Origin of the sequence: Acetobacter nitrogenifigens DSM 23921 = NBRC 105050, from assembly GCF_000429165.1 — a bacterium.
GTDB lineage: Bacteria > Pseudomonadota > Alphaproteobacteria > Acetobacterales > Acetobacteraceae > Acetobacter > Acetobacter nitrogenifigens.
On record NZ_AUBI01000015.1, the window covers coordinates 1 to 57,671 of the forward strand.

The 57,671-nt window shown below is 60.1% G+C and carries 41 protein-coding genes and 1 pseudogene (1 of these 42 running past the window's edge); 31 read left to right on the forward strand and 11 right to left on the reverse strand.

The window, feature by feature from the left end; genetic code table 11:
* The coding region (locus G442_RS22545) for a 1-deoxy-D-xylulose-5-phosphate synthase N-terminal domain-containing protein (RefSeq protein ID WP_035376719.1) at window positions 1-541 on the reverse strand (541 nt) is incomplete at its 3' end.
* Between the two features lie 439 nt (window positions 542-980).
* On the opposite strand from G442_RS22545, the gene hpnH reads away from it, so the two are divergent.
* From hpnH to G442_RS22555, 8 genes are all read left to right on the forward strand, one after another.
* A complete protein-coding gene (gene hpnH, locus G442_RS0114745) occupies window positions 981-2,180 on the forward strand; it encodes an adenosyl-hopene transferase HpnH (RefSeq protein ID WP_026398613.1) in 1,200 nt (399 codons plus the stop codon).
* Window positions 2,181-2,309: 129 nt separating this feature from the next.
* Window positions 2,310-3,599, forward strand: coding sequence for a hemolysin family protein (locus G442_RS0114750; protein WP_026398614.1), 1,290 nt, complete (start codon window positions 2,310-2,312; stop codon window positions 3,597-3,599).
* A complete protein-coding gene (locus tag G442_RS25205) occupies window positions 3,553-5,271 on the forward strand; it encodes a DUF6311 domain-containing protein (protein ID WP_146882537.1) in 1,719 nt (572 codons plus the stop codon). The genes G442_RS0114750 and G442_RS25205 overlap by 47 nt, the downstream gene beginning before the upstream one ends.
* Before the next feature lie 432 nt (window positions 5,272-5,703).
* The gene (locus G442_RS0114765) at window positions 5,704-6,933 is read left to right on the forward strand and encodes a putative DNA modification/repair radical SAM protein (protein ID WP_371863418.1); all 1,230 of its coding nucleotides are present in this window, start codon (window positions 5,704-5,706) and stop codon (window positions 6,931-6,933) included.
* A complete protein-coding gene (locus tag G442_RS22550) occupies window positions 6,852-8,363 on the forward strand; it encodes a TIGR03915 family putative DNA repair protein (protein WP_211229153.1) in 1,512 nt (503 codons plus the stop codon). Before G442_RS0114765 ends, G442_RS22550 begins: the two co-directional genes overlap by 82 nt.
* 486 nt (window positions 8,364-8,849) lie before the next feature.
* Complete coding sequence (dprA, locus tag G442_RS0114775) at window positions 8,850-10,007, forward strand: DNA-processing protein DprA (RefSeq protein WP_026398616.1); 1,158 nt, start codon at window positions 8,850-8,852, stop codon at window positions 10,005-10,007.
* Window positions 10,008-10,043: 36 nt separating this feature from the next.
* Window positions 10,044-12,776: a type I DNA topoisomerase gene (gene topA / locus G442_RS0114780; protein ID WP_026398617.1), complete on the forward strand. Its 2,733-nt coding sequence runs from the start codon at window positions 10,044-10,046 to the stop codon at window positions 12,774-12,776.
* Between the two features lie 56 nt (window positions 12,777-12,832).
* Window positions 12,833-14,863, forward strand: a complete 2,031-nt coding sequence (locus G442_RS22555) for an RNB domain-containing ribonuclease (protein ID WP_051292371.1) — start codon at window positions 12,833-12,835, stop codon at window positions 14,861-14,863.
* Here the strand turns inward: G442_RS22555 and G442_RS26690 are convergent.
* Window positions 14,853-15,152: a hypothetical protein gene (locus G442_RS26690; RefSeq protein WP_456303710.1), complete on the reverse strand. Its 300-nt coding sequence runs from the start codon at window positions 15,150-15,152 to the stop codon at window positions 14,853-14,855. The genes G442_RS22555 and G442_RS26690 overlap by 11 nt on opposite strands.
* Between G442_RS26690 and G442_RS22560 the strand changes: the two are divergent.
* From G442_RS22560 to G442_RS0114805, 3 genes and pseudogenes are all read left to right on the forward strand, one after another.
* Window positions 15,070-16,617 (forward strand): annotated as a pseudogene (locus tag G442_RS22560) (S41 family peptidase); the annotation flags it as partial. The gene G442_RS26690 and the pseudogene G442_RS22560 overlap by 83 nt on opposite strands.
* 4 nt (window positions 16,618-16,621) lie before the next feature.
* Entirely contained in the window at window positions 16,622-16,960 is a 339-nt protein-coding gene (locus G442_RS0114800) for a DUF1491 family protein (RefSeq protein WP_026398618.1), read from the forward strand.
* 267 nt (window positions 16,961-17,227) lie between these two features.
* A complete protein-coding gene (locus G442_RS0114805) occupies window positions 17,228-18,370 on the forward strand; it encodes an OmpA family protein (protein ID WP_026398619.1) in 1,143 nt (380 codons plus the stop codon).
* A 45-nt stretch (window positions 18,371-18,415) separates the two neighbouring features.
* On the opposite strand, the gene cysK is transcribed toward G442_RS0114805, so the two are convergent.
* Window positions 18,416-19,405 carry a cysteine synthase A gene (cysK, locus tag G442_RS0114810; RefSeq protein WP_026398620.1) on the reverse strand — a complete coding sequence of 330 codons (990 nt, stop codon included), beginning with the start codon at window positions 19,403-19,405 and terminating at the stop codon, window positions 18,416-18,418.
* A 237-nt stretch (window positions 19,406-19,642) separates the two neighbouring features.
* Here cysK and G442_RS0114815 point away from each other — a divergent pair, with 237 nt between their 5' ends.
* Entirely contained in the window at window positions 19,643-20,092 is a 450-nt protein-coding gene (locus G442_RS0114815; protein WP_026398621.1) for an RrF2 family transcriptional regulator, read from the forward strand.
* An 82-nt stretch (window positions 20,093-20,174) separates the two neighbouring features.
* Here G442_RS0114815 and G442_RS22565 read toward each other — a convergent pair whose 3' ends face one another.
* Window positions 20,175-20,717 (reverse strand): hypothetical protein, encoded by a 543-nt coding sequence (locus G442_RS22565; RefSeq protein WP_035376729.1) that lies wholly within the window; start codon window positions 20,715-20,717, stop codon window positions 20,175-20,177.
* Window positions 20,718-21,036: 319 nt separating this feature from the next.
* On the opposite strand from G442_RS22565, the gene G442_RS0114825 reads away from it, so the two are divergent.
* Entirely contained in the window at window positions 21,037-21,567 is a 531-nt protein-coding gene (locus G442_RS0114825) for a hypothetical protein (protein WP_026398622.1), read from the forward strand.
* A gap of 164 nt (window positions 21,568-21,731) precedes the next feature.
* The gene (gene parE, locus G442_RS0114830; RefSeq protein WP_026398623.1) at window positions 21,732-23,765 is read left to right on the forward strand and encodes a DNA topoisomerase IV subunit B; all 2,034 of its coding nucleotides are present in this window, start codon (window positions 21,732-21,734) and stop codon (window positions 23,763-23,765) included.
* Between the two features lie 393 nt (window positions 23,766-24,158).
* Here parE and G442_RS22570 read toward each other — a convergent pair whose 3' ends face one another.
* A complete protein-coding gene (locus G442_RS22570) occupies window positions 24,159-25,607 on the reverse strand; it encodes a tetratricopeptide repeat protein (RefSeq protein WP_084440632.1) in 1,449 nt (482 codons plus the stop codon).
* A gap of 200 nt (window positions 25,608-25,807) precedes the next feature.
* On the opposite strand from G442_RS22570, the gene G442_RS0114840 reads away from it, so the two are divergent.
* The 3 genes from G442_RS0114840 to G442_RS22580 all read left to right on the forward strand — a co-directional run bounded on the left by G442_RS0114840 (window position 25,808) and on the right by G442_RS22580 (window position 30,829).
* The gene (locus tag G442_RS0114840) at window positions 25,808-26,695 is read left to right on the forward strand and encodes an EamA family transporter (protein ID WP_026398624.1); all 888 of its coding nucleotides are present in this window, start codon (window positions 25,808-25,810) and stop codon (window positions 26,693-26,695) included.
* 80 nt (window positions 26,696-26,775) lie between these two features.
* Window positions 26,776-27,450, forward strand: coding sequence for a POTRA domain-containing protein (locus tag G442_RS22575; protein ID WP_051292374.1), 675 nt, complete (start codon window positions 26,776-26,778; stop codon window positions 27,448-27,450).
* A 916-nt stretch (window positions 27,451-28,366) separates the two neighbouring features.
* A complete protein-coding gene (locus G442_RS22580) occupies window positions 28,367-30,829 on the forward strand; it encodes a TonB-dependent receptor (protein WP_051292375.1) in 2,463 nt (820 codons plus the stop codon).
* A 190-nt stretch (window positions 30,830-31,019) separates the two neighbouring features.
* Here G442_RS22580 and G442_RS0114855 read toward each other — a convergent pair whose 3' ends face one another.
* Window positions 31,020-31,934 (reverse strand): glycosyltransferase family 2 protein, encoded by a 915-nt coding sequence (locus G442_RS0114855; RefSeq protein WP_026398625.1) that lies wholly within the window; start codon window positions 31,932-31,934, stop codon window positions 31,020-31,022.
* Between the two features lie 453 nt (window positions 31,935-32,387).
* Between G442_RS0114855 and clpB the strand changes: the two genes are divergently transcribed.
* Entirely contained in the window at window positions 32,388-35,003 is a 2,616-nt protein-coding gene (gene clpB, locus G442_RS0114860; protein WP_026398626.1) for an ATP-dependent chaperone ClpB, read from the forward strand.
* 502 nt (window positions 35,004-35,505) lie between these two features.
* Complete coding sequence (locus G442_RS0114865; protein WP_211229154.1) at window positions 35,506-37,221, forward strand: AAA family ATPase; 1,716 nt, start codon at window positions 35,506-35,508, stop codon at window positions 37,219-37,221.
* Between the two features lie 308 nt (window positions 37,222-37,529).
* On the opposite strand, the gene G442_RS0114870 is transcribed toward G442_RS0114865, so the two are convergent.
* Together G442_RS0114870 and xseA are read right to left on the reverse strand one after the other, a co-directional pair.
* Window positions 37,530-37,760 (reverse strand): hypothetical protein, encoded by a 231-nt coding sequence (locus tag G442_RS0114870; RefSeq protein ID WP_026398628.1) that lies wholly within the window; start codon window positions 37,758-37,760, stop codon window positions 37,530-37,532.
* Window positions 37,761-37,920: 160 nt separating this feature from the next.
* Window positions 37,921-39,393: an exodeoxyribonuclease VII large subunit gene (xseA, locus tag G442_RS0114875; protein ID WP_026398629.1), complete on the reverse strand. Its 1,473-nt coding sequence runs from the start codon at window positions 39,391-39,393 to the stop codon at window positions 37,921-37,923.
* A 195-nt stretch (window positions 39,394-39,588) separates the two neighbouring features.
* On the opposite strand from xseA, the gene purD reads away from it, so the two are divergent.
* The 9 genes from purD to G442_RS0114920 all read left to right on the forward strand — a co-directional run bounded on the left by purD (window position 39,589) and on the right by G442_RS0114920 (window position 50,920).
* Complete coding sequence (gene purD, locus G442_RS0114880) at window positions 39,589-40,869, forward strand: phosphoribosylamine--glycine ligase (RefSeq protein WP_026398630.1); 1,281 nt, start codon at window positions 39,589-39,591, stop codon at window positions 40,867-40,869.
* Between the two features lie 215 nt (window positions 40,870-41,084).
* Window positions 41,085-43,184, forward strand: coding sequence for a transketolase (gene tkt / locus G442_RS0114885; protein WP_026398631.1), 2,100 nt, complete (start codon window positions 41,085-41,087; stop codon window positions 43,182-43,184).
* A gap of 93 nt (window positions 43,185-43,277) precedes the next feature.
* Window positions 43,278-46,136, forward strand: coding sequence for a bifunctional transaldolase/phosoglucose isomerase (locus G442_RS0114890; RefSeq protein WP_026398632.1), 2,859 nt, complete (start codon window positions 43,278-43,280; stop codon window positions 46,134-46,136).
* Between the two features lie 17 nt (window positions 46,137-46,153).
* Entirely contained in the window at window positions 46,154-47,152 is a 999-nt protein-coding gene (gene gnd, locus G442_RS0114895) for a phosphogluconate dehydrogenase (NAD(+)-dependent, decarboxylating) (RefSeq protein WP_026398633.1), read from the forward strand.
* A gap of 43 nt (window positions 47,153-47,195) precedes the next feature.
* Window positions 47,196-48,074, forward strand: a complete 879-nt coding sequence (locus G442_RS0114900) for a Cof-type HAD-IIB family hydrolase (RefSeq protein WP_026398634.1) — start codon at window positions 47,196-47,198, stop codon at window positions 48,072-48,074.
* A complete protein-coding gene (locus tag G442_RS0114905) occupies window positions 48,071-48,901 on the forward strand; it encodes a Cof-type HAD-IIB family hydrolase (RefSeq protein ID WP_026398635.1) in 831 nt (276 codons plus the stop codon). The genes G442_RS0114900 and G442_RS0114905 overlap by 4 nt, the downstream gene beginning before the upstream one ends.
* Window positions 48,901-49,644: a 6-phosphogluconolactonase gene (gene pgl / locus G442_RS0114910; protein ID WP_035376720.1), complete on the forward strand. Its 744-nt coding sequence runs from the start codon at window positions 48,901-48,903 to the stop codon at window positions 49,642-49,644. The genes G442_RS0114905 and pgl overlap by 1 nt, the downstream gene beginning before the upstream one ends.
* Window positions 49,638-50,348, forward strand: a complete 711-nt coding sequence (rpiA, locus tag G442_RS0114915) for a ribose-5-phosphate isomerase RpiA (protein ID WP_026398637.1) — start codon at window positions 49,638-49,640, stop codon at window positions 50,346-50,348. The genes pgl and rpiA overlap by 7 nt, the downstream gene beginning before the upstream one ends.
* Window positions 50,345-50,920 (forward strand): gluconokinase, encoded by a 576-nt coding sequence (locus G442_RS0114920; protein WP_026398638.1) that lies wholly within the window; start codon window positions 50,345-50,347, stop codon window positions 50,918-50,920. The genes rpiA and G442_RS0114920 overlap by 4 nt, the downstream gene beginning before the upstream one ends.
* A 35-nt stretch (window positions 50,921-50,955) precedes the next feature.
* Here the strand turns inward: G442_RS0114920 and G442_RS0114925 are convergent, their stop codons facing one another.
* The 3 genes from G442_RS0114925 to hemC form a co-directional block, all read right to left on the reverse strand.
* The gene (locus G442_RS0114925; RefSeq protein ID WP_026398639.1) at window positions 50,956-52,371 is read right to left on the reverse strand and encodes a M20/M25/M40 family metallo-hydrolase; all 1,416 of its coding nucleotides are present in this window, start codon (window positions 52,369-52,371) and stop codon (window positions 50,956-50,958) included.
* Between the two features lie 112 nt (window positions 52,372-52,483).
* Complete coding sequence (locus tag G442_RS22585; protein ID WP_051292376.1) at window positions 52,484-53,272, reverse strand: uroporphyrinogen-III synthase; 789 nt, start codon at window positions 53,270-53,272, stop codon at window positions 52,484-52,486.
* Window positions 53,269-54,336 carry a hydroxymethylbilane synthase gene (hemC, locus tag G442_RS0114935; RefSeq protein ID WP_026398640.1) on the reverse strand — a complete coding sequence of 356 codons (1,068 nt, stop codon included), beginning with the start codon at window positions 54,334-54,336 and terminating at the stop codon, window positions 53,269-53,271. The genes G442_RS22585 and hemC overlap by 4 nt, the downstream gene beginning before the upstream one ends.
* Window positions 54,337-54,438: 102 nt before the next feature.
* Here hemC and tsaD point away from each other — a divergent pair, with 102 nt between their 5' ends.
* The 3 genes from tsaD to G442_RS0114950 all read left to right on the forward strand — a co-directional run.
* Window positions 54,439-55,509 carry a tRNA (adenosine(37)-N6)-threonylcarbamoyltransferase complex transferase subunit TsaD gene (gene tsaD / locus G442_RS0114940; RefSeq protein WP_026398641.1) on the forward strand — a complete coding sequence of 357 codons (1,071 nt, stop codon included), beginning with the start codon at window positions 54,439-54,441 and terminating at the stop codon, window positions 55,507-55,509.
* Between the two features lie 122 nt (window positions 55,510-55,631).
* Window positions 55,632-56,780 carry a YncE family protein gene (locus G442_RS0114945; RefSeq protein WP_246789476.1) on the forward strand — a complete coding sequence of 383 codons (1,149 nt, stop codon included), beginning with the start codon at window positions 55,632-55,634 and terminating at the stop codon, window positions 56,778-56,780.
* 67 nt (window positions 56,781-56,847) lie between these two features.
* Window positions 56,848-57,671, forward strand: the 5' portion of a protein-coding gene (locus G442_RS0114950) for a PIN-like domain-containing protein (protein ID WP_026398643.1). 391 nt of this gene lie beyond the right edge of the window; 824 of the gene's 1,215 nt are visible here — the first part of the coding sequence; the start codon lies at window positions 56,848-56,850; its stop codon lies off the right edge, out of view.

Consider the following 57,671-nt stretch of genomic DNA (forward strand, 5'->3'; position numbering starts at 1 on the left):
AGATCGAGCCATCGCCAATCACCGCGATGACGTTGCGTTCCCTGTAGGACGGATCGTCCCCGGCGCGCAGGTGATGCGCGACCGCCATGCCCAGGCCTGCGGAGATCGAAGTCGAGGAGTGGGCTGCGCCGAACGGGTCGTATTCGCTCTCCGAGCGGCGCGTGAAGCCCGACAGCCCGCCCGGCTGGCGCAGCGTGCGGATGCGCTCGCGACGGCCTGTCAGGATCTTATGCGGGTAGGTCTGGTGCCCCACGTCCCAGATCACGCGGTCGTCCGGCGTGTCGAACACCGCGTGGATCGCAACCGTCAGCTCCACGACGCCCAACGACGACCCGAAATGACCGCCCGTCGTCGAAACCGTGTCCACGGTCTCCGAACGAAGCTCGTCCGCAACCTGCTTCAGCTGCTCAATCGACAGGTTCCGTAGGTCAACAGGAACATCAACACGGTCCAACAACGGAAAACGACCCACAGTGGGGGGGCGGATACGCGTGCGCTCTGTTTTTTCCGGAGTCCTTGTGGCTTTGGCGCCATCTGTCATGGGGATATCATCCGTCGTTGCTTCTCCGGCCGCGCAAGACGCGCGGATATCCGGATAAAACTTCGCGTCCCTAAGGCGATCCGCGCTTCCGTTGGGAGAAACGTCGGTCGCGCGCCGCCGGGAGCGAAAAAGGGCGGCTTTCGTACCGTTCCTTCTGTTGTTAGTGTTAAGGGCGTCTGGCAAGCGTGGATTGTGAAACGATCGTCGAGTGTGTTGTCCTTGCAACAAAATGTCGATCAGGACTTGAGAGGACGAACGGGACTATCCTATAGCGTCGGGATAACGCGCAACAGCGCCCGTTGATATTCGCAGGCGCGCCATGTGTCGTCCGCAAGTCTGAACCACACGAGCTTTTCTATTATTTTTCTCCGGCATAGCCATATTGTTCCGGCATGTGTCAGGTAGTCGGCGGTTTTCCGCACTTAGGAGCTAGAGCGTAATGGCGGTACCCATAATGCAGGCCGTCCGGGTCGGCGGATACGTTGTCAAACAGCACATCTCGGGGCGGAAGCGTTATCCTCTCGTACTTATGCTGGAGCCGTTGTTCCGCTGTAACTTGGCCTGCGCTGGCTGCGGCAAGATTGACTACCCGGCCGCGATTCTGAATCAGCGGTTGAGCGTGCAGGAATGTCTTGACGCAGACGCCGAATGCGGCGCGCCCGTCATCGCGATCGCAGGCGGTGAACCGCTCCTGCATAAAGAGATGCCCGAGATCGTGAGCGGCCTGCTGGCGCGCAAGAAATACGTTTATCTCTGCACGAACGCGCTGCTGCTGGAAAAGAAGCTCGACGATTACAAGCCGGATCCGTTCTTTTCCTGGGACGTGCATCTCGACGGCGATCAGGCGATGCACGATTCGTCCGTCTGCCAGGACGGCGTTTACGACCGCGCCGTCGCAGCGATTCGCAAGGCGAAGGCTCGCGGGTTCCGCGTGTCCATCAACTGCACGCTGTTCGACGGCGCCGATCCGAAGCGCGTCGCCGCATTCTTCGACGAAGTCATGGCGATGGGCGTGGATGGCATCATGACCGCTCCGGGTTACGCCTATGAGCGGGCGCCGGATCAGGAGCACTTCCTGAACCGCCAGAAGACAAAGCAACTGTTCCGCGACATCTTCCGTCTGGGCAAAGGGAAGAAGTGGCGCTTCACGCAGTCGCCGCTGTTCCTCAACTTTCTCGCGGGCAACGAGACATACCATTGCACGCCGTGGGGCAAGCCGCTGCGCACGGTCTTCGGCTGGCAGCGCCCCTGCTATCTGCTTGGCGAAGGCTACGCGAAGACCTTCGACGAGTTGATGAGCGACACGAAGTGGGACGACTACGGCACCGGCAACTATGAAAAGTGCGCCGACTGCATGGTTCATTCGGGTTATGAGTCTACGGCCGTCATGGACGCCGTGCGTCGCCCTTGGCACATCGCGAAGGTCGCGCTTTTCGGACCGGAAACCGAGAAGCCGATGGCGCCGGAAATCTCTCTCGCAAACCAGCGCCCGGCTCAATACGTCTACGCCGAGCACGTCGAAGAGAAGATGAAAGACATTGCCGCTCGCAAGAAGCCAGCGAAGCCGCCGCGTGTGACGACGGTTTCCGGCGCAAGCGCGCAGGCCGAGGAAGCTGTTCCTGTGGACGCCGCTGACTGAGCCTTGGGTCATTTCGACCATGTGTTATAGAAAAAGGGTGGAACCGGTCGGTTCCACCCTTTTTTATTTCCCGAACCCGCCGCGCCGATCTGCGGCTCCTCCATGGCTACAGGCCTCCGAACGGACTTCATGACTGTCTCGATCCTTGTGATTCTCCTACTCGTGCTGCTCAACGCGGTGTTCGCCATGGGGGAATTGGCGCTTATTTCCGTAAAACGGCCAAAGCTCGTCCTGATGGAGCGGAACGGAGTGCGTGGGGCCGACCGGGCGCTTCGACTTGCCGACGATCCGCAAAGTTTTCTGCCAACAGTGCAAATCGGCATGACGCTGGTGTCGATTCTCGAAGGCACGTTTGGCGGCGTGAAGATCGAAGCGTCGCTGACGCCCTGGCTCGCCGGTTTCCCATCTATCGCGCCGTTCGCCTCCGATATCTCGATGGTCGTCGTTGTGGTGGCGATCACGGGGTTGATGCTGGTTCTTGGCGAACTGGTGCCCAAGCAGCTGGCGCTAAGACGTCCGGAGCAGATCGCGGCGACCCTGTCTCTGCCGCTGGAAATACTCGCCACTGTCGCGCGGCCGATCGTCCTGTTGCTGCGGCTCTCCTCCAATCTTGTGTTGCGCCTGATGAGGGTGCCGCCAGCCAGCAAGCAGGCCCTGACCGAAGAGGAACTGAAAGCGGTTCTCGCCGAAGGCGCGCAGTCGGGGGTGCTGGAGCACGAAGAGCGGACGATGATCGAGCGTCTGCTACGACTGGCCGACCGTCCAGTTCGGGCGATCATGACGCCACGCAACGAGATCAGTTGGATCGAGCGCCATGCGGGGCGCGCGGCGTTGATAACTGAACTGCGCAAGACAACATATTCGCGCCTGGTCGTCTGCGAGGGAGGCGTCGACAATCCGGTCGGGGTCATTCTGGCGAGTGACATGCTCGACCGGCTTCTCGACGGTATGCCGGTTTCCATAGAGGCGGGGCTACGCAAGCCGGTCGTAGTGCCGGACACGATCTCGGCGCTCGACATGCTTGAGCGGATGCGTTCGATCCCGCTCGGCATCGCGCTGGTCGTGGATGAATACGGGTCGTTCGAGGGTATCGTGACCGCGTCAGACCTGTTTGACGCCATCGTGGGTGAGGTGAGCGACCATGGCCAGCATACACGCCTTGAAGCCAAGGCTGGCGATATGCTGGTGCTGGAAGGATCCGAACCAGCGGATGAGGTGAAAGATCGTCTCGATCTCGGTGAATTGCCGGGGGAGGGAGATTATCACACGCTCGGCGGTCTGATCCTCGCGCTCCTGCGCCGCGTTCCGGCGGTAGGCGACAAAGTGGTGTTTTCGGGCTGGTTGTTCGAGGTGCTGGAGATGGAGGGCCGGCGTGTTACGCGCGTTCGGGCGAGCAGGCAGGCTCTGGCGGAGAATTGACGCGCTCTCCCGTATTTTAAATAACGTTTATCTGGTTTCGAAATTATACGTGTTGATGAGGCTTGAAATTTTGCGGAGAAATAAGATTCGCGATTTTTTGAGTGAAAGAAAATTCGGACTGACGATGGCCTGCGCCGTCGTCATGAGCGCCCTTTTTGCGATCTACATGACGCCGTTGCGTTTGCTGTGGCCTATGGGGCCAGACGATATGCCTGCGTGGATGGATGGAATCCAGAACGCCGTTGGGCAACGGTATTACTTTCGTGACCACTTTCGTTGGCCATTGCTTGATACGCGTCTGATAACGCCGCCTGAAGGCCTTTCGATAGCGATGGTGGACGCAACGCCAATAATCACGTTGCCCGCGAAGGTTCTTTATCCCTTTTTGCCTGTGTGGTTTACGACAATCGGTCTTTGGTTCGCAGTTTCTTTTTTTCTCCAGCCATTATCGGCGATAGTCGCTTTGATCGCTTCGGGCGAACGCAGAAGTTCCGCTTTATTAGTCGGCGGCGTGATGGCCGCATGCATGCCCTTTTTCCTTGCGCGGGCAATACATGTGACTCTTATGGGACAGTTTGTAATACTTTTTTCCATTGCTTTATATTTTTATTTTTTTACCAATCCGATAAGGGCATTTTGGTATTCGGTCGCACTGCTGGTTGTGACCTTGCTGGTTCATCCGTATCTGTTGGCGATGGCGGCGGCGGTTATTCTTGCTACGTCACTCTCGATGCTGGGTCGGCGCTTATCGTTCTGGTGGGCGCCCTTGGCGTCTGTAGGTGCATCCGCGACTATATGCGCTTTTCTAGCCTGGAGTCTGGGATATTTCCGCTCGCAGTCGGATGCTGGTGGGTATGGCGTATTCTCTCTCAATCTGCTTGCGCCGATATGGCCCATGCATTCGACGCTCATGGAGTGGATTCCGCCACTTACTTATGCGCGACCGGAGCAGTCTTTTGAGGGGTACGCATGGTTAGGGGCAGGACTCTGGGCGCTGTTGCTTGTAGCGGCGGTGCTTCGGCCAACGCGACTGGTATGGCGGCGGCACACAGGTGTTCCGGTCCTTGCTGTGACGCTGATATTGTTCGCCGCAAGCACTGAGGGATGGGTTGGAGGTTTCAAGGTTTGGGCCACTGACGCTCATATTCCGTTTTCAGGCATGTTTCGTGCGAGTGGACGTTTTTTTTGGCCTGTTGGGTATTTTCTTTTGATTTTTGGCGTTCGAGCGACGCGTTTTCTCTCCCCACCGATAGCAGTATTGCTTTTATCGGCCGCAGTATCTCTGCAAATCACAGATACGCATGATCTCAGACGGGAGGCGCGAAGTTTATTGAGGGCGACTCCGGATGAAGGGGCGTCTACAAGGGCGCTGCGGTTGCTAATGGAGAAAAAGAAGAAACTCTCAATTTATCCCCTGTATGAATGCGGATTGGATCTTTGGGGGGATCATCAAAGCGCTATCGTGAATTTATTTCGTCTGGCTTCCGAACGAAGACTAACTCTCAATACATTTTATACATCACGACCCTCGAATGCGCTGGATTGTTCAATCAAGCCAGAGAAAGTGCAGAGCGAGGATAGTCTTGAAGTTTATGAAATTGAGAAAGCATCACCGCCATCAAACAGGAATTGTAGTACAATAGATAGTCTTTCTGTTTGTTTTGTAAGATGAAGTGATATATGTCTATAGTGTGTTGGTGTTTGTATGAATATCTGATGTAAATTTCAAAATTTTTATTCAGATTTCGAGGGGCGATATCAAAAACGTGGCGACGCTGAAATTGATTGGCTTGCGTCACGCCCAAGGAAGGATGACGGACGAAAGCTAAAAGTTTTCGTCGATCGCCGTTTACTCAAAAAAATCGGCAGTAGCATCGAAAATGGATCTTCTGCCCATACCCGGCGGGTCGCAGTTGCAGCAAACGCCGTAAGCCTCACATTATCACGGTTTCCTCCGGTATCAGGAGTAGTGAAGGACGCATCTGAACGGTGTCGTCGAAGCCTTGGCAGAGGGGCGGAGTCTCAGTTCGACTGTGGGGGTATGCGCGCTCTCGAAGAGAGGAATATTGACGAACATATAGTGAACGTATAGCGTCCAGGCATGGTGGGAATTTCTTTGCGCGACAAACTCGCAATCCTGTCGGATGCGGCGAAATACGATGCGTCTTGCGCCTCCAGTGGAGGGGAGAAGCGGGACTCGCGCAAAGGTGGCTTGGGGTCATCAGGCGGCAGCGGCATCTGTCACGCTTACACCCCGGACGGGCGCTGCATTTCTCTGCTGAAAATACTGATGACAAATTTTTGTATTTTCGATTGCGCTTACTGTATAAATCGAGTCAGTAGCAACGTTGAGCGTGCGCGGTTCTCCGTAGATGAGGTCGTCGATCTTACTCTGGAGTTTTATCGGCGGAATTATATCGAAGGATTGTTTCTCTCGTCGGGGATTATTCGCTCTTCCGACCAGACGATGAGCGATATGGTGCGTATTGCGCGCTCTCTTCGCGATATCCACGCGTTCAGAGGTTACATTCATCTCAAGACAATCCCGGATGCTTCGCCCGAGCTCATTCGAGAGGCGGGACTTTACGCAGATAGATTGTCGATCAACGTCGAGCTGCCACAAGATCGTAGTGTTCGCCGACTTGCGCCTGAAAAACGGCCGGAGACGATAAGAGCCACGATGGCGCAAATGCGTCTTGAGGGTGAAGCTGCCAAAGAGAAGAGCCATACGGGACGGTTGGCACGAAAATTCGCGCCTGCCGGGCAAAGTACGCAAATGATTATCGGCGCCGATGATACGGACGACGTCGCTATTTTGAACAGTGCATCACGGCTTTACACAGGATATCGGTTGCGCAGGGTTTATTACTCGGCATTCAGCCCGATACCGGACTCATCGGCAGCGTTGCCGTTGGTCAAGCCGCCGTTGATGCGTGAGCACCGTCTGTATCAAGCTGACTGGCTACTCAGGTTTTATGGCTTCACCGCAGATGAAATTGCTACGGGAGCGCGTGACGGGAACCTTGATCTGGCGATAGACCCAAAGTTGGCTTGGGCGTTGCAGCATCGCGGTCTCTTTCCGCTGGATGTCAACCGGGCGTCGCGGGAGATGTTGTTGCGTGTTCCGGGTTTCGGCGTTCGTACGGTGGACCGCCTGATCGCAGCGCGTCGAAACCGTTCTCTCCGATATGAAGACCTCGTGCGTATAGGCGCCTCGGTGAAGAAGGCGCGTTCCTTTGTCGTGCTTCCGGGGTGGCGACCAACCGGGCTTATCGACAGTGCGACTCTACCGAGCTTTTTCGCGGCGAAACCGGAGCAGATGAAACTCTTGTGATTTACGCACCGTCTTTACCTGAGAGGGGGACCTTTGTCGCGTGGCGCAACGTCGCCCGATTGCTGATGAGTCATCACGTGCCGCCGGACGATATCGATTGGTCCGGGCGGCCCGGTCTTTTCACGCCGCGGGCGATTCCGGAGGCTGTGGGTCCGCATAACGTAAACGTAACGAAGAACTTTTTGAAACTCTCGGAATCGGTGGTCTGGAATTCCGATCCGGAACGATTTGCGTTTCTTTACAAGGCGCTTTGGCGGCTGCGCCTTCGTGATGGCGATCCTTTGTCCCAGTCGGACGTTCTGGGGCGAAGGCTACACCTTTTGGCTAAATCGGTGGGACGCGACATCCATAAGATGCACGCGTTTGTGCGATTTCACGAACTGCCGTCACCAGGTCGTCGTCGTTTCGCTGCCTGGTTCGAGCCGGAGCATTATATTCTCGAGCCGGGAAGCCATTTTTTTATGAAGCGCTTCGCTGACATGGACTGGATGATCGCGACGCCGCGACTGACAGCCCGGTTTGAAGGGGGGGTGATCAGCTACCATACGGGGGGACGCAAGCCTCCACTGCCTGCGGATGCTTCGGAAGAGCTGTGGGCGACCTATTTTGCAAATATATTTAATCCGGCCCGTATAAAAATGAATGCCATGCGTTCGGAAATGCCAAAAAAATATTGGAAAAACCTTCCTGAGACCCGATTGATTCCTTCTATGCTCGCCGAAGCAGAAGAGCGCGTTGCTCGAATGCGTGAAGCAGGCGCAAGCGCGTCCCGCCCCGGCGCAGCGATAATATCCACGCGTTATCGAAACTCAATGGAAAAAATTGAAGAAAATCCGAAAAATTTAAAAGATGCAAAGCGTTCTTCCCGGCAGTGTCGTAGATGTTCCTTGTGCGAAATGGCCACTCAGACTGTCTGGGGCGTGGGTCCCGAGAACGCCTCCTTGATGATCGTCACGGATCAGCCTGGCGATCGGGAAGATTTGACGGGGGAGCTCCTGGATGGCGAGTTCGGCGCCGCGCTGCGTGAATTGACGACTGGCGCGGGCTTCGATTTTTCGGAGATTTACGTCACCACTGCGGTCAAACATTTCAAGTTCAGGCCTGAAGATGGGCGGAGGATTCCCCTGGCGCCGGACAGGGCTGAGATCGAACACTGCTTGTGGTGGCTCGACATGGAACTGGCTTTTGTCCGACCGCGACTTGTGCTGGCGCTTGGAACTGCGCCAGTTATTGCCCTGATTAGCGACGGCAACGCGCTTGAACTGCGGCGGGGGGCTTTCGAAACTGGCCGCCACGGAGGCCGGGTCATGATAGCCGGTGCGTTTTCCGGAAAGCGTGATCGCGCAGCGAAAACGCGGAACGGCGCATTTGAAGTCGAAGCAGTAAATGAGTTCAGCAGGGCTTTTCAGTATTTAAAGACTCATGTTTGATGTTTCAGATGAATGGGCAAAGCTGCAATGCGCAGCGGGCGTCACCGTTTATATTCGGGCGGTTCGCTTTCGATGAAAGCGGCTACGCCAATTTCCAAGGCTGTGCAGTTGCGATGAAATTGGGAAGCGTTGGCCAAGGGATGACCATCCCACGCCTCTCTCGAGCGCCGGCTATCCTAATGTCGTGGGAAATGCGCTGTGCGGTCGGTGGTTTCTCGGGGGGGGCAGATCATAGTCAAGGTAGATGGAGATGGCGCCCGTCGCCGCTAATAGTGGACGTAGTCATGACGCAGAGTAATCGTGGCGAGCATTCCAGTCTGCGCTGCGAGTGTGTTTCGAGCAGTGTCGTGTTCTGTCGATATGCGTCGCGAGGCCTAAAAATACGTGCAGGCGGTGTCGCGGGATGTAATTCAGTTCTTTGCGATCTGGACAACGCTCTGGCCGCATGGTTCGTCTCACCAGTCCCCCTCTATGAATGACTGCCTGATGAATCCCGATCTTCCCGCGCTTTTACGACTGTTTCGAACCGAAAACGTCGGGCCGGTCACATGGCGGCGGCTTATGGACGAATGCGGTTCTGCAACGAACGCGCTGGCGGCTCTGCCGGAACGGGCGAAACGGGGAGGGCGACGCGCGCCATTGGCGATTCCGGATCAGGATGTGGTCGAGCGCGAAATAGAAGGTGTGGTGAAGCTCGGCGGGCGGATGGTGACGCTGTTCGACCCGGACTACCCGCCGCTTCTGGCCGAATTGCCTGACACCCCGCCAATCCTGTCCGTGCTGGGGTCGTCGGCGTGCCTCGCTTCGGGCGGGGTCGGGATTGTGGGCGCGCGCAATGCGTCGGCGGCGGGCATGCGCTTTGCCGAGAGTCTGGCGACCGAACTTTCTCAGGCGGGCATGACGGTCGTCTCCGGGCTTGCCCGAGGGATCGACGGCGCGGCCCATGCGGGCGCTCTTGCGGGGCGACCCTTTCCTGAATGGGGCGGCACGGTGGCTGCGATCGCGGGTGGTCTGGATATCGTCTACCCGCAGGAACATGCGGCGTTGCAGCGTCGGATCGCCGAGGGCGGCGCGGTCGTGACGGAAGCGCCGTTGGGGACGACGCCTCAGGCGAGGCATTTTCCGCGTCGTAACAGGCTCATCGCCGGGCTCAGTCTCGGGACGGTGGTTGTCGAGGCGGCGTTTCACTCCGGTAGCCTGATCACCGCAAAACTGGCCGATGCGTATAGCCGACAGGTTTTCGCCGTTCCCGGTTCGCCTCTCGATCCGCGATGCAGGGGCAGCAATAACCTGCTCCGCAATGGCGCGCGGCTGGCGGAGGGGATCGACGATATCCTGCCCTGTCTCCGGAACGCGTCCAAAGCGGGCGGCGCGCGGTTTGGCGGATTTGCGGAGCGGCCGTCTGCGTGGGGAGCGCCAGGCGTTGAAGGGAGCGCCATCGTGGACGCCGATCTTGACAAGGCGCGGGAGAGGGTGCTGTCGCTGCTGTCGTACGCTCCCGTCCCGGTTGACGATCTGGTTGGGCGCTGCCAGTTCTCCGTCTCGGTCGTGCTTTCAGCATTGGCCGAACTCGAACTCGCCGGGCGGGCTGAAATCCTTCCCGGAGGGAGCGTTATTCTTTTGACGCCGCCTGCCGCGGACTGATGAACAGACCCGCTCGCACGCTGGCCCGGAGTGACAATGACTGACGTCGTCGTGGTTGAATCGCCCGCCAAGGCTAAGACGATCAACAAGTACCTCGGGGATGGCTACACGGTTCTCGCGTCGTTCGGCCATGTCCGCGATCTGCCTCCCAAGGACGGTTCGGTTCGTCCCGAAGAGGGGTTCGCCATGGACTGGCAGGCCGATGAGCGCGGTCAGAAGCAGGTCGCGGCGATCGTAAAGGCTCTGAAGGGCGCTGACACACTGTATTTGGCGACTGACCCGGATCGCGAAGGCGAAGCGATTTCCTGGCATGTGCAGGCGATGCTGGCCGAGCGCAAGGCGCTTGAGGGCGTGCATGTCCGCCGCGTGACATTCAACGAGATCACGAAGGGCGCGATCAAGGAGGCGATGGCGCATCCGCGCGATCTCGACCTACCGCTGATCGAAGCCTATCTGGCCCGTCGCGCGCTCGATTACCTCGTGGGCTTCACGCTCTCTCCCGTGTTGTGGCGCAAGCTGCCGGGATCGAAGAGCGCGGGTCGCGTCCAGTCGGTGTCGCTGCGCCTGATCTGCGAGCGCGAAGCCGAGATCGAGGTCTTCAAGGCCCGTGAATACTGGACTGTCGGCGCGACGTTCATGACGCCCGCAGGCGCTCCGTTCACCGCGCGCCTGACGCACCTCGACGGCAAGAAGCTGGAGCAGTTCGACCTTGCGACGGAAGAGCAGGCCCATGCCGCGCGTGACGCGGTCGCAGCCGGGACGTTCTCCGTTCGCTCCGTCGAACGCAAGAAGGTCCGCCGCAATCCGCCGCCGCCGTTCACCACGTCAACCCTGCAGCAGGAAGCGTCCCGCAAGCTTGGTATGGGCGCGCAGGGGACGATGCGCACGGCGCAGCAGCTTTATGAAGGCATGGACATCGGCGGAGAGACCGTCGGCCTGATCACATATATGCGAACTGACGGCGTCACGATGGCGAATGACGCCATCGCTGACATTCGCCGTCACATCGGATCGGACTTTGGTGCGAATTATGTGCCGCCTCAGCCGCGTGTCTACACGACGAAGGCCAAGAACGCACAGGAAGCGCATGAAGCCGTGCGTCCGACAGATGTCAGCCGCACGCCTGCGTCCATGGCTCGTTATCTTAACGACGACCAGCGTCGGTTGTACGAGCTTATCTGGAAGCGCGCGGTCGCCAGCCAGATGCAGTCGGCTGAACTCGATCAGGTGGCTGTGGACATCGCCGACGGCGCAGGGCGCGCGACCTTGCGCGCCACCGGTTCCATCGTTGCGTTCGACGGCTTCCTGAAGCTGTATTCCGAAGGTCGGGACGAGACGGACAAGGCCGCCGACGACGAAAGCCGCATGCTGCCGCCGATGGCCGAACGCGACCCCCTCAAACGCGGGGACGTGACGGCCGAGCAGCATTTTACCCAACCTCCGCCGCGTTATTCGGAAGCCTCTCTGGTCAAGAAGATGGAGGAGATCGGCATCGGCCGTCCTTCCACCTACGCGTCGATCCTGACCGTGCTGCGCGATCGCAACTACGTGCGACTGGAGAACCGGCGTTTCGTGCCGGAGGACCGCGGGCGTCTGGTCACGGCGTTCCTCGTGTCATTCTTCGAACGCTACGTGGACACGCAGTTCACGGCCGGGCTGGAGGAGCAACTCGACGATATCTCTGGCGGACGCGCGGACTGGCGCGCCGTGATGAGCGCGTTCTGGGATGCCTTCTCGGCGGCGGTCGCGCAGACGAAGGAACTGACGATCACGGACGTGATCGACGCGCTGGACCGAGACCTTGGGCCGCATTTCTTCCCGCCGCAGCCGGATGGCGCGGATGCGCGCCGCTGCGTCGCCTGCGGGTCGGGACGGCTGGGACTTAAACTGGGGCGCTACGGCGCGTTCATTGGCTGCTCGAATTATCCTGAATGCCAATACACGCGCCGTCTGGCCGTCGATGGCGGCGAGGGCGAGGGCGGTGACAGCCTCAAGGACGGCATGCGGCTTCTGGGCCAGCATCCTGTCACGAGCGAAGATATCACAGTCAAGCGGGGGCCCTGGGGGCTCTATGTCCAGCAGGGCGAGCCCGACCCGGCGGACAAGAAGGCGAAGCCGAAGCGGGCGTCGCTGCCGCGCGGGCTCGATGGCGATTCCATCACGCTGGAACAGGCAGTCGGCCTGCTGGGGCTGCCGCGCATCGTTGGCGTCCACCCGGAATTCGGCGAGTCCATCGAGGCCGGTCTTGGACGTTTCGGGCCCTATGTGAAGATGGGCGCTATCTACGGGTCGCTTGACAAGGACGACGACGTGCTGAGCGTCGGGCTCAATCGGGCCGTGGACGTTCTCGCCAAGAAGCTGGCGTCGGTTCGTACGCTTGGCGCTCATCCGAAGGACGGTGAGCCGGTAATCGTCCGCAAGGGCAGGTTCGGGCCGTATGTCCAGCATGGCCAAGTGGTGGCGAATCTGCCGCGCGGCGAGAGCATGGACGACACCACGCTCGAGGGCGCCGTCGAATTGCTGGTCGAGAAGGGCAAGCCCCTGAAGCCGAAGGGCAAGGCTGGAGCGAAGAAGGGGGCCAAGGCGAAGCCCAAGGCGTCTGCGAAGACGTCCGACGACGCTGAAGCGAAGGCTCCGCGTAAAACAGCGGCCAAGGCTGTTGGCAAGGCTGCGTCTGCGACAAAGAAGCCCGCCGCGAAGGCGAAAGCTCCTGCCAAGCGCAAGGCGACGGCGAAGGCTTCTTCTTCCGAAACTGCGAAGGCCGACTGAGCGACCAGCCGCAGCGCTCCGCCGCGGTCTCTTCCCCGAAACCGGGGCGTGAGGCCGTGTTGCAGGTTCTGGCTCGGACCGAAGGCGCACTCGGTCCGGGCGATTTGTTGCGCGCATTAGGGTTGGGGCCGGGCCACAAGGTTGCGCTCCGCACCCTGCTGCATGACATGGCGTTGGACGGCGCGTTCGCCAGTTCGGACCTGGCGGAACGCATACGCGGCGTGAGGGATTTGCCCGACACGGCGTACGTCGTCGTGACGGGATTTGATCGCAACGATCGCCCGATCGCACGGTTTCTCGATCCTGAACGAGCGACGGGAGAGGGGCGTGCGGGAGCCCAGCGTGAAGCCGTCATTTTCATGACGCCGGAGCAGCCCGGGCGACCGCCACTTACGCCGGGCGCCAAAGTGCTGGCGCGTCTTCGCAAACTCGGCGCCGGCCGGTTCGAAGGGCGCACGCTTCGCACCTGCGACGTCCGCCGTCTGGTCGGGCGCCTGAGCGCTTCGTCCGGGGAGGACCGACTGACCCTCGATGCCGGAAGGGCGGGGCTCTGGAGCGTTGAAGCAGGTTCGTCCGGGGACGTCGGGGATGCTGTCGTCGCAGTGGCGGAGCCGGTCTCCGGCGCTTCCGGACGGGGCGGTCGCGCACGTCTTCTCGCTACTCTTGGCTATGCCAACGATCCGGCGGTTCTGACGTCGATGAGCCTGTATGAACACGGGCTGCCCGCCGGGTTCTCTGACGAGGCCATGACCGAGGCGGAGGCGTTTGGCGACGTCGATGCTGCCGCCGCACTGGCCGATGGGCGCGTAGATTATCGAGATACGCCCTTCGTGACGATCGACGGCGCCGATTCACGTGATTTCGACGACGCCGTCTGGGCCGCGCGCGATGGTGACGGTTTTCTCTTGCGGATCGCTATCGCCGACGTCGCGCATTACGTTCGACCCGGTGGTGTGCTTGATCGGGAAGCGCGTGAGAGGGGACATTCCGTTTATCTGCCGGGACTGGTGGTTCCGATGTTGCCGCCGCGCCTCTCCGACGATTTGTGCTCGCTGCGTCCAGACGCGGATCGTCTCTGCGTGGTGTTCGAGATTCCGATCGACATTCAGGGGCACGCTGGCGAGGCGCGGATCGCAAGCGGGGTCATGCGCAGTCGCGCGCGGCTGACTTACGAACAGGCGCAGGAAATGCACGACGGAGCGATGGCAGGGGCCGCGCCCGGAAGTGACGTCACGGCGTTGTTGGGCGCGTTGTTTGCCGCACATGACGCGTTGCGCTCCGCCGCGGTCGCGCGCGGGGTCCGCGTTGTGGAACGGCAGGAACGCAAGGTGACGTTCGATCCACTCTCCGGGTGCGTTTCGGTTCGCGTTGCGCCGCGTCTGGACAGCCATCGATTGATCGAATCCTTCATGACGGTCGCGAATCATGCGGCGGCGCGGATCATGCGTCGTTGCGCGGCGCCGGGCCTGTTTCGCGTCAATCCACCGATTCCGGATGCTGACGCGGGGAGAGAGGCGCAGCGATTCGCCGCTGCGCGATATAGTGCGTCGCCAGCCCCCCATGCCGCTCTGGCGCTGGACGAGTACGCGCATGTCACCAGTCCGATCCGCCGCTATGCGGACCTGCTTTGTCATCGCGTGCTCGACGGCAGGGCGAACCGTTGCGGGAAAGACACGTTGGAATCGAGAACGGCGCTCGCGAGTCATCTTCGTTTAAGCGAAGCGAGAAGCGCAGGCGCGGCGCGTGACGCGGAGGAGAGGCTGATCGTCTTCCATCTGGCAGGTTTGTTGGGCGCATCGCTCGACGGTCATGTGTCCGGCGAGACCCCGTCAGGATATCTGGTCACGTTGACGGACACTGGCGCAATCGGTCTGTTGATCGACGAAACAGCGTTGCACGATCACGATATGCCGGATTCGATCACTCGCGTCGCCTTGCGTTCTGGCGCGCCCGGAAGGGAAGACACAGTTTCAGGCCTGTCCTGTCCTTTGCGTCTTGCAAAGGGAATGGCCGTGCGCGTGCGTTTGAGCAGCGTCGACCCGGTCACCGCGCGATGCAGGTTCTCTCTTGTGGCCGTCAGTTCATGATCGTGTCGTTCGTGTCGCACAGATGGATGAGCTGTAAATCGAGTGTCTGCGAAGGCGTTGCGGCCGGGCAAGTCGCGGGTGAACTGGGATCGCGTCGGAGAGTCTCGATTTCTCCATCGTTGTTCCGACGGGTTTCGGTCATGCGGTCGCCAAGCAGACGCGGAGGCGCGGCCTCCGTCCTGGCGCCGCTTATGCTCGTGTGGCTCGCCGCCGCCGCGCCGGACACGTCGCCGACCACACAGGCCGATCTTGACGTGCCGATGACGCGTTCAGTCCTGCTGACCGCCATGGAGTTTCTTTCCTCGCGCACGCTGGCCCCACATACGGCGAGGGAGTTCAGTCTCTGGGGCCTGGGCGGCGTCAGCGCGCTGGATCCGGGGCTGCATGTGGAGGAACGTGGTCACGCCGTGACTCTGCTCTCCGGGCAAACGGTGACGCTCAGCCGCGACGAACCCGCCGAAGGAGACCTGCGCGGCTGGGCGGAACTGGACACCGCGCTGCTGGCGAACGCATGGACCCAGTCCGACACGATACGCGCCGCGCATGCCGATGGGGTGGTCCAGAGTTTTTTCGACGAGTTGTTCAATCATCTTGATCCCTACTCACGTTATGTCGGTCCTGCGCCAGCGAAGACTGATCGGGAGGAGCGCAGCGGCGGCGATGGTGAGATTGGTGTCTCGCTGGGCGAAGACACGACGGTTTCCTCTGGCGGAAGGAGGCGGGCGCGTCACGAGCGCGAGGTCATCGTCACAGCGGTCAACGCGAACGGACCTGCATGGCCTGCGGGTGTTGATGTTGGCGAGCGTCTGATCAGCGTAGACGGGCGGAGCGTTGCGGGTCGGGCTCCGGCGGAGATCGAGCAGTCCTTGCGCGGCGCGCCGAACTCTGTCGTGACGTTGCGACTGGCTCCGCCGTTGGGTGGGGCCGCTCGCAACGTGTCGCTGCGGCGTGCGCAGGTGCCTCCGGAGACTGTGTTTGCGTTCGCCAGCGATCCGCTCGTGGTGCTGCGAATCACCTCCTTCTCATCGGACACGGCGGAGGAGATGAGCCAGTATCTCGACCAGGCGGCGCAGGACGGAAGAATGCGTGGTCTGGTCATCGATCTGCGGGGTAATCGTGGCGGCGTGCTGCAGCAGGCGGTCACGGCGGCGGCGCTGTTGATGGATCGGGGCGTCGCCGTCGTGACGCAGGGGCGAGATCCGCAATCGAATCATATCTGGGCGGTTCAGGGCGGCGACATGACGAACGGCGCGCCGATTGCAATTCTCGTCGACGGACGCACGGCGAGCGCGGCTGAGATTCTTGCGGCTGCGTTGTCGGACCATCGACGGGCCGTCGTCATCGGCAGCGCGACGCTGGGCAAGGGGCTCGTGCAGACGGTGGCGCAGTTGCCCGATGGCGGAGAGCTGTTCGTGACATGGAGCCGCGTCATCGCCCCGTTGGGCTGGCCTCTACAGGGGCTGGGCGTGATGCCCCAGATATGCACCAGCCGCGGCGCAGCGGACGCGCAGCGGCAGATGGACGCCTTGCGTGCAGGACGGGCGCTTGATTCCCGTAGCGTTGTGCGATCGCGAGAGGTTCGTCTGCCGGACAGCGTTTCGCAATTGCTCGACATCCGCAAGGCCTGTCCGGCCGCGCTTGGCGGAGATAATGATCTCGATCAGGCCCGGGTGCTTCTTGGCGACCGGACGGCTTATCGCGCGGCTTTGGAGATGGTTCCCGAAGGGACGCAGACGGCGGCGCCGAAGGAGTAGGGGCGTGACGGAAGCACGACTTAAGACAGGTTTATGGGTCAGCGCTGCGCTGCGAACTGCGGCGCAAGGTGGTCGCTCCGCCATGCGGTTGCGGCGTGGGGACGAGGATGCGGGCGGCGTGCTGGCGGTGCTGGTTGATCGGAGCGGCGGCTCGGTCGTGTTGACGCAGACTCGCACGCCGGATGGAGAGCGGGCGTGGATGCGCGGCACCGGGGCGGAGCCTGTGCCCGCGGCGGACGCTGACGCTTATGTCGCGCGGCAGGTGGCTCGGGATCCGGATTTGTGGGTTCTTGAGTTCGAGAGCGATGATTTGACCCCGCCATTCGAGGCTCGTGTATTATGAGGCGTGGGCAATCGAACGTTGCGACCAATCGGGCTTGATCGCGTTGATTTCGGTTGCGGAGCGCTATCTTGGCGTCGTGCTCGATGAGTGCGGGCGACGATCGGCGGGCGATGTCGTGACAAGGGGGACGCATTGGCGCAGGCTCGGTGAGTTGCGCGATCCGTCACTTTCGGCAAATAGAATGCGAAACGATGAACAGATACAGTCGCGATGCCCTGTGGGGCGCGGCGTAGCCGGCGGTCGAGCCGGCGGGATGAGGAGAACCAGATGAGACTGCGTTACGGGTTTCTCGCAGGATCGATCCTGTCTGCGCCGCTCACCGTCGCCGCTCTGCCTTCCGCAGCGTTGGCTCAGCCCGTGCAGGGGCTGTATGTGGCGGGCGAAGGCGGCGCGACCTTCAATCAGGATCAGCGCGTTCGATCGAGCTCCATGTTCCCGGACGGTCGCGATCGCTGGAAAACCGGCGCGGTAGGGATCGGGTCGATCGGCTACGGTCTGGGCAACGGTTTCCGTGTCGAGATCGAAGGCAATTACCGCAACATGGGTTACGATCGCTTCGTGTCCGGCGGCGTGCAGGGGCGCGCCGACGGACGGCGTCAGACCTATGGAGCGATGGCGAACGCGCTGTTCGATCTGGATATCGGCAAGAGCTGGCTGTTCCCCTATTTCGGCGCGGGCGTCGGTTATGGCTGGACGGCGATGAATACGTCGGTCACTGCGCCAGGCAACACGTTTGCGCAGCATATTGGCGGCACTTACGGCGCGTTCACCTATCAGGGCATCTTTGGTCTTTCGATGCCGATACCATGGGTGGTCGGTCTGTCCGCTACGGCGGAGTACAGATTCTGGACCATGCTCGGCCCGCAATCTCATGGCGCGACGGCGTGGGGCACGGTCGGCGGGCGCGACGTTTCCAAGGAATACAGCTTCGCCTCGGGGCATCGTGACACCGTCACGGACTTTAATCACTCTCTGATGCTGGGCCTGCGTTACGAGTTCAATCCGGCGCCGCCGCCCCCGCCGCCCGCGCCGGAAGTCATGCCTGCGCCGACGCCGGCTGCGGCAAGGACCTACCTCGTGTTCTTCGATTGGGATCGATCCGAACTTACTGCTCGGGCCCGCTCAATTGTGGCGGTGGCCGCGCAGGCGTCGGTGCATACGACGGTGACGCGGATTGAAGTGTCGGGTTACACGGACAACTCCGCCGCTCATCCGGGTGCGCGCGGTGAGAAATACAACATGGCGCTGTCAATGCGCCGTGCGGACGCCGTCAAGGCGGAACTGGTGCGCGATGGCGTGGCGGGATCGGTGATCGACGTCCACGGGTATGGACAGTCGCATCCATTGGTTCAGACGGCGGCTGACACGCGCGAGCCGCAGAACCGTCGCGTCGAAATTATACTTCGCTGACGCCTGGACAGCCACGGCCCCCTTTGTGGGGCCGTGGCGACTGTTTCAAAGGCCGTTGAACAGGGACGTCGACAGATAGCGCTCCGCGAAGGAGGGTGCGATCGCGACGATGGTTTTGCCCTCGTATTCAGCCTCACGGGCAAGTTGCGTTGCTGCGTGCAAGGCCGCCCCGGACGATATTCCAATTGGCACGCCGTCGATTCTGGCGCAGCGGCGGGCAGCCGAGATGGCCTCCCTTTCTGACACCGTCAGCACGCCGTCCAGAGCGGGCAGATCGAGCGTTTTGGGGCAGAAGCCGGGGCCAATACCCTGAATGCCGTGTGGGCCGGGCTCATCGCCGTTAAGAACCGCACTCTCAACCGGTTCGACGCCAAACACTTTCACGTCTTTCTTGAGCTGCTTGAGGGCGTGGGCGACGCCAGACGCCGTGCCTCCCGTGCCGACGCCCGCGACCACGACGTCCACGGCTCCAGCCGTATCCTCCCAGATCTCGCGCGCCGTCGTTTCCTGGTGCACGAGTGGATTCGCCGGGTTATCGAATTGTCCGGGCATCCATGCGTCGGGCGTTTCGTCGAGAATTTCACGAGCTCTGGCGATGGCGCCCGCCATACCGAGGCGCGATGGGGTCAATTCGACCTGCGCATCCATCAGGCGCAGCATCTTGCGGCGCTCCAGAGACGCGCCTTCAGGCATCGTTACGATCAGGCGATAGCCTCGTGACGCCGCGACGAAACCGAGAGAGATGCCGGTGTTGCCTGACGTAGGCTCCACAAGAACCGTCTTGCCGGGGCGAATGCGGCCTTCCTGTTCGGCGGCGATCACCATCGCTGCGCCAATGCGGTCTTTCACAGAGCCTAGCGGATTAAAGAATTCGAGTTTCAGCAGGATGCGCGCGCGCAATCCGTCTTCCTGGGTCATGCGCGGAAGGCCAACGAGAGGCGTTCCTCCAACCACGTCGACGATGGAATCGAAAATTCGACCCCGTGGGGCTGCCAGGCCGAAATCGCCGGAGCGTGAGGCGTTGGTTTTGGCCATCTAAATTCCTTTCGAAAAGCCCAGGGTCGTTTGGCGACGGGCACTGGAGGCTGAAATAATGGCGCCTCCACCCAAAGTTGGTTCACGATGCGAAGCAGCATAGCACTACTCGACACCGTGGATAATCCGACATAATCTTCTATCTACATTTTTAATTATCTATATGCGACCGCCGCTGCCGCAAACGCCTCGATTCGAGGTCGTCCGGCCCGGACTGTGCCGCAAAAAGGAGACGCCATGCTGTTGCGACGTGATCGAGCGATCACTGCAGTGCTCATCATGCTTGATGTGGCGTTCTACGCCAGCCGGAGCGGCACGGTCAGCGCCGCCGACATCGCCGAACGGGCAGGGCTGGCGAGGCGTGGCATCGAGCCGCTGCTGCAGGCGTTGTCCCGATCCGCTTTGCTGGAGAGCGTGCGTGGGCCGCGCGGCGGCTACAGGCTTGGGCGTCCCCGGCGAGACATTTCCGTGGCGGATATCGTCTCGACCGTCGTCAACGCTGACGCGGAGCAGGAAGACGGCCCGGAAGGGCCGTTGTTTGCGAAGGTCGTCGATCCGGTGTGGAGGGATCACGACGAAAGGACGGTAAGCGCGTTGCGGGAGGTCAGTCTGGACGACCTCGTGCGGCGCGCTGAGGCCAGCGGCTTGCGGCGCCCGGTGGCCGAGCCCATCAGTTTCTCGATTTGAAGAAAAAACGCGAGGACGCTGGGCGCCTCGCGAGGAAGACAGTCTGCTTGCAGGCGGAACTGAAAAGTCCCGCCTGACGGCGTCAGCCGTGCTTTTTGGTCGTTCGGCGCTTGCTGGGGGCGGCCTTGCTCTTGCTCGGCGTCGGCGCCGCGACGGCCGGGGTGGGGATGACGACGCCGGTCGCGTCCGCCGTTGCCGTGATCGTAAGCTTCTGGCGTTTTTGCGCGCCGGTCTGGTCGGAGGTCGGGATCAGGATCACGCCGAACGTATCCTTGCCCGCGTAGCCGAGCGTCGGCGTGTAGGTGATGTGTGTGAGGCCGTCGTGATTGTAGAGGAAGGCCTTGCCGTGCTCGGGAGACGGGAGGACGCCGAACGAAGCGTAAGAGCCGCCGCCCGGCTGGCTCACCGTCAGGCCGCACATGCCGTCATCGCTGCGGACGGTCATCGTGGTCGTCTGATCGCCGTTCGGACCAGCCTGCGGTGAGGCCACCTGGCACACGGCGGATCGCTTCATGTTGCCGAAAGGATCGGGCGTGGAGAGGGACGGGCCCTGCAACTGGCCCTGATTACATCCGGCCAGAAGGCCGGCGGTCAGCGCAGGAAGGGCAAAAACTCGCAGTCGCACGCGCACGCTCCGCATTCTGTTTAAGGACGGCAGTGATGATTCGACCCACGAGTCGTCGCGTGGTCGATGGGACACACGCTGTAGAGCATCGTGCTTCCGGTTGAAAGATGCGTCGATCAGGGCTTACGCCTCCTGGCGGGCGCTTTGAAGCTGCTGGACGGGCGCCGAAGGGGTGGGTCTCCTGTTGGCGCCGTGTGAAACATGATTTGTCTTGCAAAACGGCTATATACCCGGTTTGGTTCACACGCTGGTTTGAGTTTCGTGCGACGCCCTCTATGCAACAATCGCCTCGGGCGGTCGCGACTCCTTGGAGAAACATATGTTTGTTGCTTTACCGCGCCTTGCAGTGGCGGCCTTGTTCACTGCGGGGATCGCTTGTGGGTCGGCGGCTTCGGCAGCCAGTTGCGGTCGCACTTCCGCGCATGAAGCCTTCGACGTTCAGGGGTTGAAGAGTGAATTGATGGTGACGGCGCTGTCATGCAATGCGCAGGAACGTTACAATTCGTTTGTGGCGAAGTTCCGGACCAGGCTTCTCTCCGAGGAAGATCGGCTGAACACCTATTTCCGTGCGACCTACGGCAAGTCGGCCCAGCGCGAGCATGACGACTACATCACACAGCTCGCAAACGTACAGTCCGAGCGCGGTCTGCAGGCGGGCACCATTTTCTGCAGCCAGCGTATGGCGATGTTCGATGAGGTCGCGGCGCTCAACGATGAGCACGATCTTTCCAACTACGCCGAAGCGAAGGATATAGTGCAGCCTGCGACGTTCGAAACCTGCGAGGCGCCGGCTGTCGAGCGAGCTACGTCAAACAGCCGCCGTCGTGCGCGCAGCACGCGGAAAGCCTGACATCTGACATGTCTTCTGTCGGGATGAGGGTTCCCGGCAGAAAATGTGTGACGACTTTCCGACCGGCGCAGTTACCGGGTTCGGCATCATGTCACGGCATTTATCCACTGCCTTTGACGTGATCCATTCTTGACGAATTTTGCGTTGCGGGAGAGAGACCGGGCATGAGCGATCTCTTCTCGTCCACAGGTTCTCCCCCGCAAAAGCTGGCCCGCCCCGAGCGTGCGTCGTCCTCCGGTAAGGCGGATGCTTCTGCCCAACAGTATGACGCGAGCGCCATCGAAGTTCTTGAAGGACTGGAGCCGGTTCGTCGCCGACCTGGCATGTATATTGGCGGCACGGACGAGACGGCGCTTCATCATCTGGCCTCCGAAATCCTCGATAACTCGATGGATGAAGCGGTCGCCGGGCACGCCACGACCATCGATGTGCGGCTTGAGAGAGACAACTGGCTGACCGTCCGTGACAACGGACGCGGCATTCCGGTCGATCCTCATCCCAAATTTCCTGATCGCTCGGCGCTTGAGGTCATCCTCACCACTCTGCACGCGGGCGGAAAATTTTCGGGCAAGGCTTACGCGACCTCGGGCGGCTTGCATGGCGTCGGATCCTCCGTGGTCAACGCCTTGACGACGTCCTTTGAGGTCGAGGTTGCAAAGGATCGGGAACTCTGGCGGCAGAACTACTCACGCGGAATTCCCCTGGGGCCAGTGGAAAAGGTCGGCGCCGCACCGAACCGGCGCGGGACGCAGATACGGTTTCAACCTGATCCCGAAATTTTCGGAGCACACGCGTTTCAGGCGGCCCGTCTCTACAGGCTGTGCCGCTCCAAGGCGTTCCTGTTTCGGGGCGTCACGATCCGCTGGTCTTGCGATCCGGCGTTGATCAAGGCAGGCGACGCTACGCCGCCAGAGGCGGTGCTCCATTTTCCCGGCGGTCTCGCGGACAGCCTTAGCGACGAGCTTGGCCCGCAGGCGCCGTTGCTTGCGCCGATCTGGGCTGGCGACGCAGACCTGCCAGAGACGAATGGCGTCTCCAACGGCAGGGTTGAGTGGGCCATAGCTTTCCTTGAATCGGGTGAGGCGCGTTTCGTCTCGTTCTGCAACACCATTCCTACGCCGCAGGGCGGCACGCATGAGACGGGGTGCCGGGCGGCGCTGCTCAAAGGTTTCCGCGCCTGGGGCGAGCAGCGCTCGGCTAAACGGGCGAGCATCGTCACCGCCGAGGACATACTCGGTGCGGTCGCCATTCAGTTGTCTCTGTTTCTAAGGGACCCGCAATTTCAGGGGCAGACCAAGGAGAAGTTGACGAGCGCAGAAGCGTCGAAGCTGACTGAAACTGCGCTGCGCGACCGCTTCGATCACTGGCTGTCGGCAAATCCGTCGCAGGCGGATGCCCTTCTCGCTTTCGTGGTTGAGCGGGCGGAGGACCGACTGCGCCGTCGTGAGCAGAAAGACACGCCGCGCAAAAGCGCTACGCGTAGATTGCGTCTGCCGGGTAAGCTCACGGACTGTACGCGCGAACGGGCGGAAGAGACTGAGATTTTCCTCGTCGAAGGCGATTCGGCGGGTGGGTCGGCTAAACAGGCGCGCAATCGCGAAACTCAGGCAGTTCTGCCGTTACGTGGCAAGATTCTGAACGTCGCCAGCGCTTCGACAGAAAAGTTGAGAGCAAATCAGGAGTTGAAAGACCTGATCGAGGCGCTGGGCTGCGGGGTGGGGGATCGCTTCGATCTCGACAAGCTCCGCTATGGCCGCGTGATCATCATGACGGACGCTGATGTCGACGGTGCGCATATCGCGTCGTTGTTAATGACCTTTTTCTATCGCGAACTTCCGGAATTGATCCGTGCGGGACGCCTCTATCTTGCGCAGCCGCCGCTTTATCGTCTCACGCAAGGCGCCAAAACAGTCTACGCGATGGATGACGCCGATCGGGAGCGCAAGATCAAGAGCGCTTTCAAGGTCAACGCCAGGGTCGAGGTGTCGCGCTTTAAGGGGCTCGGTGAAATGCCGCCGGGAGATCTGAAGGAAACGACGATGGATCCGGCGCGTAGGACCTTGTTGCGGGTGGTCGCTCTGCCGGAAGACCGCGCTGTGACGCGTGAGCGGGTGGAGAGTCTTATGGGGCGTAAGCCGGAACTGCGGTTCGCATTCATTCAGGAGCACGCCCGCTCTGTTGAGGTATTGGATATCTGAGGAGAATAAGGCGTAGTTTGAGGCGGGTCTTCATTGCCATCGGTGATTTCAGGCATATAACGACGATTTTTTTAAATCGAACATATCTGCCTGAATTTAAGTTTGTTTCGACGTTTTCTATAATGTGTGCGTTGATCGATATTAAATTTAACTTTTTGCGAATGCAGAGAATTTCGATATTTCCTGCTCTAAAATTTCAGTGCAGAGAATGTTCTTTTTCGGAAGAAATGTGGTTTTTCGTGCGGTAATGTTACGTAGGAAAAACGTGAGCGCAAATATATGGAAAAGTAAAATTCTATATATATTGAATTTATTTGAGTTTTATTCCTCGCGCCTGCGGTCCGTCAAGTTGACGCTCACCGCCACTTAACATGGACTAGAGCAGTGGCCTCGTTATGCTGCGGCTATTCCTGTTTGTGGCTTGCGACTGAAGATTTTCAAATTTGATGCTATTTTTTGTATTGGCGCCGACCAGTCAAGTGGCGTTTCCTGCTGATACAAGCGCAAGCTGGCGTACCAGGGTGAGTCGATACGACCTGACAGCCAGCGCCAACACTGATCGTAACGGGACAACATCCAGGTCGGTTTGCCTTGTGCGGCGGCGACATGCGCGGTCGAGGTGTCGACCGCGATGACCATATCAAGCTGAGAGATCAGGGCGGCGGTATCGTCGAAGCTGTGCAGGAGCGCCGTATGATCAATGAGAGACATGCCAGGCGGCGGAGATTTCGCCTGAGAGGCGGCTTCGCCGATTTGCAGACTATAGAATACGGCATGTGGAACGGCGGCGGCGAGTGGCGCGAGGGTGCGGAGTGACGTCGAGCGTCTGCGGTCGACAAAAGCGGCGTCGCGAACGCCGCGATGGGGCGCTCCGGCCCACACCAACCCGATGCGTAGCGGCGGGGAGATGAAGCCGAGGCGTGTGTCGTCGGCCCGAAGTTTCTCGCGCCAGCGTGCGGCCTTGTCTGGATCTATGATGAGATAGCCGTCAGGAAACGGAATCGTCTCCAGCGTGGTTCCTAGGGCCAGTGGGAGGCTGAGCGCCGGGATTTGAATGTCGTAGTCGGGCAGGGGGTCGCTTTCCGTTACGACAAGATCTGGTTTCGTCGACCGTTCGATCAGTGTCGCAAGTTCCGGACGTAACCGGATGATGACACGTCCGCGGCGCGCTTTGGCGAGCGGAATGAACCGGGCGAATTGAAGCATATCGCCGAAACCGCCTTCGGTATGGATAAGCAGCGTGCGTCCTTCAAAATTCGCCCCGTCCCACGTGGGGCCGGATATCCCGTGGTGTTCGGTCGTGCGGACACGCCAGCGCCATTCGTACTCCTCAAGACCCGCCGGATAATCCCCTGCAGCAAGGAGAGATAATGCGTGGTTGGTGTGGTTCTCCGGGTTGTCCGGCGCAAGACGCACGGCCACCCGGTGAAAATTTTGCGCGGCTGCGTGCTCTCCCTTTGCATCCAGAGCCACACCGAGATTGCTGAGGGCCATAGTGTGTTCAGGGTTCTGGCGCAGACAGCGGGCGTAAGCGGCGATGGCGTCGTCATAGCGCTGCATCTGCTGCAGTGCGTTTCCCAGATTGCACCACGCGTCGGCCAGATCCGGGGCTAGCGAAACTGCTCGGGACAGGAAAATGAACGCCTGATCGAAAGAGCCTTTCGCTGCAAGCAATCCGCCGTAGTTGCTGAGGATGCGCGGGTCATTCGGCGACGAAGAGAGTGCGCGCTGGTATGCTGACGCCGCCTCTTCGCATTGGCCGGCGAGTTGCAACTCCGTGGCCTTGAGGTGGAGGGTTGGGTCGCCAGGGAAATGGGCTGCGTTCGCGGTGTCGCCTGTCATGGGGCGGAGGGTAGGGGGATATTTTTAAGAAACCGTCACTCCCCGCGGCCCTGCATGGCGTGGCTTCACGCCCGCTGCCTGCATTGACGACAGATCAACGGCGTCGCTCTCGAAAAAAGCGTGCTCCTCGCGTAGGGAGGCGCGACGTGACAGGCCCGGCGTGAGTTGCGCCAAAGAATCGGCCTTTTCGGGGAGCCATGATGATCGCCACCAAGCAGCCTCTGTCGTCGAGCCGTCTCTCGGCTGTCGCCCAGATGCTGGCCTCCGTGGTTTCGCTGCAGTTCGGGTCGTCGCTGGCGAAATCCCTGTTTCCGATCTTTGGCGCAGTGGGCGTCGTCAGCATGAGGATCGGTTTCGCCGCTATCCTTCTGGCTGTGATCGTCCGGCCTTTCAGCCGCATGACACGGGACTCGTGGCGGCTCGCTGCGCCCTATGGGCTCTCGATGGCTGGCATGAATGTCTGCTTCTATCTTGCGCTGGACAGGTTGCCGATGGGCGTAACGGTGGCGATCGAGTTCATCGGTCCGCTTTTGTTGTCGCTGTCGCATTCCCGCCGGGTTCTCGACATCGCCTGGCTCGCGTTGACGGTCGCGGGGTTGACCCTGCTGCTTTATCCCCATGGCGGTGCCGGGTTTCCTGACCCCGTGGGCGTGCTCGAAGCCGCGCTGTCGTCCGTGTGCTGGGTTCTGTACATTATTACGGGGAAAAGACTCGCAGGTCGGGTTGAGGCGACGATAGCCGCTGCGTCGGGGCTTTTTGTCGGGGGCCTGGCGATGGCGCCGTGGTTTGCCGCTACGGTCGTATCCGGGATGTCGCAGCCGTTGTGGTTAGGGGCGGGCGTGCTGGTCGCCGTGCTGTCCTCCGCCTTGCCATACACGCTCGAATGTCTGGTGATGAAGGTTCTGTCAGGGCGGGATCTGGGCATACTGTATAGCTTGGAGCCAGTGGCCGCCGCCTGTGCGGGATTGTTGTTGCTCGGAGAGGCGCTGTCGCTTCAGAAGGCGTTGGGAATCGTCTGCGTCGTGGTGGCCTCGGCTGGCGTCGTTCTGAATGGTCAAGACGATGATATCCTCGAACCGCCGCCATAGCGCAGCGCCGGTGCGGCTTGGCTTGGCGCCGTGGCGATGCTGTGCATCATGTTCGGACGCCTATTGAGGAGTAATCAGGCATGACCGTATTTTCGTCCCGTATCAGCCGGCAGGCAGTTCGTTCCGCCTATGGTTCGGCCTCGCGGGCCGCGTCCTCTCTGGCTCTGGCTGCGACTCTGGCCATGGGCGCTGGAGTCATCGTCGCTCCGACGGTTTTCGCGTCGTCCGCCCTCGCCGCGTCGGCGCCATCGGCTGACACGCCGCTTACGCTCAAGACGCTGAAGATCACGGGCAATAGTCAGGTTGCGACGAGCGATATTGATGCGGCGGTTCCGTTTCACGTTGGCGACACCGTTACGCAGACGCAGATTGCGGCGGGCCTTCAGGACGTCATGGGCGTCTACAAGGCGAAGAACGTTGGCGCCAGTTTCGGCCAGAAACTGAAGTTCATCGGCAAGAACGTTGAAGTGGAGTGGCAGATCGGAGAGCAGGCGGCTGCGGGACCTGCGAAGCTGGTCGTCGACAGCGTGGCGTTCTCGGGGAACAAGAAAGTTTCGAGCGACGAACTGGCGGCCGCGACAAAGCTGCGCCCAGGTTCCGAAGTGACGAATGAAAGCGTCAGCGCAGATCAGCAAGCTATTCAGGGCGTCTATAAAGCGAAAGGCGTTTCAGCCGGCATCGGGATGACGCCTAACTATCCCAGCCCAAACCATGTCGTTATTACGTGGACGATTACCGAAAAATCCGGAGACTGAATCCGCCGCTGTCGTTGCGACGGCGACAGGCATTTTGACGGTTTTGACCCGCCCCCGGCAGCATATCGCGTCGGGGGCGTTCTTGTATGGGCGTTTGTCTCTTCGGTATGGCGGATCGGCATTGAGAGTGTGCAGAAGCTCTGCCCAGGCGTTGGCTGATAAGGCCTGAAGGTCGAGTGTCTCAGTCGAAAGGAGTTGTTTCGCAATGTTTTGATTTTTTCTGGACATATAAATATAAAATTTTTGTCTGAGATGCTTTGAGAGCGGTTCCGCAGTTGTTTTGGCGGTGACGATAGGTTCAGCGGTTGCGTGTTGTTGATTGAGAACTTGAGCACAAGGCGACGGCTTCGTTGCGATGGCTATGCAAAATTATAGCACGATTTCGTTAAATGAAAATTACACTTTAATTTTCTGTACTTTTGAAATATCTTGTCAAGAAAATGATAATTGGAGTGAAATATCCAGATATTTTCAATTGGAAATAAAAATTTCATATTGAGGGCGACCCTTCCCGTGTAGCTTCCGCGATGACGACGCGGAAGCGTATGCAATGCGGCGGTTGTCCGATCTAACGCCGCGCGCTCCGGATCTCCGGGGCGCGTAGCCGTTGGGAAGGGGTAACATTGATGCAGATTGGTCACAGGTGAGATGCAATTTGGAACGGAGCCTCACCCTTTCGTTGCCTGCATGTGCGCTCTCCGGCTAGAGCGTCACTTAAGGCACAATTTTCAACCGCAACGTCTGACCAGTTTGTCTTCGAGTGAATAATAAAACCGACTACTAATCGGCGCAAATGCGGCTCTGCTGTAAAAACGGGTTTCGTCGGGCAGTAATGTCGGTGAGCATTCCGGTAGTCGTCAGTCACTGTATACATCGTAACGTTAACGCAACGCTTTGTCATGGGAAACGCCAGTTAATGTCGCTTCGCGCCCGCAGAACCACTTTGATGACCCTGCTCGCCGGTTCAATCCTGGCCAGCGTCGCCGATCCGGCTGACGCGGCCGTGCGTCATGGCGCGCACCATCGTACGACCCCGACGAAGGCTTCGCCTGCGAAAACGGCGGCTCCCGCGGTAGTCGCCAAGCCGGCGGTTGCGGCCGCTGCGACCGCTCCCGTGTCTCGCCCGTATGTGTCGTCTCAGACCGAAGATGTCGCGGTGAGTGGTCGCAGCGTTCGCACCCGCCAGCCTGGCGGCGGACTGATGCGTGCGGAAACCGCCGCGAAGGCCGTTCAGTCGGTGACGCGCGACTTTATCGCCAAGCAGCCGCCGTCATCCAACGTGCAGCAGCTCATCGCCATGATGCCGAGCGTCAACGTTTCGATGCAGGATCCGTTCGGTCTGTATTCCGGGCAAGTCAATGTTCGCGGGTTCGATCAGGCGGAAGTCGGCTGGGTGTTGGATGGCGCGCCGCTCAATGACATCGGCGGCGGACAGTTCTACGCCAACGAAGTGCTCGAATCGGAAGATCTCGAATCCGTGCAGCTGACGCCGGGATCGGTCGACGTCAATTCGCCGGTGGTCAACGCGTCCGCCGGTCTGACCACGATGACGATGAGCAATCCGACGGTGAAGGCTGGCGGCCTGCTCGATATCTCGTTCGGCTCGTTTGATACGACGCGACAGTTCCTGCGGTTGAACTCCGGTTACATCGGCAACAGCGGCATCCGCGCCATGTTCGCTTTCAGCCACACGAAGGGCAATCAGTGGCGCGGCGCCGGGCAGGCCGAGAAGTTCCATTATGACTTCAAGGCCGTGAAGGATTTCGAGAACGGCAGCCACACGGGTCTGACAGTGTCGTATAACGACCAGGTCAACGACTCTTATCTGTTCCCCACTTTGAGCCAGTGGCGCGCGAATGGGTATAGCAATAACTACACGGCCGATTATGCCGGAGCGAGTGCAGCGGGCGCAAACTACTACAAATTGCATGTGAACCCGTTCCGTAACGTCGTAGCGTCCGCCCCGACGCATATCGTTATTTCGCCGAAGCTCTCGATCGACGACTCAATCTATTTCTGGCACGGGATCGGTAACGGCACGGGCGCGACGTATTTCACCTCGAGCGCGCTGTCCAAGCTTTATATGGGCAACGAGAAAGTGTCGCTCAACGGAGACACCAGCAAAGGGTATCTGGCTCTGGCTCCGTCCAATCAGGAACAGTTCAGAACCGGCAACACTCTCTCCGCAACATACAAGATCGACAAGCACAACACTCTGTCTCTTGGCTGGTGGTATGAATACGCCAACCTTGAGCAGTATTCGCCTTATGGTCAGGTCAATCAGGCGACGGGAGAGCCCTACAACATCTGGGGAACGAACGCGGTTGTCACGACCACGACGGGGCAGAATTTCCGGGCGCGCGACTTCCTGTCCCTGTCGCAGGTGAACATGATCTTCATCGGCGACACGATGAAGTATTTTAACGATCGCCTGAACATCACGCTTGGTTTCAAGGAAGCCATGGTGACGCGTCGTACTTACAATTACACGCCAGGGACAACATATAACCGGAACATCCACTCCGCTGAGCCGCTGCCGCAGATCGGCATTTCGTGGAATTTCAACAAGCAGCATCAGATTTATATCTCTGGCAGCACCAATTTCCGTGTGCCCGCCAATACTTCCTTGGTCGACTATTACGGAACAGCCGGCGCGCAGACCCAGAGGGGCGGGTCGAGCAATCCTGAATACACGATTGAGGAAGAGCTGGGCTATCGCTACAACGGCGACGTGATCAACGCATCCGTGTCGTTCTTCAACTACAACCTTTCGAACCGCCAGCAGTCGCTCAATTACTACGTGGGCACGACGCCTTACAGCCAGACGGTCAATGCAGGCGGTCAGACGACACGTGGTGTCGATGCGCAAATCGGCACCCGTCCGATCTGGTATCATATCCGCCCATACGCGACGTTCGAGTATCTGCATTCGACGATCGACAACAACATTATGGCCAGCACCACGAGTGGTACGACTGATTATCTGCCGACCAAGGGCAAGATCGCTATCCGGTCGCCGAAGGTTCAGGCGGGGCTGGGCCTCGATTATGATGACGGTCATCTGTGGATTTCGGGTCAGCTTAAGTATATCGCGAAGCAGTATTCGACCTTCATGAATGACCAGTCCATTCCGCAATACATCACCAATCAGGTTGCTGTCGGATATCGTTTCAAGAGCTTCGGATATCTGAAGTCACCTGAAATTCAGTTGAACATGCAGAACCTGACTGGCGCCAAATTCCGAAACGGCGTTTACGGTTTCCAGACGAACGCCAATGCGACGAAGGGCGTCTACGGCGGAACGATCGCTGGATCGTCCCCGACATATTATCTGCAGGTGCCTTTCAGTGCGATGGTCACTCTGTCCACCGGCTTCTGAAGTTGCCGTTACAGTCGTTGCGAACGGGATATCCCGTCGCAGTGGCTGGACAGCCGATGACGTGGGAACAAGCAGCCGCCCGACAGACGAAGTCGGGCGGCTGTTTTCCATTTGAGGCGATCATTCCAGGCTTGATTGCAATCTTTCTATTCCGGGCGCGACATCTTCGCGCGGCGGAATAGGTTGCATGTCATGGTTTTAAGCGTCGTTTTTCGAAACGTCCGAACGCCATGTAGTGTTGAAGGCCTCTCATCGCGGCGTTTTTGACGTCTGGGTTGGCGGCCAGATAGAGAGCTTCGTCGAACTCTTTCGCAACAGTCTCGATTTCAGGGATCACGCGACTGCTCATGGGCTCGAACTCAGCAAGGAAGGCGTCGCGGCCTTCATCGTCTTTCCATGGCATGCGGTGGACCGGATCGTTCGCAACTTTTGCCAGCAGTTCATTATTTTTACTGGCCTCCTCCGGCGTTCCGGTCGAAGGCAGATTCGCCAGCCGCACGCCGCCATCGATGACATAGAAATAGGTCATCGGCCCTTTCTCGGCGGTTTTGACAAATCCGCCGTATCCCGCGCGCACGTAGCGGAACGAGTAATCACTGTGTTCATGGCCGTATCGGCCGAAGCGCACATCCATGAAACCGACGCGGGCGAACGCTTCCCGACTGACGCCCATGCACATCCCTCCAACGACCGGCGACAGCCCGACATCTTCTGCGGTCAGTCCTCCGCCGATCACGTAGGGCGCCATGCTTCCGGGCACGTAGTTGACGTGCCCGTATAATGTTGCGGCTTCGAACCATTCTGCGTCCCAGCCGTGAATGCGGGGCATCACGTCGTCGTCCATCAGGATGACGGCGTCCACGTCGGTGTAGTTGAACAGGTAGAAAACGCCCCGGTTCTTGTTCCAGGCGATCCCGCGATTGACGCCGCCGATCGTCATCACACCGCGCTCGGCGAGCGTAGCGATGGTTTCGTCATCTGATCCGTCGTCGCATACGACCAGTTCGATGTCGGACACGCTCAGGCGCTCGATCAGGTCGATCTGTTTGAGAAGGTTATCGATCCGGTTGTAGGTCGTGATCGCGATACCCAGTTTTTTGCCCATAGTGCCTGGCTGCTTCTCTTTCGCCGACATCCCTCCCGGTAGTGGAGGGCGCCATGGTTCCTGAATGATTAACACCGTCTGCCGGGAGCGAACCGGAGGCGTTAACTTTCCATTCTGACCTCAAGCTACCCAATACTGTCGGGGGCCGAAAGATCATGGGCGGGATGCGTTTGATAACGACCCGCCTTCGCCGATCTGGCCCGGGCCTCGGGAGATGCTATCGCCCGTGGTTCAAGCAGGTGGTGCGGGCAGCGAAGCGCGGTTGCGCAGGTCGTCAGCGCATTGAACATCAATATGCGTCTTCCTGCTCAATTTCGACCGTCGGTTGAAGCAGCTTGCCCTTGTCATCGGGTGGACGGCGCCCATATCCAATGCAAGACCGCGACGACGTCGCCTATAGAGGGACAGCGTCAAGGCCTGAACGTCGCCTAGAGTGAAAGGGACACCGGGACTATGGACATACAAAAATTTACCGAACGTTCACGCGGTTTTTTACAGGCTGCGCAGACGATCGCTGTCAGGGAATTCAATCAGCAACTGACGCCGGAGCATCTGCTCAAGGCGCTTCTCGATGACAATGAAGGCGCGGCGTCGTCGCTGATTCGCGCTGCGGGAGGAGATCCGCTCAAGGTTCTCGCCGCGACTGAGCAGGCGCTGGCAAGGCTGCCAAAAGTGCAGGGCGGCGGCGCGGGGCAGCCGCAGGCGACGCCCGATCTCGTTCGCCTTCTGGATGCGGCGCAGCGTACGGCTGAAAAATCCGGAGATTCGTTCGTGGCGCAGGATCGGCTTCTTGTCGCCATCGCCGCGTCAGACAGCGCTGCGGGCCGCGCCCTGAAGGATGGAAGCGCCAGCGCCGAGGCGCTGGAGAAGGCCGTCGCTACGATTCGCAAGGGCCGTACTGTGGACAGCGAGAACGCGGAGGCCACGTTCGACGCGCTGAAAAAATATGCGCGCGACGTCACCGCCGTGGCGCAGGCGGGCAAGCTCGACCCTGTCATCGGGCGTGACGAGGAGATTCGCCGCGCCATTCAGGTGCTTGCGCGTCGCAGCAAGAACAATCCCGTGCTGATCGGCGAACCCGGCGTCGGCAAGACCGCCATCGTCGAAGGGCTGGCGCAGCGCATTGTAAACGGCGACGTGCCGGAGGCGCTACGCAACAAGAAGCTGCTTTCGCTGGACATGGGCGCGCTGATCGCGGGCGCGAAGTTTCGCGGCGAGTTTGAGGAGCGCCTGAAGGCCGTTCTGAAGGAAGTCGAAAGCGCCGAAGGGCAGGTGATCCTGTTCATCGACGAGATGCATACGCTCGTCGGCGCAGGACGTTCGGACGGCGCGATGGACGCGTCCAACCTGATCAAGCCGGAACTGGCGCGTGGCACGTTGCATTGCATCGGCGCCACGACGCTCGACGAGTATCGCAAATACATCGAGAAGGACGCGGCGCTTGCGCGGCGTTTCCAGTCGGTGTTCGTGGGCGAGCCGTCCGTGGCCGACACCATCTCGATCCTGCGCGGAATAAAAGAGAAATACGAGCTTCACCACGGCATCCGCATCTCCGACGGCGCGCTGGTGGCTGCGGCGACCCTGTCGAACCGCTACATCACCGACCGGTTCCTTCCGGACAAGGCGATCGACCTGATCGATGAGGCGTCGAGCCGCCTGCGTATGCAGATCGACAGTAAGCCCGAAGAGCTCGACGAGCTCGACCGTCGCGTGATCCAGTTGAAGATCGAGCGTGAGGCGCTGCGTAAGGAAGACGATTCCGCCAGCCGCGACCGGCTGGAGAAGGTGGACGCGGAACTCGCCGATCTCGAAGAGAAATCCGACGCGATGAACGCCGCGTGGCATGCTGAGAAAGATCGGGTCAGCGAAGTCCAGAAGTTCAAGGAGCAACTGGACGAGGCCCGGTCCGCTGTCGAGGTGGCGCAGCGCAAGGGCGATCTCGGTCGCGCGTCGGAGCTGATGTACGGCGTCATTCCCGATCTTGAAGCGAAGATCGCCCAGGCTCAGGAAGCGCAAGCTGGTTCGACCGACGATCTTGTGTCGCAGGCGGTGACGGAACAAGGCATCGCCTCCGTCGTGTCTCGCTGGACCGGTATTCCTGTGGACCGAATGGTCGAGGGCGAACGGGCCAAGCTGCTGCGGATGGAGGACGAACTTCGCAGGCGCGTCGTCGGTCAGGAACCCGCGCTCAAGGCGGTGGCCAATGCGGTTCGTCGCGCGCGTGCCGGGTTGCAGGACCCGAACCGGCCGATCGGATCGTTCCTGTTCCTCGGTCCGACCGGCGTGGGCAAGACCGAACTGACCAAGGCGTTGGCGGAATTTCTCTTCGACGACGAAAAGGCGTTGCTGCGTATCGATATGAGCGAGTTCATGGAGAAGCACGCGGTCGCCCGTCTGATCGGTGCGCCTCCGGGATATGTGGGGTATGAGGAAGGCGGCGTGCTGACCGAGGCCGTGCGTCGTCGTCCCTATCAGGTCATCCTGTTTGACGAGGTTGAGAAAGCCCATGGCGATGTCTTCAATATTCTGCTGCAGGTGCTCGACGACGGGCGTCTGACCGACGGACAGGGGCGCACGGTCGATTTTCGCAACACGCTGATCGTGCTGACCAGCAATCTCGGCTCCGACGTTCTGGCGAACCAGCCCGATGGAGAGTCAACGGACCTGGTGCAGGCGCAGGTGATGCGCGTCGTGCGCGATCATTTCCGTCCTGAGTTCCTGAATCGTCTCGACGAGATCGTGCTGTTCTCGCGCTTGCAGAAAGTCGACATGGCGCGGATCGTCGATATCCAGATCGGGCGGCTGCAGGGCCTGCTTTCGGATCGCAACATCGTTCTGCACCTCGATACGCTTGCGGAGCAGTGGCTGGCGAACGAGGGTTATGATCCGGTGTATGGCGCGCGTCCGCTCAAGCGCGTCGTGCAGCGCAGCCTGCAGAACCAGCTTGCGGAAATGTTGCTCGAGGGCGGCATTCATGACGGCGAGACGGTCAATGTCTCGGCGAATGGCGACGGTCTGGTGATTAACGGGCGCGAGACTGCCGAGGTTGGGGTTAGCAACTCTCTCTGATCCCGCGTTATGGTTTGGGAGTGGTGAGGATGGGGACCGGCGTGAGTCGGTCCCCGTTTTTTGTTGGGGCGGTTGCGAATGCGGCAGAAGTGGGGGGGGGAAGAAGATAGTCGGGTATCGGGAAGGAATGGCCGAAAGCAGCTATACATCTATTACTGCTACCGACCAGATTACGATATTCCCTGAATGGCTTTTAATTGTCCGGTTGCACCGTAACTGGTCACCTCCAAGTTCAGCAGGGGCCCGGTTCGGAGTTTGACTCATTTCGTATTCAGTGGCGTCGAGGTGAATGCTGAACTGCCCACGATATCCCCTTGGATGTCGTATATGGCGCAACGGGTAATTAAAGGTGCGAATAAGCCGCTGTAAGTCTTGCGTCCTGCGAAAAAAACGGCTCAATTTACCTATGTATTTGAAACACCTTTTCATCGAGAACAGTGGTCCGCTTCGGCGAATCGATCTAGACCTCGCATTCAGCAGCAACGGTGCACCGAAACCCCTTGTGCTCGTTGGAGCTAATGGTGGGGGAAAAACGAATTTGTTGTCTCTCATCGCCGACGCGCTTTTTGAAGCCGCTGCTCAGCATTATGACAACGTGCTTCCCGCCAAAGGTGCAAGTCGAGCTTGGTTTAGAATGGTTGGCAGTCGAACAACCACATTAGGCACACCTGGAGGTTTCACCCTTTTACGGTTCGAGCACGGTAGTGAAAACCATATTTACAGAGAGAAGTCAGGCACTGTCGATCCAGTTAAAACAATAGAAAGGGTACCTGTTGAGCTTGTTACGGCAATTAACTGGCCAACGGAAGGACCAGTAAAGGATTTTTCGATTGGGGACGATCTATCGCGCCGCGTATTTGCGGAAGGCGTCTATGCCTACTTCCCTTCCAACCGATCCGAAATACCGCATTGGTTCAACAGGGAGGCGCTACCAGAGACGGAGTTCGACGTATTTGCCGCATTCGCTAAGCGTTTGCGGAAACCTATCTTCGTTGATCGGAGTCTCGACCAATTCAAGCAATGGCTGATTTCGGTTATTCTCGAATCTAGATCGCACATAGGCTTGTCTTTCGGTCCCAAACAAGCCGTACAGTTCCAATTGAAGGGCGACGTTAGCGCAACGCTGATGTCAGAAGCGGTAATCGCTCAATGCAACTTGATTCTACAACATGTCCTTGACGACGAACATGTTAGATTTGCTTGGCTAGGAAGAAAGTCGGCCGACAAACTCGGGGTTGCGCGAGGAAATGAGCTTTGCCTCCCTAACCTCGATGCGCTTTCGGGAGGGCAGTCGACTCTGTTGGGACTTTTTGGCACGCTTCTGCGGTATGGGGATCAATCAACCGACGGTCCGGCACTCAATCTCGCGTCAATTGAGGGAATGTGCATTGTCGATGAGATCGACGCACACATGCACGTCGATCTCCAACATCGAGTTTTGCCCGCATTGATAAAGCTATTTCCTCGAGTTCAGTTCATAATTTCAAGCCATTCACCATTGTTCGTTCTCGGAATGGAGAAGGAGTTCGACACCGACGGTTTCCAGCTTGTGGAAATGCCCGGCGGGCTTGCGGTTACTGCTGAAACGTACTCTGAGTTTGGCAAAGCGATGCAGGCTCTGACCGCTACGGAAGCGTTCAATGAGAAGCTGCTTTCGGACACTACACAGACCGGCCTTCCGATTGTTTTCGTTGAGGGCGAAACAGACACACCTTATATTCAGCGTGCTGCTCAAATGCTCGGTCGCGACGAGATGTTGGTACGCTGCGAAGTTCAGTGGATCGGAGCCAAGGATGCGAAGGGCCAAGGATTTCATACCGGCAAGGCGGCTCTTGACCATACCCTCGCCGTGCTTCGTGCAAATCCCAAGCTCTCGAATAGGTCAATTCTGCTTCTTTACGATAATGACGCAAACAAGACTGATGCCGATTATGGCATTGTATCAATAGCGGGCATGCCGACAAATCATGAGAACACTAAGGTGCGGGCCGGCATTGAGAATCTTCTCGCAGATGCATCCATTACCGAAGCCGATTATGAGGTGGTTGAGACTCAAAAGCCGAACGGGGATGTCCTCACTCGAAAAACTCTCCGCAAAGCTGAACTTTGCGAAAAAATTTGCAAGCATGGGACGATCGACGACTTTTCTGGTTTTCGACCCGCTCTAGATAAAATTGAAGTGTTTATTAACAAAGTTGCATCGCAGGCGGGCGGATGAAGTCAGAACAATGCTAAGAAGCGTAATTTCGCGTTACACTTCACGAGCCGATTTTCTCATTCATACTCGAAATGTCGCCTTTCCGGTTCGAGTCAAAATCAGGCGGTCGACAATCGCGCCTTTGCGCTGCGAAAGTAACTACTATTGCCATAAGCTGTCATTCAAACCAGTAGTCCAGAATAACGGCATCGTCTCAAAGACAGTCTATAGAGGTTCGTCTGAGAATGTCGGCTTTCGTGCAACCGGCATGACCGATTGGGTGTCGGAGATGAGGGCGAAAGCGGCCGTCCCTCAAACACCATCACCGTCTACCTGGTCGTCGCCTCGGTGCCGGTCGGGCAGTGCGACGGATTGCCGCCGGGGCGATCTGACGACACCATGGCGCAGTCGGTGGCGCTTACCGAGGTCGTGGCGGCTGATTGTCTGACTGCGGAGACGAAGGACTGCCCGATATAAATCAGCACGCCGAGGGTGGCGGCGATAATCGCTGCTATCACGATCAGTTTTCCGATTTCTTGCTGTGTAAAGCGCGCGCTCATGCTGGAGGCTCCGGGCGGTGGTTCAGGCGACGCGTGTGCGGGTTTCAGAAGATCGAGCGATGTCGTTCTGCCCCCTAAAATCCGCAGCGGCGAGGCTGTGTGATGGCATGTTCGTGGACCGGCGGCTACTGCGGCGCGGTGCAGTCCAGACCGCCGCCGCTCAGAAATCGAGCGCCGTTTGGGCAGGGTTGGCGCGCCTGTCCACTGTCGCTCCCGTCTCTCCGTCCGCGAAGACAAGCGTGACATGCGCGCCCGGTCTGGCTCCATCGGCGCGGGTCACCGGCGTGCCCCTGACGTCGCGGACCAGCACGTAGCCGCGCTCCAGAACCGCCATGGGCGATACGGCGTTCAACTGTCCGGCTAGGCCGGTAAGGCGGGCTTGGCGTTCCCGACACAGCGCGTTGAGAGGCGCGGCGGAGAGGCGCGTTCTGGCGAGGCGCATCTCCATGGCGTGCGTCATGGCGGCTGCGGCGGCGGTCAGGCTCGCAGCGCGCAGTTTCAGCCGGGCGCCATGGTCCGACAGCAATGCGGCGGGCGCGGGCATATGACGCTCGGCGGCTATCAGGGAGGTGCGACGACGCTCCAGCAGTGCGGGCAGGGCGATATCCAGTCGGTGCGAGCGGTCGTCGAGCCGCATCCGTCCGGCGTCCAGCAGGGACGGCAGGTCCGGAACGCCGCGCGCGGCGCGGTCGAGGCGCAGGCGCGCGGTCTGGCCGATGCGGTTCAGCGCGCTGCTCATGCGTGCGGCGCGGTGGGCGAGGTCAGCCATAAGCTCGTCGCGGACCGGCACCGCGAGTTCGGCGGCGGCCGTCGGCGTCGGCGCGCGGATGTCCGAGACGAAATCGACCAGCGTGGTGTCGGTTTCGTGGCCGACGGCGGAGATCACAGGGATGCCCGACGCCGCCACGGCGCGGAGCACCGATTCGTCGTTGAACGCCATCAGGTCTTCCAGCGATCCGCCGCCGCGCGCGACGATCAGCACGTCCGGACGGACGAGGTCGGACGTGGCGCCGGGTTCGCGGGGAGGGAGGCGGTTGAAACCGTCGACGGCGGCGGCGATCTGCGCCGCCGCGCCTTCGCCCTGCACGGCGACGGGCCAGAGCAGGACGTCGCGGGGAAAGCGGCGCGCGATGGTGGTTCGGATGTCATGCAGCACGGCGCCGTGTGCGGACGTCACCACGCCGATAAGCTGGGGCAGGCGCGGGATGGGCCGCTTTCTGGCGGCGTCGAGCAGACCTTCCTCGGCCAGACGCTGGCGCAGCCGTTCGATGCGGGCCAGCAGCGCGCCTTCGCCCGCATACTCCATTTTCTCGACGATAAGCTGATAGCTCGAGCGTTCGCCGTAAGAAGAGACGCGGCCGCTGGCGATGATCTCCAGCCCGTTTTCCGGAACCAGCCCGAGGCGGGAAACGGAACCGCGCCAGACGACGCCGGATATTTTTCCCCCTTCATCCTTGAGGGAAAAATAAAGATGGCCGGATGCGTAGCGTTTGAATTCCGTGATCTCGCCACGCACGCGAACGCGCCCGAAGGCTCCTTCCAGCGTGCGTTTGATGGCCCCGGAAATCTCTGAAACCGAGTATTCGGGAACATTGCCGAATGGCGCGGGCTGGGAGGGAGGGGCATCGTCCATCCCTTGACCCTATGCTACAGACGCGACGTCGCGAACAGGGGCGGCGTGTCGCCCTGCATGTTGCCGGACGACGTCGTGGGCCAGGGGCCATGCGGCGGGGTGGTGGGTCATGTGAGCGGCGTAGGGAACAATCGGGATGGCGAAAGCCGTCTCGCGGCGATGTGTCGTCGTGAAGGGTTACGAAGGGAACGGGTGATGCGGGTTCTATTGATCGGTTCGGGTGGTCGAGAGCACGCACTGGCTGCCGCTTTGGCGACGTCTCCTGCCCTGACGCGTCTCTATATCGCTCCGGGCAACCCCGGCACGGCCTCTCTGGGCGAAAACGTGGCGATTTCGGCCTCCGACGTGGCGGCGCTTGTCGCGTTCGCGCAGACGCACGCCATCGACCTCGTCGTGCCGGGGCCGGAAGCGCCGCTGGTCGTGGGGCTTGCCGACGCCTGCGCCGAGGCTGGAATCGCCTGCGCCGGGCCGACGCAGGCGGCGGCCGCGCTGGAGGGTAGTAAGACTTTCACGAAGGAGGTTTGCGACGCGGCGCGGATTCCAACGGCCCGATGGGAGCGGTTTGAAGACGCGGAGCGCGCGCTTGAGTTCGTGCGCCGTCGCGGCGCCCCGATCGTCATCAAGGCTGACGGGCTCGCCGCCGGGAAGGGCGTGGTAGTGGCGCAGACGCTGGGAGAGGCTGAGGCCGCTATCGTCGACATGATGACGTCCGACAAGCTGGGTGAGGCCGGACGTTCGGTCGTCATCGAGGAGTGCATGGTCGGGGAAGAGGTTTCCCTGTTCGCCTTCTGCGCCGGGCGTGATGCGGTCCTGATTGGAGCAGCACAGGATCACAAGCGTATTGGCGACGGCGACACCGGCCCGAATACCGGCGGCATGGGCGCGGTGTCGCCGCCTTCCGGTTTTGATCGGGAGGCGCAGGAGCGGGCGCTCGATCTGCTGGTCCGCCCGATGCTGGTCGAGATGGAGCGTCGCGGGACGCCGTTTTGCGGCGTGATCTTCGCCGGGTTGATGCTGACCGACGAGGGGCCGAAGCTGATCGAATACAATGTTCGGTTCGGTGATCCGGAAGCTCAAGCGTTGTTGATCAGACTCGAAACCGATCTGCTTCCTGCGCTTGCGGCGTTGGCGAAGGGTTCGCTCGAAGGAGTTTCCATCTCTTTCTCCGACGCCGCTTCCGCTGCGATCGTTCTCGCCGCGCGGGGTTATCCGGGCGAACCTGCGCATGGCGGAGTGATTGGCGGGATCGAGCGGGCGGAGGCAGTTCCGGGCGTGCGGGTGTTTCAGGCGGGCACGGCGCGCGATGCCGAGGGACGTTTGATCGCAGTCGGCGGCCGTGTTCTGACGGTATGCGCCACGGCCCCCGGCTTGCGGGAGGCGATCGACCGGGCCTATCAAGGCGTTGCGGCTATTCGCTGGGATGAGGCTGTATGGCGCGGCGACATTGGCGCACGTGCGTTGTCGAAGGCCGGGTGAAACCGCGTCACATGGATGTGACGTTTGCAACCGGTGGATAACCGGGGGGTTTAGAGTCTGAATTGCGCGCGTCGTCGCTGGGGGCGTTTTCTTCGCCTTGCGAACGGGTCGATGGCGTGGGATCGTCGGCAGGACCTATCCGCCTGAGGCGATCTTATGGCGCCCCTGGGCTTTGCCCAATATTTAGGCCAGTCAATAATAAGGAACGGTTTCTCATGCGCTCTATTCACGTCCAGCAGAACCGCGCCCCGGAAGCCGGCGGCGCTCCTGCCCGAGACATCGACCGGACCTGCATCGACACCATCCGCACGCTTTCGATGGACGCGGTCCAGAAAGCGAACTCGGGTCACCCCGGCACGGCCATGGCGCTGGCTCCGGTGGCCTACACGCTCTGGCAGGACGCGCTGAGCTACGATCCGGCCGATCCGCTTTGGCCCGCGCGCGACCGCTTCGTACTGTCGGTCGGCCATGCGTCGATGCTGCTGTATTCGTTGATTCATCTTTCCGGAATTCGTGACGTCGTCGGCGGCAAGGTCGTCGACGCGCCGTCGCTGACGATCGACGATCTGAAGCAGTTCCGCCAGATCGGCTCCAAGACGCCCGGTCACCCGGAATATCATCACACGGCGGGCGTCGAGACGACGACTGGTCCGCTCGGTCAGGGTTGCGCCAATTCGGTCGGTATGGCGATCGCCCAGAAATGGCTCGCTGCGCGTTTCGACAAACCGGGTTTCCCGCTCTTCGATTATCACGTCTATACGCTGTGCGGCGATGGCGACATGATGGAAGGCGTGGCCAGCGAAGCTGCGTCCACGGCGGGTCATCTGAAGCTTGGCAACCTGACGTGGATTTACGACAGCAATCGTATTTCCATCGAAGGCTCGACCGACATCGCGTTCACCGAGGACGTGGCCAAGCGCTTCGACGCCTATGGCTGGCAGGTGCTCGTTCTCAAGGACGCGAACGATACGGCGGGCTTCCTGAAACTGCTTGAGCAGGCGAAGGCGGAGACGACGCGTCCGACGTTCATTCTGGTTCATTCCGTGATCGCATGGGGTGCTCCGAAGAAAGCAGGTACAGCAGCCGCGCATGGCGAGCCGCTTGGCGCCGACGAAATCAAGGCGACCAAGGCGTTTTACGGCGCATCCGAACAGGATTTCTTCGTGCCTGACGGCGTTCTGAAGCATTTTCAGGATGGTCTCGGCGCGCGCGGCGCTGCGGCCAGCAAGAAATGGAAGGCTCTTTTTGCTGAATACAAAAAGACCTATCCGGGCGAAGCGGCCGAAATTGAGCTGATTCTGGAGCGAAAGCTGCCCGAGGGCTGGGATTCGGAAATTCCGACCTACAAGACCGACGCGAAGGGCGTGGCGTCCCGGCAGAGTTCCGGCGAAGTGCTGAACGCCGTCGCGGCGAAGCTGCCGTGGCTGATCGGCGGCGCGGCCGATCTGGCTCCGTCCACCAAGACGCTGATCAAGGACGGCGGCGCTTTCCAGCCAACCGAGTGGAATGGCTCCTACGCGGGACGCAACCTGCATTTCGGTGTGCGGGAACACGCGATGGGCGCCATCGTCAACGGCATCGCGCTTTCTGGCGTCCGGCCCTATGGCGCCGGGTTCCTCATCTTCTCGGATTACATGAAGCCGCCGATCCGTCTGGCTTCCCTGATGGGGCTGCCCTCGATTTTCGTGTTTACTCACGATTCCATCGGCGTTGGCGAAGATGGTCCGACGCATCAACCGATCGAACAGCTGGTGCAGCTTCGCGCCACGCCGGGCGTGATCGTCCTTCGCCCCGGCGACGCCAACGAGGTGGCCGAGGCCTGGCGCACGCTGATCCCGCTGACCAACCGTCCTGCAGTTCTTGCGCTGAGTCGCCAGAATCTGCCGACGCTGGATCGCGAGAAATACGCACCGGCGAGTGGCGTCCAGAAAGGCGCCTACGTGCTGGCGGATAGCGGCAAGACGCCCGCCGTCATCCTGATCGCGACCGGCAGCGAACTGCAGCTTGCTGTTGAGGCTTATGAAAAGCTGATCGCGGACGGCGTGGCCGCGCGTGTCGTGTCGATGCCGTCCTGGGAGCTGTTCGAGGAGCAACCCCAGTCCTATCGTGATGAGGTTCTTCCGCCTGCGGTGAAGGGGCGCGTCGCGATCGAGGCGGCCTCGCCGATCGGCTGGCACCGCTACGTAGGCGAGGCCGGGACGTTCATCGGCATGAACGGCTTCGGCGCTTCTGCGCCTCTTCCCGACCTGTTGAAGAAGTTCGGCTTCACTGTGGATGCGGTAATCGCCGCGGCGCGTAAACAGGCCGGTCTTTGATTGAAGCATCCGGCGTCGTCGTTCGACGCCGGGTGTCACTGGGTTTCAGCCTCCGGCGCCCGAGACGGCGCCAATGAAAAGGAGCGCCTTCTTATGAATGCTGCAGCAAACGCAAAACAAAGCCCTTTGCAGGAACTTGCGAAATTCGAGCAGTCGCCCTGGCTTGATTTCGTGCGGCGGGGTTTTACCAAAGACGGCTCGATGGCCGCATTGATCGCCGACGATGGGGTCAAGGGCGTTACGTCGAATCCCGCGATTTTTCAAAAGGCGATGGGTGAAGGGACGGATTACGACGCCCAGATCCATGAGATTCTCGGAAAGGAGATTGTTTCAACCTCCGAGCTGTACGAGCGTCTCGCGATTGACGACATTCGCGAAGTGGCGAAACTTCTATATCCTGTCTTTGAGACGTCGAAAGGCGTCGACGGTTATGTGAGCCTTGAGGTTTCGCCCTACCTGGCGCGAGACACGGCTGGCACGATTTTCGAGGCTGGACGGTTGTGGGATGCGGTCAAGGAACCGAATCTCATGATCAAGATTCCGGGCACCGACGAAGGCGCTCCGGCGATCGAGCAGAAGATCGCGGACGGAATCAACATTAACGTTACGCTTCTGTTTTCCCTCGACGCATACAAGAAAGTTGTCGAGGCATGGTTGAGCGGCCTAGAAGCGCGCCTCAAGGCTGGTCAGCCCGTTGCGTCCATAGCGTCGGTTGCTTCTTTCTTCGTGAGCCGTATTGATGGAAAGATCGACGCGGAAATTGATCGACGCGTGAAGGCTGGCGACAAGGATAGCGAGGCGCTGAAGGCGGTGCGCGGCAAGGTCGCGATAGCCAATGCGAAACTGGCTTACCAGTACTGGCTGGAAGTCATGAAGAGCGATCGTTGGGCGAAACTGAAGGCGGCGGGCGCGCAAACGCAGCGACTGCTGTGGGCTTCGACCGGAACGAAGGACAAGGCTTACAGCGACGTTCTGTATGTCGAGCAGCTGATCGGCCCCGAGACGGTCAATACCATTCCGCCTGCCACGCTCGACGCGTTTCGCGATCACGGCACGCTCCCCGGTGCCACGCTGACCGAGGATGTCGAGGGGGCGAAGCATGTTCTGGCGGAGGCGGAGCGCCTTGGGCTCGACCTTGCCGGGGTGACGAAGGTCCTTGTGGACGAGGGCGTGTCGTCCTTCGAAGACGCGTTCGACAGTCTGCTTGGCTCGGTGGCGAAGAAACAGAATGATATTCTCGGAAAGAAGCTGACCGAGACTAAGTTCTCTTTACCCGAAGACCTCGACGCCGCTGTGAAGGCCGGCCTGGACGAGTGGCGCCGGAAAGGCTCCATCCGCAAGCTATGGGCGCGTGACGCGTCGCTCTGGACTGGCGCGGACGAAGCGAAATGGCTGAAGTGGCTCGACATTGTTGGCGAGCGGCTGGATCACGTCGCCGAGTTGGAGGCGTTCCAGAAGGAAGCCAGGGAGCGTGGTTTCAAGCAGGTTCTTCTGCTCGGTATGGGCGGATCGAGCCTTGGTCCGGAAGTGTTGGCCGAGACGTTCGGCAAGCACGAAGGGTTCGGCCACCTGTACGTGCTGGACAGCACCGACCCGCAGCAGATTAAGACGTTTGAAGGTAAGATCGACCCGGCGCACACGCTGTTCATCGTCTCGTCGAAGTCGGGCGGCACGCTGGAGCCGAATATCCTTCTTGCCTATTTCTACGACGTCGCAAAAAAAGCGATCGGCGACAAAGCGGCTTCGCATTTCGTGGCGGTGACGGACCCGGGATCTCATCTTGAAGCCGTCGCTAAGCGCGAAGGTTTCTGGAAGATATTTGGCGGAGAGAAGGAAATCGGCGGCCGTTACTCGGTTTTGTCGAATTTCGGTCTCGTTCCGGCGACGGCTGCGGGCGTGCCGATCAAGCTCTTCCTTGAAGACGCATTGCACGGCGTGAAGGCGAGTGACGCGGGCGCGCCTCCGGCGGTCAATCCAGGCGTTCAGCTTGGCACGGTGTTCGGCGTTGCCGCCACGAAGTTCGGTCGCGACAAGATCACGATCATCGCTACGAAACAGATCGCAGATTTCGGAGCGTGGGCGGAGCAGTTGATCGCGGAATCGACTGGCAAGATCGGTAAAGGTCTGATTCCGATCGATGACGAAACGCTCGCGGGACCGGCGCATTACGGCTCCGATCGCGTGTTCGTCTATCTGCGTCTGGCGAATGAGCATTCGCATGAGCAGGATGAGGCGGTCCGTACGCTGATTGAAGCGGGTCAGCCAGTCGTAACCATTGAGCTGCACGAACGCCGTCAGATTGCGCAGGAGTTCTTCCGTTGGGAAATCGCGACGGCGGTCGCCGGAGCGTGGCTGGACATCAATCCGTTCGATCAGCCGGATGTCGAGGCCAGCAAGATCGAAACGAAGAAGCTGACATCTGCGTATAACGATACGGGAGCGCTTCCGTCCGAGGAGCCGTTCGCGACGGATGGGGATCTTTCGTTCTTCGCCGATGCGAAAAATACAGCGGCGTTGAAGGGCGGTTCCACGCACGAAATCCTGAAAGCGCATTTCGACCGTGTGAAGCCCGGCGATTATGTCGGCGTTCTCGCCTATATCGAGCGTGACCGGGCGACGCGGGAATGGATTCAACACACGCGGCTGGCGATCCGCGACGCGAAGAAAGTGGCGACAGCCGCCGAGTTCGGGCCTCGTTTCCTGCACTCGACGGGACAGGCGTACAAAGGCGGACCCAACACCGGCGTGTTCCTGCAAATTACTGCCGATGACGCGCACGATCTTCCGGTTCCCGGCGAGCGCTTCACGTTCAGCGTGGTCAAGGCGGCGCAGGCGCGTGGCGATTTCGACGTCCTCGCCGAGCGTGGCCGTCGTGCTTTGCGCGTGCATATCAAGGGCGATCTCGCCAAGGGCCTTGCTTCCATAGCGTCGGCCATCAAAGCCGCGATCTGAAGAAAAGGATTAGTCATATGCAGATCGGAGTTGTTGGTCTGGGGCGCATGGGCGGGAATATCGCCGTGCGTCTCACGCGGCATGGCCACGATGTTGTGGTGTTCGATAATTCTCCGGACACAGTGGAGAAAATCGTTTCTCGGGCTGAAAACGGACGGGCTGTCGGCGCGTCGAGCCTTGAGGATCTGGCCTCCAAGCTGAAAGGGCCGAAGAAGGTCGTGTGGCTGATGCTGCCGGCCGGACAGATCACTGAAGACGCTGTGCAGGCATGCGGTAAACTGCTCGGTGCGGGCGACATCGTGATTGATGGTGGCAACACCTACTACAAGGACGATATCCGCCGTGCTGCCGAGCTGAGCAAGACGGGCGTGGATTACGTCGACGTCGGGACGTCGGGCGGTGTCTGGGGGCTCGAGCGAGGATATTGTATGATGTATGGCGGCGCGCAGGAAGCGGCCGACCATATTGATCCGATCCTGAATGCGCTGGCGCCTGGCAAGGGCGACGTTCCGCCGACGCCGGGACGCGACCGCGAAGGTCTGGACGCCCGCGCGGAGCAGGGCTACCTGCATTGCGGCCCGGCCGGGTCCGGCCATTTTGTGAAAATGGTTCATAATGGCATCGAATATGGCATGATGCAGGCGTTCGCCGAGGGCTTCGACGTCATGAAGTCCAAGGATTCGCCGTTGTTGCCGGACGATCAACGCTTCTCGCTCAACATGGCGGATATCGCTGAAGTCTGGCGTCGGGGCAGCGTCGTTTCGTCATGGCTGCTCGATCTCACCGCGCAGGCGATGGCGAAAAACGGAGAGTTGTCTGAATTCTCCGGGCAAGTTCAGGATTCTGGTGAGGGCCGCTGGACTATTGAAGCCGCCATTGAGGAATCTGTGCCGGTTCCAGTCATGACGGCCGCCTTGTTCACACGCTTCCGTTCGCGCACTGGCAACAACTACGCCGAGAAGGTGTTGTCGGCTATGCGCTTTGGGTTCGGCGGTCACGTCGAAACCAAAAACTGACGAAGGCGGGTAAGGGCATGCGCGCGGAGCGAGAGAGTCTGTCATGAAGAGCGACGATCAAGCCCGGCGCGAGGCCAAGCCCGCGCCGACCGAGAACGTTCGACTTGTCGTCAGCGATATGGACGGCACGCTGCTGACGCCAAAAAAGCAGGTCACTCCCGCCACGCTGGCGGCGATCGGCCAGCTGCGGGAGGCTGGTGTTCCTGTCTGCCTCGTCAGTAGCCGCCCGCCTCCGGGGATCTCGATGTATTTCGAGGCGCTGGGGCTGAAAACACCTTATGCAGGGCTTAACGGCGCCATCGTCTTCGACGCAGAAGGGCGAACGGTGTCGAGTCTGGCTTTGCCGCAGGACGCCCTGCGTGACGCGCTCGATATGCTGAACGTTCACGGGGTGGACGCCTGGTTGTTTTGCGGCTCTGACTGGATCGTAGGCGACGTCACCGGAGCGTATGTGCAGCACGAACAGGCTGCGATCCGGGTCGAGCCGATCGTCGCGAGCGAGGGCTTCGATCCCTGGTTGGACAAAGTAGGCAAACTGGCAGGATCGAGCAGCGATTATGACCTTCTCGCTCGGCTGGAAGGCGAGATCGGGGCGTTGCTTGAGGGACGGGCTCATGTTGCGCGATCATCGCCGTATTACCTCGATATTACCCCGGAACAGGCGACAAAAGGTTACGCGCTGAAGCAGCTTGCGGGCATGTTCGGCATTGCGCCGCATGAAGTCGCCTGCCTCGGCGACATGCGCAACGATATTGCGATGTTCGAGGTCGCGGGGCTGTCCATCGCGATGGGCAACGCCACGGACGAAGTCGCATCCTACGCTCACGTTCGTACTGCGAGCAACGAAGACGAAGGCTGGGCTCGCGCCATTGAAACCTATGTGTTGCCAAGAGTGGCGGGAGCGAAGGGCTCGTCGTCATGACGCCCGCCGGCGGTCGTGCTGCGTCGGACATCAGGCTGGTCCTGAGCGACGTGGACGGCACGCTGGTGACGCATGAAAAGATACTGACGGACCGGGCCGTCGCTGCTGTGCAAAAACTCCACGACAGGGGAATACTTTTCGCCATTACTTCGGGCCGTCCGCCGAAGGGCATGGAGATGTTGTTTGATCCATTGAGCCTTGGGACCCCGGTTGCGGGTTTTAATGGCGGCCTGATGGTCAATCGTGATTTTTCGGTCGTTCAGTCGCTGACTTTGCCGCCGGAGATCGTCCGGAAGACGGTTGCGCTGATGCGCGAAGGTGGGGCGGATGTCTGGATCTATCAAGGCAACGACTGGATCGTGCCTGATGCGGGTCACCCGCATGTTGCGCGAGAGCAGTGGACAGTAAAATTCGCCCCCACAGTGCGCGATGACATTCCCGACATCACAGACGGCGTCGTCAAGATTACGGGGGTCAGTGATGATCCCGATCTGATGAAGCGGCTGGAGGCGACCGTGCAGGGAGCGCTCGGAGACAACGCTTCAGCGGCGTTGTCCCAACCGTATTATCTGGACGTCACACATTCTGACGCGAACAAGGGCGGCGTAGTTCGCGCCCTGTCGAGGCTTCTTGATATTCCCGTGGGAATGATCGCGACGCTGGGTGATCAACCAAACGATATGCCGATGTTTCAGATCGCCGGCCTGTCCATAGCAATGGGGCAGGCGGCCGACGCGGTGAAGGCGGCGGCGACATATGTGTCGGAATCCAGCGAGGCGGAAGGCTTCGCTGCAGGAATTGAGCGTTATATTTTAGGAGAGTCGTAATGAGCGGGCACGACGTTATGTCGGCGGATCAAATCGTCCTCGACGATGCAGAGGCGATTGCGCGCCAGGCGGCTGATTTTTTGCTCGAACAGGCATTGGCTGCCAAAGATGTTTTTCGCGTTGCGCTATCGGGCGGATCGACGCCGAAGCGGCTCTACGCCCTGATGGCGGACCCTGATTATGCGGCACGGTTTCCCTGGGGCCGCGTACAGTTTTTCTTCGGCGACGACCGCTTCGTTCCTGCGGATTCTCCTGACAGCAATCGGGGCATGGTTCAGTCCATTCTCTTCTCACGTGTGCCCGCGCCTGCCGATGCTGTCTTCCCGATGCCAGACCAGGGCGATCCGGATGCGGCGGCGTGGGCATACGAAGCAAGCCTGAAAACAGTTTACGGCGCCGAGGCGCTCGAGGCAGGTCGACCGCTTTTCGATGTCGTATTTCTCGGCCTCGGAGAAAACGGCCACACGGCTTCTCTCTTCCCGCGCCAACCGGTGCTGGAGGAACGCACGCGGTGGGTCGCTCCCTGCGTTCCGGACGACGCCCCGCACACCCGCCTGACATTGACGTATCCCGCTATCGCCTCCAGTCGCTTTGTGCTTTTCCTCGTCACGGGCGCTTCCAAGGCGGAGGTTTACGCCCGGGTGCGGGCTGGCGATCCGGCAGAGCCCGCAAGCCATATAACGTCGGAGGGGCGGATCGAGTGGCTTGTTGACGCCGCCGCCGCCGGGGAGGTCGTATCGTGAGCATGTCTTCTGAGCAGGCTGCGGAGTACAAAAGGCATGCGGCCGAACTGGCTGCGGAAATGGTTGAAGACGGAATGGTCGTCGGGCTTGGCACAGGCAGCACGGCGGCGTTCGCCGTCGCTGCGCTGGGACGTCGTTATCGCGAGGGACTTCGCTTCGTAGGCGTGCCGACGTCGCTCGCCACCGAACATCAGGCGCGCGAACTGGGTATTCCGTTGTCGGGCTTTGGTGAGCACGAACGGGTCGATCTTACGATAGACGGCGCTGACGAGGTGCAACGCGGCACGTTGAATCTGATCAAGGGACTTGGCGGCGCGCTCCTGCGCGAAAAAATCGTGGCCTCGGCATCTGATCGTCTCGTGATCGTCGCCGATGAGAGCAAACTGGTCGATGGTCTTGGCGAGCACAGTCTATTGCCGGTGGAGGTGACGCCCTTCGGCTGGGAGGCGACGGCGCGTCGGTTGGCGGAGGTCGGGGCGCATGTTTCTCCGCGGCGTTCGCGCGCAGGCGACCTTTTCATAAGCGACGGCGGCAATCTGATTCTTGATTGCCATTTTGAAGGGATCGACGATCCGGCGGCGACTGAACTGGCGATCGGCTCCATCGTCGGCGTCGTCGAAAGCGGCCTGTTCATCGGTATGGCGAGCGAGGCGGTCATCGCCGGGCCGACTGGGGTCGCACGCCTTCACGTGGCGGCGCAATGACGGGGGCGGCCTCAATGAGGGCAGGCTCGTTTCCGTTCGCGGATAGGCTGACGCCGCGTATCGTCGTTGTGATGGGTGTTTCTGGAACCGGAAAGAGTACGGTGGCGGACGGGTTGCACAACCTTCTCGGCTGGCCGTTTCAGGAAGGCGACGCCCTGCACCCCAGGAGCAATGTCGAAAAGATGGCGGCTGGCGTTCCATTGACTGACGAAGATCGCTGGCCGTGGCTGGATACGTGCCGTGACTGGATATCCGAACGGGCGAAGGAAGGACGCGGCGGCGTCCTGACGTGCTCGGCCCTCAAGCGAATCTACCGCGACAGGCTGCGGTCGAGCGGTGTGGATATCACGTTTCTTTTTCTCGCCATTCCGGAAGATGTTATCTCCGCGCGCTTGCAGAGGCGTGAAGGTCACTTCATGCCGGCCAGCCTGCTGCCCAGCCAGTTCGCGACGCTGGAGGAGCCGGACGCAGATGAACATGTGCTGGTCCTTCCTCTCACCCCGACGCCTGCCGAGCAGATCGCAGATGCTGTAGAGGCGCTTCGACAGGATCAGATCGTTCGGTCTCGCTAAAGCACGCGGTCGAGGGTTCGCCCCGACCGAATTGATCATTGGGCGGCGTAGAGCTTGACCACCTCGTAGAGAAAACGCCGTCCGTCCAGTAGCGACTGCTTGCGGATATGTTCGTTCAATCCGTGGGCGTTATTGCCCTCCGGTCCGGCAAGCATTCCGGAGAGCCCGTAGGTCGGCGTGCTGGCGCTGTTGAGATACGATCCATCGGTTGCGCCGGTCGAGAGCGTCGGCAACACCACGATTCCGGGCCAGATCGCTTCTGCGATTTGATTCGCCGGGTTCAGGATACGATCAGTGATAGGCGGCAGTTTGGGGCGTGATGGAGATCCGTCCACGATCTTTACCGAAATTCCCGGATCGTCCATGACTTGCGTGAGCGTTTTTTGAATTTCGTCGTTTCCTGTTCCCGGCAGGATCCGGCAGTTAACATTCACCGTGACGCGTTGCGGCAACGCATTATCCGCGTGGCCGCCGGAGATCATGGTCGGCACGCAAGTCGTGCGGATCATGCCGTTCCACGAAGGGTTCGCGCGCCATAAACGTGCGGCGGCCTCATTGTCCGGCAGTGCGGCAAGGATCGCGCGCATATCTCGGGCGACGTCGGGGGCGGCGTGGAGCGCTTCTGTCTGGAAATAACGGCGGGTCGTGTCGTTTATAGAAATAGGAAATTCGTAAGCGCCAAGTTTCGCAAGAGCCTGGGACATGCGGACGATCGCTGTGCCTTCGTAGCGAGGGCGAGAGCTGTGGCCGCCGGGATCGTTTAAGGTCAATTCGAAATCAGTGTAGACTTTTTCTCCAGCCTGAACCTCAAGGGTTTTTGGTTTTCCATTTTCGTCATACTGCCCGTGCGCGCCTTCATTCAGCGCAAATTCGGCGTCAAGAAAATCAGGATGCGCCGAAAGAAGCCAGGCGACGCCGTCAGTCTCGCGCGATGTCTCTTCGCCGCAAGTCAGAGCCAGCCGGATCGTCCGTTTCGGTCTGAAACCTTCTTCCCGATATCGGATCATTGCGTCGGTGAACGACGACGCCATCGCCTTGTCGTCCGATGAACCGCGCGCATAGTACACGCCTTTATCTTCTACAAGCTTGAACGGATCGCGTTTCCAGTCTGCCGCCTTGGCCTCTACGACGTCGATATGCGCGAGCAGGAGGATCGGCTTCAGCTTCAGGTCGGAGCCGGGAAGCGTTGCGATCAGATCGCCAGAACGCGGCAGGTTCGGCGGGGCGAGTATTTGGACGTCGCCACTCGTGTATCCGGCTTGCAGCAGGCGCGCCCGCATCCTTTCAGCTGCGAGGGTGCAACTGCCAGATGAAAGAGTCGTGTTGGTTTCGACAAGCTCCTTGTATAGGGAGAGGAATCTCGAATCGTTGGCGTCAGCGCCGTGCGCTGTCCCGAGCGGGAGGGATGCAAGAGCAGAGAGCGAGGCCAGTGCGGTCAACCGACCGATCATTGTTTTCAAAAGCGGGTTCCTCACGTTTCACTGTTCGTAATTCGTCGAAATCAGGCAGGGGACGACGATATCGTTACGACTTCGAACGTCAATGACGCCGAAAGGACAGGTTTTATGCGTCGCGCGCCGCAGACTGTTTCTTGTCGGAAACGGTTGCCAGGGCGTTCAACATGCCCTCCGCATCGGGGTGGGCAGCGACCGCGACAGTCCTGAAACCAGCGGCTCGCATGATTGTCGCCGTGTTTTCCGAAATTGCGACGCCTGTGAGGTCGCACACCCGTATCTTCGCCAGCTCCAGCGCCCGCATGGTCGCGGCGGCGCTTCGAGCGGAGTACGCCATCACGACGTTGACTTTCCCACGGTGCAGCGCCTCCGTCACAGGGACGGGCAGGCGTTCGACGGCAACAGCCGCATACGCCACACGTCTGCGCACCGTGTATCCAGCTGCTCTGAGCGTTCGCGCCAAAGGCAGCGCCTGCGCCTGCCCGGACAGCAGCAGGAGAGGGCCAGCCTCGGGCGTCAGAGTTGTGGCGACAAGCTGGAAAAGATCGTGCGCGTTTCCGTTTGCGCTGATCACGGTCCTGAAGCCCGCTCGTTCGACCGTTCGCGCGGTGGCGTCGCCAACGGTGAAAACCTGCGTCGAGACCGGCAGCGAGGAAGAAAGAGCGTCTACCGCCTGTCCGCTCGTGAGAATTGCGGCGGCGATCCTCTGTTGCGGCTCCACGCGGCGGGGAGCGATCGTGAGCGCTGGCGCAGCGTAGGGACGCCACCCGCGTTCGCGGAGGGCCGCCATGGTCTCGGTTAAGCCCGGCTCCGGTCGTGTGACGAGGACGCCGCGATGATCGACCCGTCGCGCCGCCGCCTGTTCCGGCGTGGAGGCGCGATCACGGCCATCTTTCATTCGGTAAAGATGTGCGCAGGGCTGTCAACGCGAAGGCTGCGGGCGAGTTCACGCCCGAGACGTTCAGCGTCGGCGGGAGCGCCGGAAGTCTCGCGGCGGAGCAGAAACGTGCCGTCTTCCGAAGCGACGAGCCCGGTCAGATGCAGCGTCGCCTTTCCGCCCGCAGGGGCGGGGAGCAGGCGTGCGAATCCGCCGATCGGCGTGCGGCAGGATCCATCCAGTTCCGCAAGCAGGGCGCGCTCCGCCGTGGAGACGGCGCGGGCTTCGTAATCCTCGATGGCGGCGAGAAGCTCGCGAAGCTCGATGTCGCTCTCGCGCACCGTGACCCCGACAATGCCTTGCCCGGCGGAAGGCACCATCACGTCAGGCTCCAGCACGACCGACGCGCGATCCTCCATCCCCAACCGGCGTAGACCGGCAAGAGCCAGAAGCGTGGCGTCGCATTGCCGTGCGGCGAGTTTGTCGAGGCGCGTCTGGACGTTGCCGCGCAGGAGGCCGAACCGCAGGTCGGGGCGCACATGAAGCATCTGCGCCTGCCTGCGGACCGACGCGCAACCGATCAGGGCGCCGTGCGGAAGCGCGGAATACGGATCGTTCGGGTCCGCAGGCGTAAGGCCCGGACCGAGGATCAGCGCGTCCCGAGCGTCTTCGCGCCGCATGGTGCAGGCCAGAACCAGCCCGTCCGGCAGTGTCGTTTCGAGGTCCTTCAGGCTGTGCACCGCAAAGTCGATGCGGCCGTCCTGCAACGCCTCATGAATCTCTTTGGCGAACAGGCCCTTGCCGCCAATTTCCGCCAGCGCCCGGTTTTGGACCTGATCGCCGGTCGTGTTGATCTGGTGTTCCTGAAACGCGTTCATGTCGCGCAGGACCGGGCAGAAGCGCGTCAAGCGCGTAAGGAAGGCGCGGGTCTGCCACAGCGCGAGCGGCGACCCCCTCGTGCCGACGCGGAGCGGCAGCAACCGTCGGTGATGCGTCACCACGGTCTTCTGGCGTGCGGCGGCCTCGGCGGCTACTTTTTGCAGCGCCGGGCTAAGGGCGGTATCGGACGGCTGTGCGGGAACCATAGTGGGGTGTTTATTACCGCCGTCGCGCTAAGGAAAGGTGACGTGAGCCTGAAAAGCCTCGATTTTAACGTTCATCCTGATGATAAGCGTTCTGCGCAGACTGTGCAGCTCGCCGGACCGCTGCTCGCTGTCGAGTCGTCCTGCGACGAAACAGCCTGCGCGCTCATCGCGCCGGATGGCTCGGTACTGGCTCAACGGCTGGTGTCACAGGACGCCCACGCCGAATTCGGCGGGGTGGTGCCAGAGATCGCCGCCCGCGCGCATCTGGCGCTTTTGCCTGATCTGGCCCGCCGGACCTTGCAGGACGCGAATCTTGCGCCTGCCGATGTGGCGGCCGTCGCGGCCAGCGTCGGGCCGGGGCTGATCGGCGGGCTGGTCGTGGGGACGAACTTCGCCAAGGGGCTCGCCATCGCATTGGGCAAGCCGTTCATCGCCGTGAACCATATCGAAGCCCATGCGCTGTCGGCGCGGCTGCCCGGCGTTGTGGAGGGGGGTGCGACGTTCCCCTTTCTGCTGCTGCTGGCTTCCGGCGGGCATTGCCAGTGCCTCGCCGTCGAAGGCGTTGGACGATATCGCAGGCTTGGCGGGACGATCGACGACGCGGCGGGGGAGGCGTTCGACAAGGTCGCGAAGATGCTTGGCCTCGGCTGGCCCGGCGGCCCGGCGCTGGAGAAACTCGCCAACGAGGGTGACCCGAAAGCGTTCGCATTGCCCCGTCCGTTGAAGGGACGGGAAGGGTGCGACTTCTCGTTTTCGGGCCTGAAAACCGCGATCGCGCGCCAGATTGCGCCTTATGGCTCGGAGCCCTTGCCGCGAACCGTCGCCGCCGATCTGGCCGCGAGCTTCCAGCAGGCGGTGTCGGATGTCGTCGCCGATCGCGTGTCCAACGCCCTCGCCATGATGGACGGACCGACATTGCTCGTTGCGGCGGGAGGGGTGGCGGCGAACAAGACCCTGCGCGCGCGGCTGACGGAGGTGGCGGAGCGGCATGGGCTGCGTTTCGCGGCCCCGCCGCTTGCCCTGTGCACAGACAACGCCGTGATGGTCGGTTGGGCCGCTCTGGAGACATGCGCGGAAGCCGCGCGTCTGGGATTGCCGGCGCTCGACGATATGCAGTTCAGACCAAGGCCGCGTTGGCCTCTCGCGGAGATGGCGGAGCGTTTCGAGGTCTGACAGACCGGCGCGCCGGAAGCGTTTGTCGCCGTCCGGCGCTGTGCTATTGGCGTCCGGTCGGAGGTCTCTGAAACATTATGATGAAAAACCGAATTCTGAGTGGCGCCCGGGTCGTGATCGCGATGCTGGGTGGTTGTGGTCTGACCGTCGCCCATGCGCAGACGGCCCCTGTTCCCGCGCCAGCGCAAAGCGCCGTGCAGACGATCCCCGGCATGCCGCCGGTCATCGACCCGCATAACATTTATTCCGAGACGCGCCCGAGCAATATTGCGCCGGAGGTGGCCAAAGACCTGCCGCGCATTTACGTGCCGAACCTGCGTTCAGCCGACGTGTCGGTGATCGACCCGGCGACCATGACGGTCGTTGACCGCTTTCCCGTCGGCAAGAGCCCGCAGCACGTCGTCCCGTCCTGGGATCTGCGCACGCTTTGGGTCACGAACAACGCCGAAGGCACCACCAATGGCAGCCTGACGCCTATCGACCCGCGCACCGGCAAGCCGGGACAGGCCATTCCGGTCGACGATCCCTACAACATGTATTTCACGCCGGACGGCAAGGAAGCCATCGTTGTGGCGGAGGCCCGCAAACGTCTCGACTTCCGTGATCCGCATACGATGGAGTTGCACACTTCGGTCGAGACGCCGGAGTGCAAGGGCGTCAATCACGCTGAATTTTCGATTGACGGCCGCTACGCCATCTTCACCTGCGAATTCGGCGGGATGCTGGCCAAGGTAGATACGGTCAACCACAAGCTGATCGGGTATCTGAAGCTGACCGGCGGCGGCATGCCGCAGGACATTCTGGCCTCGCCAGACGCCAAGACGTTCTATGTCGCCGACATGCACGCCGACGGTGTTTTCACCGTCGACGGCGATACCTTTACGCAGACCGGCTTCATCCACACGGGTGTCGGCACACACGGCATCTACCCCAGCCGTGACGGCAAGTTCATGTACGTAGCCAACCGCGGATCGCACAAGATTCACGGCCCGCCGCACAGCAAGGATGGCAATGTGTCGGTCATCGACTTCGCGACTAATCAGGTGGTGAAGACCTGGCCGATCCCCGGCGGCGGCAGCCCGGACATGGGTAATGTCAGCGCCGATGGAAAGCTGCTCTGGCTGTCGGGACGCTTTGACGATGTGGTGTACGCCATCGACACGGACACCGGCGCCATGAAGATTATTCCGGTGGGCGCAGAGCCACACGGGTTGACAGTATGGCCACAGCCGGGGCGCTACTCGATCGGGCATACTGGCATTCTTCGCTGAAATTAGTGTAGCCCCCCGTTTTAGGAGGGCTGTGTGTATAAAGTTACGTTTTGAAGGTGTATTAAAAATGACAGACGCGAGTGCATATCAGTGGGCGTTCCCTTTGACGGAGGAGCAGGAGGATTCTCTGATTGAGAAATGTGTTATTTCTTTAGATACCAATGTTATTTTAAATCTTTATTCCCTTCATGCTGAAACTTTATCTGAGGTTTTGAGTTTATTTGAGAAGGTAAAGGAAAGAGTTTGGATTTCAGATCAAGTTGCAAGGGAATTTTTTAAAAACAGAGTTAGTGTTATAAGGAAATTTAAATCAAACATGAATTCTATTATGATAGATTTGAGAAAAGAAATGGCGAATGTAAATAAATTCATGACTACATTAAAGAATAGAGATTTGATAGACCCGAATATAATTGACAATGTTGTATCTCAAATAGAAAACTCCATGAAAACGGTGGAGGATGCGATATCTGCAAAAGTAGACTCTGAAACTGTTTCGGAAAAGAACGATAAAATATTTTATGCTATTAAAGATATGTTGTTTTCGAATATTGGTACTGAATTTTCGGAGTTTGAATTAGAAGAGCAGAAAAAAATTGCTCAAAAGAGAAATGAAAAGAAAATACCGCCAGGTTATCGCGATAAAGATAAAAAGGATCTTGGAAATTTTGAACCGTTTGGTGACTATTTTGTATGGAGACAAATGATGAATAAATCAAGGGATGATAATTGCGACATATTGTTCGTAACGGCCGAACGAAAGACTGATTGGTGGGATGATTACGAAGGGTTTAGAGTTGGGCCAAGGTCGGAGTTATTGAAAGAATTTTATACGGAAACAAAAAATAGAGTATTGATATTTTCGTTAAAAGATTTCATGAAAAAATCGAA

Excerpts from the sequence above, each read along its gene's own strand:
- G442_RS0114855 (WP_026398625.1), bottom strand. The coding sequence starts at position 31,934 with ATGGGCAAAAAACTGGGTATCGCGATCACGACCTACAACCGGATCGAT.
- G442_RS0114750 (WP_026398614.1), top strand. The coding sequence starts at position 2,310 with ATGACTGTCTCGATCCTTGTGATTCTCCTACTCGTGCTGCTCAACGCG.
- tkt (WP_026398631.1), top strand. The coding sequence starts at position 41,085 with ATGCGCTCTATTCACGTCCAGCAGAACCGCGCCCCGGAAGCCGGCGGC.
- cysK (WP_026398620.1), bottom strand. The coding sequence starts at position 19,405 with ATGGCCAAAACCAACGCCTCACGCTCCGGCGATTTCGGCCTGGCAGCC.
- dprA (WP_026398616.1), top strand. The coding sequence starts at position 8,850 with ATGAATCCCGATCTTCCCGCGCTTTTACGACTGTTTCGAACCGAAAAC.
- G442_RS26690 (WP_456303710.1), bottom strand. The coding sequence starts at position 15,152 with ATGGCGGTCAGCAGGACTGAACGCGTCATCGGCACGTCAAGATCGGCC.
- pgl (WP_035376720.1), top strand. The coding sequence starts at position 48,901 with ATGAGCGGGCACGACGTTATGTCGGCGGATCAAATCGTCCTCGACGAT.
- G442_RS0114840 (WP_026398624.1), top strand. The coding sequence starts at position 25,808 with ATGATCGCCACCAAGCAGCCTCTGTCGTCGAGCCGTCTCTCGGCTGTC.
- hpnH (WP_026398613.1), top strand. The coding sequence starts at position 981 with ATGGCGGTACCCATAATGCAGGCCGTCCGGGTCGGCGGATACGTTGTC.
- G442_RS0114815 (WP_026398621.1), top strand. The coding sequence starts at position 19,643 with ATGCTGTTGCGACGTGATCGAGCGATCACTGCAGTGCTCATCATGCTT.
- G442_RS0114900 (WP_026398634.1), top strand. The coding sequence starts at position 47,196 with ATGAAGAGCGACGATCAAGCCCGGCGCGAGGCCAAGCCCGCGCCGACC.
- topA (WP_026398617.1), top strand. The coding sequence starts at position 10,044 with ATGACTGACGTCGTCGTGGTTGAATCGCCCGCCAAGGCTAAGACGATC.
- G442_RS0114890 (WP_026398632.1), top strand. The coding sequence starts at position 43,278 with ATGAATGCTGCAGCAAACGCAAAACAAAGCCCTTTGCAGGAACTTGCG.
- xseA (WP_026398629.1), bottom strand. The coding sequence starts at position 39,393 with ATGGACGATGCCCCTCCCTCCCAGCCCGCGCCATTCGGCAATGTTCCC.
- G442_RS0114945 (WP_246789476.1), top strand. The coding sequence starts at position 55,632 with ATGCTGGGTGGTTGTGGTCTGACCGTCGCCCATGCGCAGACGGCCCCT.
- gnd (WP_026398633.1), top strand. The coding sequence starts at position 46,154 with ATGCAGATCGGAGTTGTTGGTCTGGGGCGCATGGGCGGGAATATCGCC.
- G442_RS0114805 (WP_026398619.1), top strand. The coding sequence starts at position 17,228 with ATGAGACTGCGTTACGGGTTTCTCGCAGGATCGATCCTGTCTGCGCCG.
- G442_RS0114825 (WP_026398622.1), top strand. The coding sequence starts at position 21,037 with ATGTTTGTTGCTTTACCGCGCCTTGCAGTGGCGGCCTTGTTCACTGCG.
- clpB (WP_026398626.1), top strand. The coding sequence starts at position 32,388 with ATGGACATACAAAAATTTACCGAACGTTCACGCGGTTTTTTACAGGCT.
- purD (WP_026398630.1), top strand. The coding sequence starts at position 39,589 with ATGCGGGTTCTATTGATCGGTTCGGGTGGTCGAGAGCACGCACTGGCT.
- parE (WP_026398623.1), top strand. The coding sequence starts at position 21,732 with ATGAGCGATCTCTTCTCGTCCACAGGTTCTCCCCCGCAAAAGCTGGCC.
- G442_RS0114905 (WP_026398635.1), top strand. The coding sequence starts at position 48,071 with ATGACGCCCGCCGGCGGTCGTGCTGCGTCGGACATCAGGCTGGTCCTG.
- G442_RS22575 (WP_051292374.1), top strand. The coding sequence starts at position 26,776 with ATGACCGTATTTTCGTCCCGTATCAGCCGGCAGGCAGTTCGTTCCGCC.
- G442_RS22580 (WP_051292375.1), top strand. The coding sequence starts at position 28,367 with ATGTCGCTTCGCGCCCGCAGAACCACTTTGATGACCCTGCTCGCCGGT.
- G442_RS0114920 (WP_026398638.1), top strand. The coding sequence starts at position 50,345 with ATGACGGGGGCGGCCTCAATGAGGGCAGGCTCGTTTCCGTTCGCGGAT.
- G442_RS0114870 (WP_026398628.1), bottom strand. The coding sequence starts at position 37,760 with ATGAGCGCGCGCTTTACACAGCAAGAAATCGGAAAACTGATCGTGATA.
- hemC (WP_026398640.1), bottom strand. The coding sequence starts at position 54,336 with ATGGTTCCCGCACAGCCGTCCGATACCGCCCTTAGCCCGGCGCTGCAA.
- G442_RS22585 (WP_051292376.1), bottom strand. The coding sequence starts at position 53,272 with ATGAAAGATGGCCGTGATCGCGCCTCCACGCCGGAACAGGCGGCGGCG.
- G442_RS22570 (WP_084440632.1), bottom strand. The coding sequence starts at position 25,607 with ATGACAGGCGACACCGCGAACGCAGCCCATTTCCCTGGCGACCCAACC.
- G442_RS0114925 (WP_026398639.1), bottom strand. The coding sequence starts at position 52,371 with ATGATCGGTCGGTTGACCGCACTGGCCTCGCTCTCTGCTCTTGCATCC.